A 57,671-nucleotide genomic window follows, 5' to 3' on the forward strand; every position below is an offset into this window, starting at 1 on the left:
AATACTGCTTCCGGTTTAATCATCGTTTTGACCTCAAGAGCATGTTGGTTGAATTGGGGCATGCAGTCGTGGCAAGCCCTCCGATGCCATATCGGTTCTTGAAGCTGGCTGAGGGTCATGGGTAATCAGGTAACAGAAAGCACTCTTAGTATTAGACAAAACCAAAAGTTATTTTTATATAACGTGTTATTAAAGTATAGATACTGTATTGTAAATAAATGCATGGCTGTACTTGATGGTACAGCCTTAAACATTTCAATAAAAATCTATTAGTCATTATTGATATTCATAAGCTCCATTAGCCGTATTAATTGTCAACGACATTATTTTAGGAAGTGTGCCATATATAGTTTTTTGGTCGAATTTAATTAAACAAAAAAGAATAAAATCATTTCCTGAAGCAGTCTGAACCCTTGGGTTATAAAGAGATGATATCTTACTAGATAGATCATTGGCGTATGGTAGACATTGTTTCATTTGTTTACTTTTTCGTTCCTCCAAGATTTTTTCGGTTTTCGCTACCTGCCTCAAGCGAGCTTCCTCTTCATACTTCTTTTTTGTCATACAAGAAATGTCAGCAGTACATAACTTATCAGATTGTTTCTTTTTCCACTTTACATAATTTTGTTCCAAGCTAGTCCTCATGATATATTCACTTTCATAAGATCTCGTATAATCATGCCAGTAGATGGGGGCTTTGGGGTCATAAAGCAAATAGGCCTTTGCGCCACCAGAAAGGTTTGCTGAACACATTTTTATATCTTCTAATGTATCAATCATCTTATAATTTGTCTTATTAGATGTCATTCGCGAGCTATATCTATCAAATAATCTATTAAAACATGGATTATCGTTAACATCTGGCATGCCAGTTTGTGTTTGGGGTGGTATAGTACAACCAGAAACAAGCAGTGTTGCACCTATAAAAAAGATTCTCATAACGTACTCTTCTTTTAAAGAACTATCAATATAACAGCTATCCCTATTAGGTCGTTCGCTACCTATTTCTTGTCAAAAAAGATTCCTCAAGCCACTCTACTGGGTACATATAAACAAAGTCTCCATATATTTTCCGCGCCCTTTCAAACTCGATAGGGCATGATTTATAATGAGAAACTCCACTGCGCTTAGCTGTTGACAACACTAACAGATCATTTAATTCAATATTGTTGTTTTTACAAAAGCACCAAGTGGATTGATATTCAACACCACTATCAACATCAATATGATGTCCATTATTTATTCTCGAAAAACCCATCTCGCACCCCTCACAACAAAGTAAAAAACTTAATGACTAAACAGCTGATTCTAATAATGCCACACCTTCCTAATCCAGGGCAAAAGCGTGAGTTTTCTTGAGCAGAAACGTATAATTCTTTGTTTATAAATCGAGCATAATTGTATCCGCTAGATATTACTAAACGATGATAATTGCTCAATATTCAATCTCATCAAGCAACAAACACTGAACAGAAAATCTTATTTGACTAAAAAATATATACTAATGCGGACACCTTGCTTCCTAGTCATGGGTAATCAGGTAGAAAATGCCGCCGATAATGGCGGCATTTGGCCGTCTTTCCTCGATCAGTGGATGAACCCGAGTGCCCGGAGCTGCTGGAGAGCCTCATCCTGCGCACCGTTCGAGTAATCAAGCTCCTGAGTAATGCGAGCAAGCCGGTCAACCAATCTTTTACCGTTATCGTCAAGGCTAGCAGACACATCTAGCAGTGATACTGCGTAGCCTGTGTTGCAAGCAGATGCCAGCGCGGCTGCCAGCACCCCGCTGGATTTGGTCTGCGGATGTTCTTATATAATTGCCAAAATTTCGTTCATAACTTTCATCTTTAATTCATCTTACTCAGGTAACCTTGGAAAGATTCACATTCAGCGTATTCCGCATGTACGACCCTGGGCGCGGCAAGGCAAGGCAAGGCAAGGAAACAGGCCGAGTCTTGCCGGATTTCCTATTGCACTCATGCTAGTAAAGCTATACCGGCGTCAAACCGTTAGATCTGCCCCAATGAGCTCCAGGTTTGCGACTCATTCGAGTTATTCTGTCCGGCTTGTTGTAGCTCTGCTACGCATTGGGATAGCTACCGCACCCGACTGACTGCACTGTCAGTGGGCTCAGTATTGCCGTGGTCATTTGGGCGCCTTTTCATGATTTTTTCAAAATTACCATGGTGTTACCACCATGAATGTGAGCCATATCACGACTAAAGCTAATATTGTCAATGAGTCGATTCTGCTGCTTGCCATGGATCGTGCTGGCTGATAATCACCATCAAGGGCACTGAGGGGTTGATATGGCTAATCTGCCGTTGAGCATTCAACGGCAATAAGAAAATCAGAGTCTCCCCAGTTCGCGTTTTACAGCCTCTAGGTCCTAATTCGCCTGCCGAGTTGTGATGGTGATCGGTAATCTAATCCGGTGTAATTGCTGTTGTGGTTAGGTACTGGTTAAGTGAGTCAATCTCCTCCTAATCACCCTCAAACCCTTGCCATGACTGCGTTTGATGTAATGGTGGTTAAGCGGTTAGGTGAAGTTGCTATAAAGTGCTGTGCGTGCTGGAGGGGCCCTTATCAAGGCTTACTCAGTGACTTTATATATAAATCACTTAATCAATTAACCAAAACCCACTGTAGGCCAGTAATGGCGCGGATTTGAGGCTGGTTAAGCAAGCGACATTGCACTTAACCCGTACTTAACCACTTAATCACCTGCCCAACAGACAGGCAAAAAAAGCCCCGCCTTATCGGCAGGGCTTTAGAATCACGCCTTGTCGGCTTTGCTCTTCTCTTTGGGGCTATCGACTGGAAGCTGGTACTCAGTCCGATTAGAACGCTCCCTACGGCTCTGGATCTTGCCCTCGCTCGCGAGCAGCCTGAGCGCCTTACCCCAGTTGCTCGCCATGCTCAGCTTCTCTCCATGGCGGGCACAAAGCTCGCTTGCAGTGAACCACTCAGTTGAGGGCAGCGGGCACGATAAGTGGCGATGGTAAATAACCTCATAGTACGCCCCCTTATCGGTGTGGGCATCGTTTACAGAGGCGGCCAGTGCAGCAGTCGCATCATCCAGAAACCACGTCGAACCAGACTCATAATGGGCCATAACTTCCAGCCAGAACTGGCGCAGTTGCTCAGGATCATCCAAGGATAGTCGGCCTGCATTCCAGCTCCAGCCTAGGATCGCATTCAGGCGATCAACATCAGCCGCAGCGGCTAGCTCGATAACCGCAAATCGAGCGTTACCTGTCGTGTCTCTGAGAAAATCCGAGCCGTTAACCGTGGCGATAAATGCGGTCTGGCGCTTTTTAGTGGTCATGCTACGGGCATAGGGCAGGCGGAAACAGTCACTCTCCCTTGTCAGAAAAGCTTTGAGCGAGCCAGCCTCATGCTTCGTCGTACTTTCCAACTCAGCCAGTTCCACAATCCACGCTGACACAGCGCGACGAACATCATCAGGTCTGTCTGGATTGATGGAGCAATCCAGGGTTGAACCTGGCACCACGGCAGCCAGACGGCTAATCCATGCGGATTTACGGAGGGACTGCCCGCCCGCCAGCACCGGCACCAGTTTTGAATGCCAGCGTGGGTGATACAGCGCAGCAACACACCCAACCAGCCATGCATGCAACACGGCACCAGCATAGGCGGGATTAGCGGTATTGAGGGTAGCAATCACCGAATCGATGCGCGGTTTCCCATCCCACGGTGCCCCACGTTCGAGCCACTGACGCACAGGGTGATAACTGTGGCGCTCACAAATTGCGATCAGGTGCTCCTCAATCACGGCATCCGGCACACCTGCCAGCTGGCAGGCATCAACCAGCGCAGATCGCTGGCCCGCCTCAGAGCCCCCCAGGCGCTCACCATCAGCACCCGCCAGTTCCGGCTCACCCGTCATCAGGTTGTAGCGCGGCAACCATGCCTGAAATCGAATGAGGGCGCACAGATTTGCACTGGTTTTGATAGGGCGGCCAGTAGGACCCATGTCCGGCAGAGTCAGCAGTTCACCCTGCATCACCGACCTGACAGCTTGTTGAACCTGTTGTGTGGCAATGCCGTCGTTCTGACCATCATTTGACGGAATATCATGCCCCGCTGTAGTATTTTCATTATTATTCATTTTTATAGTCCTCGGCTTTATCGCCTGATTGTTGTTATATAGAAGCCCTTGTCATTTTCTACTTTTTAATTTCGTGAGCAGCAAACATATTAACCACACACTCAATTAAATCTAGCGGTTTTTATGAATGGTATTGTGCAACCAATAATGGCGGTATTAGCCCGTCTGTCCTCGATCAGCAAATGAGCCCGAGCGCCCGCAGGCGTTGGAGCGCCTGATCCTGTGCGTCGTTCGAATAATCGGGTTCCTGAGTGATCCGAGCAAGACGCGCAACCAGCCGCATGCTATTTTCATCAAGCCTCGCAGACACATCGAGCAATGACACTGCGTAGTGAGTGTTACATGCCGATGCCAACGCAGCAGCCAGCACCCTGCTAGATCCGGTGCGCGGGTGCTCTACAATGAGAGCCAAAATTTCGTTCAGAATTTTCATCTATTTTCTCTATTTCCTCTATTTAGTTAAAAAATATTGTGCCTTTTCGGTTGTCATAAATTCTGCTGGTTAGATATTGGTTGTTATCTAAACGCCCTCGATTGATCAGCATCAAGCGATGTCATGACTGCGTTTTGTGTAAAAATAAATAATCATCTTAACAGTTTTTATAAATGGCATTGCGCAATAAATATGGATGCCCCGTCACCAATATATGTATCAAGGTTGTTCCTCCTTCGTCAGACTCCACCTGGACACATATATCAGGTTCCTAAGTCATTCCACATTTCCCGCTCCATGCCATCCATAAAAAGGGATTCTCCACCCCACTGCGTTCGCAAGCTCACTACGGGGGTTACGGGTTCGCTACTCTCACCACATCCCCATACTTACGCACTTTTGTGCGCGTAAGTATGGTTAAAGAAGCCCGTACTTACGTAGTCTCACGCCTCGCACTTACGTGTGTGGCGGTCGGACTTACTTACTATATTTTTATTGTCACCCCCTTCTAATTTTAATCTCGATATACTAATGAATTAATTCATAACCCGACCTACTTGAATTAAGATAAATCATTTTCACTGGATTCATTTTTTCGTCTGAATATCACTGCTGCCATCCCTCGGTTCCGCACTGAGGTATTATTGACCTGATTTATTACTGGAGACTCAGGCTTGATATAATGTGTATTATCCGCTGATAGCTGACTGTGAGTCATACGAATTCCGCTTAAATCGGCATCAGCAGGGCAGCTAGGCAGTCGCCCACCTCTAGCCAATTTCCTATTGCCATAACGGTCAACAGAGCCAGTGGCCTGATGGCCCATCAAATATGCAATACGTTGGCGGTCCATTCCGGAACCTTTGAGCTCAGAGCCGAGCTGGTGACGCCAGCTATAAAATGTGGGTAGAGCCCTACGCCTAGGCCATAGTTTTTTACCAGCAGCCCGCAGCCTGTCCTGCATCACACCAATGTCTACTCGTTGCGCCTGCATGACACAATATCTGAGCAGGCCAGAATCGATGCCATCCAACAGTAAAGTGCGGTCTGCCCCCCGTTGTCCGCTATGGCTTTTTTTAGCGCCCGTCACAATAAGCCGATTTCCATCCACTCTCAGACCTGAAAGCTCTGCGGGTCTAATACCTGCATTTTTAAAAATGAGGATGGCAGAAACCATACTAATGTCACCACGCTGGTTAAAATATGATTTCAGAGCATCCTCATCTGCCTGATTGATCGCCCTCGCGCGGGGCTGTCTGGATTTTTTTGATAAATTACTACCATGTGCAGTCACAGGGTTTTTCGCCCTCCGAATACGCTCGGCAGCATCAACATAGCCCAGCATATTCTGGTGATATGCCAGAGCACATCGCAGTCTCCGCCAATACCCTGGTCGGTAATCTGGTGCACAGGCTAGCAATTCATTAGAAATGTTTTTTGCCGTGAGTGGTATCGCCCTATTTTCAAGGCGTTGGTAAAAAAATTCAGCCAGCTTCGTATACTCAAACTCAGTCTTTTTGGTAGTCATATATCTCCTAGGGCTCTTTTCGGCCCCTATTTAAAATCTATTATCTTAACGCAACAGTTATGAGCGCCAGCCATATAGGATAACACCTCACGTAACGTTTATCGTAAAATGATAGTGAACGGTATCACTACAATAATTGAATTATTGCATACAGTATTATATCGTGGATTTGTTGTTAGTTAAATAAAACCACTTGACCTATAAGAATATATTGTTTTTGTCTACTCCCCATCGCTGGCTCAATTTATGTATAGCTGCCATCCGCCTATCATCCATATGTAATGTAGATGAGCTATTAACGGAAATATCGTGTATTCTCGAATCACTATCGTCTATAGACGCAGTGTCTGAACCATAACACTGATGAGACTCGTCGGATTTAGCTATCGTAGCTGGTTCCAGTTTCGTAAAACCATTAAAACAGCGGTCCAGCACAGTATCCTCAACGGCATCATAATCAGGTGCATCCTCTACAATCCATTTCCCGTAGTGCCTATATATCATGGCGGTACTGGTTAGCCCCATTTTACGGGCAATCCGCTCTACAGAGACGCCCGCAGTGAGCATCTGACTCGCATAGGTGTGGCGGAATTGGCTAGGCCCTCGATAGCGTACAGCTACTCGTTCACAATAGGGCCTAAAAAATGCCTCCCGAAAATCGTCAACAGAGACATAGGGCCGATCTTCTTCCTGCGAATACGCCAATAAGGTTCTATACATCTGTAAAGATTTTTTATTGTCCGCTTGTAATACAGTAATTAACTGAGGTTGTCTTTGATGGGCATACTCAACCAGTGTTTTGGCTGCGCTCAGAGTCCAGCCACACAGTTCAATGACCCGTTTTGACTCCCTGGTTTTTGGGATTTTAAATTCCTTATCCACCAGCGCTAAATCGATAAACAGCTGCTGCTTATTCAGATCAATTGACTCGACAGTAAGAGCCATGAGTTCGCTAATTCGCAGCCCAGTACCGATTCCCAGGGTGATTAATGCCACCTCAATCGGGTAATGCTCCTCGCAACTCCTCAGAGCCTGGATCTCATGCTGTAAAAATGGATCGGGATCGTTGGAAGATGTTTTACACGTTTTTATATTTTGTATCGGACTCATGGCAATCAGCCTATCGTCCACAGCCCGAGTGAATATCTGCCGCAAGATTGAGAGATAGTGATTTACAGTTTTGTTACTATATTCCTGATGCAACCTAGCCAAAAAGAGGCCCATGTCGGTTGCGGTCACATCAGAGATAATCTGCCTACCAATCCATTTATTCAGCTGTTCAGATTTGCGACGAAAAGCCTTAAATGTAGCTGGCGCATATGCCGGCTTCATAATAAGAACATTATTTTTTAGTGCCACTTCAATCGTCATTGCCATCCTGTTTTTTCTATACGCCATTAACTCCATCCTCATGTCATTTGCAGTGAGACTAACCGCATCAAAACGACATGTCAACATGCAAAATCACATTTTTTCAGGCTTGTCAATATCCATTTTTACTAATATTTCAGTGGAATTTAAGACGGGTTATTAGATATTCCTAATGTGCGTCATTCATCACCAGAAAAAACAATATAAATAGTCCAGATGAAATTATTTATATTATTTAATAATCTTATTCTGGACGGTGAGGGAGAACAAATTTAAGCGCATCAGAAAAATCTAATTGTTCTACTACAGCCTGCAAACGCTGCACTGTGGATTTTTTTCCATAATGGCGATAGGTAAAACCAATTTTGCTATGCCCTGCCAGGTCTGCCACCGCATGTTCGGGTGTATCACGCTGTTGCAGCTCATCAATAACGGTGTGACGGAACCCATAGGCGGTAGGTCGTTGCCCCGCCACAAATCCCAGTTTCCCCAGGTAGCGGGAGAAGCGGCACTCGAAATTTTTGGTCCATTCGCCAAACTCCCCTGTAGCCGTACAACTGAATAGCTGCACATGGCCCTGCCTACGTCGTAATTCGACATAATGCAGGAATCCCAGCGCAATCAACCTGCTATGGATGGGTACGAGTCGCCTGCTGTTGCCGTTTTTGATCGACTGCGCCTCTCCCTCGTCGGTAATGTTGAGGCAAGCGATATTGTCCTGGGTCATCACATCACTGACACGTAGCTGACAGATCTCCGCAGGCCGTGCGCCAGTGTGTAGTAGTACCAGGGGTATCCAATAGTCATCGACGTTGCTGTAAGCGTGCTGGGTGAAGTTTACCGAGCTGAACAATGCCCTGAGCTGGGTGGGCTCCCAGCGCTGTCGTGGGGTAGGCTGCGCACATTTTATTTTGACCTGATCAAATGGATTTTTGGCCGTATATTCCATCTGCACAGCAAAATTCAGCATCTGGGTACAGGCCGCCTTGTATTCACGCACAGTCTTCAGTCCCTTACTGGTCGCCAGCTCCTGAACAAACTGATCTACATGCCTGAATTTCAAAGCCTGTACGAAGAAGCCACCACCCACAGCGTTGATAAGTGCTGTTGTACGAGTCTGGAGCTGCTGGAGCGAACGTGATGAGATTTTTTCATTCGATTTGCGCTCCAGAAACTCAGCCTGCAACTGGCCCATTGCCTTGGGCACTGTAACCGGATCAAGGTGCTGCATCGGCTCAAGAGACGGCTGTAACTGCGATGCCCTCATTGGAGAGTCGCAGCAGGATGCTGCTGACACGTCATCGGGCTGACTATAAGGAAGTGGGGACGACTGAATAAGCCCGTTAGCAGAGGAAAGCAGTTGTTGGCGTAAGCGAGCCAGATCCGGCGCGATAAGGTCTCGAAAACGGGTCGTCGGCTGATGGCTGTCAGTCCTCAAGAGAGCGGGTAATCTGCCCATCATTATCTTGATGCCATGTGCTGCAACCAGATTGCGTAGCGTGGCTTCACTGCGATCCTTGGTGAGCAGGGAGACTCGGATCTCTAGGGGGCAGCCTAACAGGCGGAGGGATTGGGGAAACGGAATGCGGGTGTAGTAGTTTCCGTTTCGGTTTTTCAGCAGGTAGCTCGGCATGATCGTGACACCTCATAGTGACACTGGCCTTTTCGCTCCTCCAGAAACGAAAAAACCCCATGAAATTCATGGGGTTGATTCACACTCAATTTGGCGGTGAGGGAGGGATTCGAACCCTCGATACGTTGCCGTATACACACTTTCCAGGCGTGCTCCTTCAGCCACTCGGACACCTCACCAAATTTTTACTTCTTGAAGTGGCTTTCGGAGCACGCTGCGCGTGCATCTTGCCGACTTCGTCGGTGAGCAGCCTCTCGGTCACCTCACCAAATTTTGGTCTGTTGTTTAATGTGCTCAGCCAGCACCTCGTTCGTTGCGCCGTTGCGCTGGAACGGGGCGTAATGTACGGGATACGACGGCATGCGGTCAATGCAATTTTTCACTTTTTGCGTTCGTTTGCTCATTATCCGAACCAAGTGACTAAAAACATGCCGTTTCGTATCCCTTTCAATCAATTTCCAGCCGCTTCGTGCAAATGCTCGCCTTTGAGTGCCTCTTCCAGCGAGCCGTAGAATTCCAGCTGACCGGGCACCGGACGCACCTTGGCGCGCGCCAGGGTCTTGAGCGGCTGGAACTGCAGCTCGGCCACCCGCAACTGCACCCCTGCCTTGGCCATCTGCTTTTCAAACTGCAGGAAGGCGGAGAGGCCACCTGCGTCCAGAATGGAGACCGCCTCCATCTGCAGCACCAGCAGCTTGTGTCCCTTGACCTGGGCCACCAGCTCGCCGAACACCCGCTCGGCGGCTGCGAAGAACAGCGGGCCGTTGACCTTGTAGAGCAGCGCCTGCTCAGGCACTTCCTGGGCGTAGCGTTTGTGATCCGCCAGATTGTGCAGCTTGGTCATCTTGGCAATCTCGCGCATAAAGAGCAGGGAGGCGAGGATCACCCCGAAAGTGATGGCGATGACCATGTCGAAGATCACGGTCAGCGACAGGCAGACCAGCAGCACCAGCACGTCGGATCTGGGGGCGCGGCGAATGAGCTCCACCACCTTGTGTGCCTCGCTCATGTTCCAGGCGACGATGAGCAGCAGGGCCGCCATGGCCGAGAGCGGCAGCCAGGAGAGCCAGGGCGCCAGCACCAGGATGGCCGCCAACACCACCAGTGCATGCACGATGCCGGAGATAGGAGAGGTTGCCCCGGCCCGCACGTTGGCGGCGGAACGGGCAATGGCAGCGGTGGCGGTGATGCCGCCAAAGAAGGGGGCGACTATGTTGCCAAGCCCCTGCCCCACCAGCTCGGCGTTGGAGCTGTGCTTGCGACCTGTCATGCCGTCCAGCACCACGGCGCAGAGCAGGGATTCGATGGCCCCCAGCATCGCCATGGAGAAAGCCGCGGGCAGCAGGCGCTCGATGGCGGCCAGGTTCCACTCCACCGGCGAACCATCCGGCCCCGGCAGGGCCCAGGGCATCACCAAGGTCGGCGCGATGGGCGGGATCCCCATGCCCTGGCTGCCGTCGGCCAGGGTATAGCTGAACTTGCTGCCGATGGTGGCGACGTCCACCCCGAACTGATGCAGGCCAAAGCCAAGGCCCACCCCTACCAGCACGGCGGGCAGGTGACCTGGCACCGGCAGACGCAGGCGCGGCCAGAGCAGCAGCACCGCCAGGGTCGCAACCCCCACCAGCGTATCCCCCCACTGCCAGCTGGGCAGGGCATGGGCCAGCGCCTCGACTTTGCCAATATAGGTTTCCGGCATCTCGGGCACCTGCAGGCCGAAGAAGTCTTTGATCTGCAAGGTGGCGATCACGATGGCGATACCACCGGTAAAGCCCAGGGTCACCGAAGGCGGAATGTACTCGATGAGGCGCCCGAGCCGGGCCACCCCCATGGCCACCAGGAAGAAGCCCGAGATCAGGGTCGCCATCAACAGGCCACCCACGCCGAACTGCTGGGCCACCGGATAGAGGATCACCACGAAGGCGGCGGTCGGTCCCGAGATGGAGAAGCGGGAGCCACCGGTCACGGCGATGACGATACCGGCGATGATGGCGGTATAGAGACCGTGCTGGGGCGGCACACCACTGGCAATGGCCAGCGCCATGGCCAGCGGAATGGCGATGATGCCGACCGTGATGCCGGCGATCAGGTCGCGGCCGAAGCGGGGAACGCTGTAGGGTTCGTCAATACAGGATTGGCGTAAAGCAATGGCCAGCTTCACGCTTTGCAAAGGTGCTTGGTTGTGCATGTATTCGTAATACCAGAAGAGGGAGATAAAGGCCGGATTGAACCGGCGCCCGATCATCATCAAGGGCCGGCAGAGCTGTCGACACGGCGATGGTATCCTGACCAACCATACCCCAGCCGATGAAATATTTCGATGGGCGGGATCAATGAATGGCCGTTACCACGCAATATTGCCGGTGATAGTCAGCATATCGACCACTTTTCTCACCATTACGCAGCACACTCACTTCGCCTGCTAACCAATTTCCCCCTTCCTTATCCTGGTCGCGCGCCCTCCCCCTCTTTATATCTGCCCGTCGGATACGGTGCCGGCGCTCGCCCCTCCCTCATCCTGTCCCGGCAACCAATGCATTTCGTCTACCTCCCTCCTTACTCGGCTGCTTCCCCCTCGGCGAGCCTGCGAGACTCTCTCCAAACTGCTGATTGTGCTGAAAATAGTCCGCAGCGACCAAGTTTTGGGCAAACGGTCCGAAATCCCCTTTTTGCAGCGGATCGCGGGTTGACACCCGGCGGACGGGCCATTAATATCCGCACCGTCTCGACGAGACAGGCAATTCCTCCTTAGTTCAGTCGGTAGAACGGCGGACTGTTAATCCGTATGTCACTGGTTCAAGTCCAGTAGGAGGAGCCAATTCCCTCGTAGTTCAGTCGGTAGAACGGCGGACTGTTAATCCGTATGTCACAGGTTCAAGTCCTGTCGAGGGAGCCACATTCGAAAGCCCAGCCTTATGGCTGGGCTTTTTCGTATCCAACGTTCGAAGCTGCCATACAGGCTACCGTGGCTTGTACTTTCACCGAACGGCCTCAGCCCGGGGGTCGGCATCCTCTCCTTACGTGCCCTTTCACGCCCCCCCCTTGCTTTTTTGCTTGCCTCTGCCGGATATTCGTTATCACAATTACCGCCCCTGTACACACCGTCAAAAGGACCCCTTGGCATGTCTGAGGATGCGATGCAAAAAGAAGCAGTGCCTGCTCAAGCCACCAAGCAGCCAAAAGATCCCGTCCGGCGTCTTACGCTGCAATTGGTCATGCTTGCCTTGATCGTCTTGGTCTATGTGCTGTTTGCTCAACGCCTGACCCCGATGAGCAGCCAGGGTACGGTACAGGCCTTTTTGATCCGCCTGGCCCCCGAGGTGGCCGGACGGGTGACTGCGGTGGAAGTCAGTGACAATCAGCAGGTTTCCGCCGGCATGCCTCTGTTTCAAATCAACCAGGAGCCCTATCTGATTGCCGTCACCCAAGCTGAAGCCCATGTGGCAGCTGTCGGGCAATCGATCGGGGCTGACACTGCCGCGGTGCAAACCGCCCAGGCCAAGGTGGTACAGGCCAAATCGGCCAAGGATAACGCTGCCGACAATGCCGCCAGGGTGGTCGAGCTGGCCAAACGAGGGGTCATGTCGATCGCGCAGCGGGATCAGGCGACGGCAACCTTGCAGCAAGCCATAGCCTCCCTGGCGGCTGCACAGGCAGAGTTGCGCCGTGCAGAACAGAGCCTCGGGCCCGCCGGCAATGAAAATCCCAAGCTGAAAGAAGCGATGGCCGCCCTGGCCAAAGCCAGACTCGATCTCATTCGCACCACGGTCAAAGCGCCCAACAAGGGGGCCATTACCAACATACAGCTGGCGCCAGGCCAGTATGCAGCCGTGGGAAGTCCGGCAATGACCTTCATCGATACCTCGGCGGTCTGGATCAGCTGTATGCTGCCCGAGAACTCGTTGGAGTACCTGCGACCGGGCATCAAGGCCGAAGTGGTCTTCGATGTGCTCCCCGGCCGCGTCTTCAAAGCTCACCTCGATACCCTGGGGTGGGGCAGTGCTGGCAATACCACCACAGACCAGACCACCGGCCTGCTCACGGCACCACAAAACAGCCCCAGTGCGCGCCAGTTTCCAGTGAGCCTGGTACTGGATGAGGCACTCCCCCGCGGGTTGCGCTATGGCTCCCAGGCCACCGTCATTTTCTATCCCAACAAGGTGGGCATAATGGATACGATTGCCGCCGGCTGGATCCGTGTTGTCAGCCTGCTGACCTATATTGCCTGATGATGAACAAAGCGTGGTGGCAATGCAGCCTGCGTCTTGGCGTCATTCCCATGGCGGCACTGGCGGTTACCCTGGCCACGGGTCAGGCCTTGCCCTTTCTGATCCCCATGTTCATCGTCATCATGCTGATGCTGAGTCCGACGCGCCTTCCGCTGATGATGGTAGTGAGAATGCTGGCACTGATCGTCGGTTGTACCGCGCTCATCTGTTTTCTTGCACATGTGGTCGGCACCAATCCCGTCGCTTTCTGGCTCGCCATGGCTGCGGTTGTGGTTCTGGCCTTTGCCCGCCTTGGCAAGAACCCTGACGATCTGCCCGGATTGCTGGTGCTGATCGTGTCGTCGATGACGATGGTGCTGGTACAAAGCCAGCCATCGCTGGTCCTGGCACTCCCCGTGTTGATGGGAAAAGCCTTTCTGATCGCCTATTTATGGTGTCTGCTGGCCTTTGCCATCTGGCCCCGGTCTTCGCCTCCGCTAACGCCTTTGACCGCCATGCGCGGTGATGAAAGGGTGATGCTGATCCTGGGAAAGAGCGCCGCTCTGTTGCTGGCCATCGGTATCGCCATCTGGCTGCAAGACAGCAGTGCCATCTTGATTGGGGCCACGATTGCCAACCTGCTGCGCGCCAGCGACCCCCATCTGACACGAATGAACAGCAAACCACTGCTGCAGGCCAACTTGCTGGCGGCGGCCTTGGCCACCCCGGTGATCCTGCTGGCCTATATCAGTCAGTCTCCCCTGATCCTGTCACTGCTGGCGCTCGCCGGCAGCATCTGGCTGGCGGGACGATTGGCGGCAGCCTGGCCCAAAGTGGTGGTGCAAACCGCAATGACGGTTTACATCACTTTGCTGGGAACCGCCTTGCCCCAGTATCAGCAAGGGCTGCACCTGGTATGGGATCGACTCGCGACGTTGTTGCTGGTCGTCCTCTATTGCACCCTGGTTGTGCATCTATTGACCACATCAACCGATAAGTCATGTCCTGCTTGAGCGACATCATCTTGTCCAGACCGTTTATTGTCAGAAGGTAGAGACATGCTTTGCCCTTTGCGACCCCCACTCGATTCAGGAGTTTCTATGCGCCGTTTCAACTTAATGCTCAATGGCAGCCGGTTGATGATGTTTCCCTTCTATGTCTGCATCCTTGTCTGTGTCGCCCTCTTGATGGTGAAGTTCGCCATGCAGCTCTATGAGCTGTGTCGCGATATCATCGACATCCCCTATCTGGATCTCATCACAGGGGTGCTGACCCTGGTGGACTTCGTGCTGGTGGCCCAGATGCTGATCCTGGTGGCCATCTGCGGCTACGTGCAGTTCATCAAGACCCCGGAGCAGCGGGCAGCCCTTGGCGACAACTGGCTCAGCAAGATCAACTTTGCCTCCCTCAAACTCATCGTCATCAACTCCCTGGTCACCATCGCCGGGATCGAGGTGCTCAAGGCCTTCCTGACCGACGGTACCGGCAACGAGATTGAGATGAAGTGGTCGGTCATCGTCTTCCTCGCCTTCTCCACCGCAGCGCTCATCTACGCGGTCACCGAGCGGCTGGCGGACCACAAGTAGCGCCGGTTTTCATTCAGCCTTTATTCATCAAGAGCCGAATTGATAACTCTTTTCATTACCTTTACTGCATTGTAAACTTGCTCCCCCGGGCTGAACTGCCCGGGCGTTGGAGCACCTATGACAAGCCTTTCCCTCTCACCACGACACTGCTGGCAGTGGCTGGCCTATCACCATCAGGCCGCCGAGGGCTCCCTCTATCTGATGTTCTTCTCCGGCCTGCTGCTGTGGGAACCGCTGACCCCGCTCTGGTCGCTGGCACGCTGGAATCTGTTCCTGCACGTCGCCCTCTCGCTCACCCTGTTCCCCCTGCTGTTCGGCGCGTTCTGGCTCTCCCATCGCAGCCTGCTGCGCAAAAGCCGCAAGCCATTCTTGCGCACCACGGGCCGCATCATCGAAGCCTTGCTGCTGGTCTGTCTGGCCAGCGGACTGCTGCTGGTATTGCACGGCACCCCGGGCGATAGCCTCGGCAACCTTGCCAGCTGGGCCCACTGGCTGAGCGCCCTCGCGTTGACCCCCCTGGTGCTGCGCCACGCCTGGCGCTGGACCATCTTGAAATGGCGCACCTGACCTTATGTTGAAGTTGTTGTTATCCCTGATGTTGGCCACCCTGCTGCTGGGGACCGCCTCGGCCCAGGAGATGGGCGCCGCCATGATTGCCTATGACGAGGGGAACGCCCCGCGCCTCGTCACCGCCAACCAGAGCGCAGGCTCGGTCACCCTGCTTGAGCGCGACAGCGGCAAGCGACTCAAAGAGGCACAACTGGGGGGCGATCTGCGCCAGCTGGCCCGCACCGACGATGGCACCCTGCTGGTCACCGATTACAGTGGCGATCGGTTGCTGCTGCTGGATGATGATCTCGACCTGGACAAGGCGATCCCCACCGGCCATCGTCCCTACGGGGTCATCTTCGACTCCAAACGGCAGTGGTTCTGGGTCACGCTGTTCGAAGCAGGCCGCCTGCAGGCCTATGACACCACGGGCAAGCTGCAGCTGGATGCAGAAACCGCCGAGACACCCCGCGGGCTGGCCCTGACCGACGACGATCGCCTGCTGCTCACCCACGCCATGACCGGCCAGCTCGCCATCTATGATCTCGCCAAGCTTGAGAAGGGCGCCAAAGGCGCTACCCTGCCCAAGCCCAAGCTCATCACCCTGGCCGAGACCCACAGCGACACCCCAAGCGACTCGCAGGGCTTGCCGCGCCTGCTGGACGGCATCACCCTCTCCCCCGATGGCAGCGAAGCCTGGCTGCCCCACGTGCTGTGGAGTTTCGACCACCCCTTCCAGTTTCAGAGCACCGTCTTCCCGGCGGTCTCCATCATCGATCTGGATGAAGAGAAAGAGCGGGTCGATGAAAGAAAGCAGCTCTTCTTGCAGATCAACCTGCCCAGCGTCGGCAACCGCAGCCAGATCGTCTCCAACCCGTTCGCGGCGCGCTTCGCCGCCGATGGCAAGCGGGTCTACCTGACCCTGGCGGGTTCGGAGGACCTGCTGGTGTTCGACCTGTCGCGCAGCGGCAAGCAGAACAGCAACCGCCACAGACGCAAGAAGTTTCAGGGCGGCGCCAAGGCGACCCAGCTCCTTCGCCACCTGCCGGGCCAGAATCCGCGGGACTTGTTTGTAGACGGCAACCACATCCTGATACACAACGTCATGGGGCAGGATCTCACCCGCCTCAACACCGGCGGCAGCGGCCCCTTCGCCCGGGTCACAGTGGATGTCCCCCACTTCGCCAAGCTGGTCGAGACGGATCCGCGCCCCGAAGCGCTTCAGCGCGGCGAGCGGTTGTTCAATCTGGGCAACACCGCCGCCAACAGCCGCTTCCCCATGGCGGGGGACAACTGGATGAGCTGCAACTCCTGCCATCTGGACGGGTTCAACTTCACCAACCGCTATCTGATGGCGGCCCACCGCCAGCAGAGCGGCGACAATGCCATCAACGGCCACGCCAACCTCGTCAACATGGTGGCGGGTGACTTTATTGGCGAATACCTGCGCATGACCCAGCAGACCCAGGGCGGCATGGGCCATGACACCCGCGATGGCGCCGAAGCGGTCGACCCCGCGAGGCCTCAGCCCGAGGTGAAGGCGATGATGGAGGATCTGCACGCCTTCGTCACCGCCGATGGCAACCTCCCCTATCTTGCCAACTGGCTCAGGCTCGATGCCCCGCGCACGGATCCCGCCAAGGCGCCGACCACCCATCCCAGGGAGTGGCTCAACTCCGCCTCCTGCCAGAACTGCCACCAACAGGCGTTCCAGGACTGGAGCGAGAGCAACCACCGACTGATGGGCAACTCCCACCCCTACTACAAGGTGGTGCAGGCGTTGGCCCGCGAAACCGAGGGCGAAGCCTTCGGTCAGTGGTGCCAGGGCTGCCACATGCCCCAGCAGGTACTGAACGGCCAGCAGGATCTGCCCAAGGGCTCCCACATGTTCGAGCAAGGCGGCGCCTCGCTCATTGCCGCCCACCAGAAAGGCGAACCCGTGGTGGAGGAAGGGACTGGCTGCGTGCTCTGCCATCGCATCACCAAAGTGGAAGATGCCGGCGGCAACAGCGCCTTTACCGTGAATTTGAAAGACCGCGAGAGCTATGTGTTCGAGGATGCCGCCGGTGGCAGCCTCAAGCACTGGCTGGCGGAACGGCAGATCAACGCCCGCCCCGCCATGCACAAGGCCTCCTACCAGAAGGATTTCTACCGCGACGCGGCCCTGTGCAAGTCCTGCCACAACGAGTTTGCTCCCGGTACCGGCGCCAACATCGTCAACACCTGGGACGAGTGGGAGAAATCCAGCTTCGCCAAGGCGGAGGATCCCGCCAAGCGGCGCACCTGCATCGACTGTCACATGAACCCAACACCGGGCAACGGCGGCGCGCCGGTGGCCGGCCAGTCCACCGAAAACGGCACAGTGAAAGCGCGGCTCTATCGCCACAACTTTACCGGCGCCCAGCACCAGCTGGTGGGGCTGCGCAATCCCGCGCTCGAGCAGGAGAGCCTGGCGCTCTTGCGCTCAAGCGCCACCCTCTCTGCCCGCATTGAAAACCAGAGCGGCCAGCCCGCGCTGGTGGTGCGGGTCGCCAATACCGGCGCCGGCCACGCCCTGCCCACCGGGGTCGCCGATTTCCGTGAACTCTGGCTGGAGCTGACCGTCACCGACGCCAGCGGCAAGCTAGTGCTTGCCAGCGGCCAGCCGGTGGATGGCGCCGTCCCTGAAGATGCGCGACTGTTCAGAAAAGTGTTCGGCGACGCCGAGGGCAAGCCGGTGGGGCTCAAGTTCTGGCGCTACGCCAAGCTCCTTGAAGATACCCGCATTCCGGCCGATGGCTGGCGCGATGAAGCCTGGCCGCTGCCGGCGGATGCCCAGGGGCCCTTCAAGGCCGATATCAAACTCAATTTCCGCACCTACCCCAAGTGGGTCAATGATGCGGTGCGCGCCGCCGAGCCGAGCTTGCCGGAGCCACCCATAGTGCTACTCAATCGGCTGCAACTCACCCTGCAGCCTCTCCCCGTCACGCCCGCTACGGAGCCTCACACCTGATGTTTGCAAGTTTTCTCATTACCCTGCGCGAGGGGCTGGAAGCCTTCCTGCTGGTTGGCATCTGCCTCTCCTACCTCGCCAAGCTGGGAGCGAGCCGCTACAACAAGTTCGTCTATCTGGGGGTGGGGCTCGGCCTGCTTGCCTCTCTCGTGGTCGCCTTCCTGTTCCAGGTGGTGGTGAGCCAGTTCGAGAGCGAGCGCTACAACCATTTGCTGATGGCGGGGATCCTGATTTTCGCCACCCTGGTGCTCACCTACATGGCGGTCTGGATGCAGAAGCAGGCCAAATCCCAGGTGGGGGCCATGACGGCGCGCATCGATGCCGCCATCGACGGCGGCAACCTGTTCGGTCTGGTGCTGCTCGCCTTCCTGGCGGTGATGCGTGAGGGCTTTGAAACCGTGCTCTTCTTCTCGGCCTTGGTTTACTCCGGGCAAGGGGTGGATCTGCACGAGGGGCTGATGGGGGCGCTGGGCGGCCTGCTGCTGTCGGTGGTGCTGGTGTGGGGGCTGCTGCGCTCCACCCGCAAGGTGGCGCTGGCCCCCTTCTTCCGCTGGACCGGCCTGCTCATCATCATCATCGCCGCCGGCCTGCTGTCGTCCGCCGTCAACATGCTGCAGGCAGCCGGGCTCATCACCTTCTGGACCGAGCCTGTCTTCAACATCAGTCACATTCTCGACGATCAGGGGGTATTTGGTACCTTCCTGCGCGCCCTGTTTGGCTACAATGCCTCACCAGCCGGCCTGCAGTTGCTGACCTGGGCCAGCTACCTGGTGATCTTCGTCACCGTCTGGCATCGCAACTATCGTCCCCAGCGCTGATCGCCCAGCGCGGCGCGGCAGCGGATGACAAGGCGGCTCAGCGGGGCCGCCTTTTCAACGTCTTCTCTTTTGGTCAGCTTTTCGGATAACAGAGTCATGAGCGACAACAACACACAACACATAGCGGTACTGGGCGCCGGCCCGGCCGGTCTGATGGCCGCCTGGCGCCTGCGCCAGGCCGGTTTTGCGGTCACCCTGTTCGAGCAGGAGAGCGTGGTGGGCGGCATGTGCGCCACCCAGACCTTCAAGGGGCGCGACGGTGAATACCGCTTCGACTACGGCGGCCACCGCTTCATCACCAAGAACCCCGAACTGCTCGCCTTTATCGACGAGCTGATGGGCGACGATCTGCTCCACGCCGAGCGCAAGAGCGTGATCCGCTTCGGCGGGCGCACCTATGACTACCCCTTGAACCTGCCCAACCTGCTCAAGACGGCGCCGCTGTCCCTGATGGCCGGGGCGGTGAAGGATCTGCTGCTGTTGCCCTTTGCCAGGAAGCCCACCGATTTTGCCAAGGCGAGCTTTGCCGAGTGGATCCAGAGCCACTTCGGTCGCACCCTCTACCGCCAGTTCTTCGAGGGCTACACCGGCAAACTGTGGGGCATCAACCCGGATAAGCTCTCCGCCGACTGGGCTGGCCAGCGCATCAGCCTGATCGATCTCAAAGACGTGGCGCGCCGCCTGCTGCCAAGACGCAACGGCAGCATCTCGGTGCGCACCTATGCCCGCAAGTACCGCTACCCCAAATACGGCTTCGGCCAGATCTTCACCACCCTGGGGGAGCGGCTGATTGCCGAAGGGGTTGAGCTGAAAACCGGCGCCACCATCACCCGCCTTGAGCAGGCTGATGGCCGCATTGAACGGGTTTATTGGTCACAAGATAACGTGGAGCAGAGCGCACGCTTTGATCAGGTGATCTCCACCCTGCCGCTGCCGCTCACCTGCCAACATCTGGGCTTGCCGTGCGATCTCCAATACCGGTCGCTGCGCTTCGTCAATATGCCGCTCAAACAGGAGAACCTGTCGGACAACACCTGGCAGTACCTCTCCGACCCCCATATCCTGGCCACCCGCTTGCAGGAGCCGCGCCGCCGCAGCCCCTTCATGGCACCCCAGGGCCAGACCTCGGTGATGCTGGAGATCCCCTGCAACCCGGGAGATGCCACCTGGCAGGCGCCGCTCTCTGATCTGCGCGGTCGGGTTACCGATGATCTGGCGAGCCTCGGCGTCGATATCGCCAAGCTTGGCGATGAGACCTTCGAGGCGCGCAGCGAGTACGCCTATCCGCTGATGGACCTCGGTTATCAGGCCCGCCGCAACGAGGCCATCAAGGCGCTGATGCCCATCACCAACCTCATCATGACCGGCCGTCAGGGGACATTCCGCTACATCTTCACCGACACCGCCATGGAGATGGGGATGATGGCCGCCGACATGGTGATCGACGGAGTGGACAGACGCCACGCCATCTTCAATCATCGCAACGAAAACACCGTGATCGAGACCCAGAGCGTGGCCTGATGGCCCCTGAATGTGGTAATCGACGGGGTGGACAGACGCCACGCCATCTTCAACCATCGCAACGAAAATACCGTGATTGAGACCCAGAGCGTGGCCTGATGGCCGCGCCATAAACAAACAAGGAGAAGAGGATGACCATCCGCCCGGGTTTACTTGCCCTCACCCTGCTGCTGGCCCTGAGCGGGCAGGCGCAGGCTTACTCCTACGCCGCTGCCGGCAAGGAGCCGCTGATCGATGCTCGCGAGGCGCTGCTGGGCGCCGCCACTGACGGCAAGGATGCCAGCGCCACCTTGAGCGAGATTGCCGAGGAGCTGACCTATCTGGAGGAGCACCACAAGGTCGAGCTGCAAGCGCCGCTCGCGGCCGCCATCAAGGCCAAAGACGCCGCGGCTACCGCGGCCCTGCTCAACCGGGCCTACAAGGCGGAGATCGAGCGCCGCCTCGAGGGGGCCAGCCAGAACCTTGGCGACTACCAGACCGCCAAGGTGCTGGTGGTCAAGAGCAAGCGCTTCCTCGATTTGATCCTCCCCTCCCTGAGTGAAGGGGATCGCAAGGCCGCCGAGCAGGCGCTGGCCAAGGTGCTGGATGCCATCGGCAACCCTGGGGTGTTCGGGGTGGGCGCCAAGCCCGCCGATTCAGCCGCCTTTAGCGATGCCGAAAAAGCGCTGATGGCCGTGCTGGCACCGCTCTGATGGCAATCTGCCAATCATTGCGCCATCTCGCTGTGACAAACGGTGAGTTTCGCTGCGCGCTATCCACCCTACGCACTTTGATGACCTCTCATTGATGACGACGGCCCCCCTCATCCCCGACCCTTCTCCCACAAGGGGAGAAGGGGGGCGTCACCACAGCCGATTACGCTTCGCCAATCGACCCTACTTGCTGATCCTTCTACAACTGGTCTGGCTTGGCTGGCTGCTGGCCTTCCCGGTGGCCCTCGATTCCGACGATGCCCTCAACTTTGCCCACGGGGTGGTGCGTTTCAGCGTGCTGGAGTTCTCCCCCCACTTTCCGGGTTACCCCGCCTTTATCTGGCTGGCGAGGCTGATCAATCTGCTGGTGGACGACCCCGCCCGCGCGGTGCAGTGGGCAAGCCTGTTGGGGAGCAGTTTGCTGGCGCCGCTCGCCGCCTCGCTGGCGGTCAGATTGTGGCAACGGCCCAGCCTGCTGGCGCCGGTCTGGCTGCTGGTGCTGGCCCTGCCGCTCACCCCGACCCTGGCTCTCTCCGGCCTCTCGGACGGGCCTGCACTCGCCGCCTGGCTCGGGTCTCTCCTGGCCTTGCAACAGCGCAAAATCGCGCTGGCGGGTCTGCTGCTGGGTCTGATGCTGGCGCTGCGCCCCTCCTACTTCGTGCTGGCCCTGCTGCCCCTTTGGCTGGGGATGGCACAAAAAGGCCAGCGGCTTAACTTTCTGCTCCCCATCACGCTGGTGGGGCTAGCCTGCCTGCTCTTCGTCTGGCAGGCCGATGGCTGGGCCTATTTTGCCGAGGGGCGGCGCTTTACCGACGGTCACTTTACCCTGTGGGGCAACACGGCGGCGGCCCACGGCGATCGGCTGCTAAGCTGGGCGAATACCTTCAACGAACAGCTCACCCCTCTTTGGCCTTTGGCTGGCGGGGGACTGCTGGCGCAGCCGCTGTGGCAACGATGCAAGGGCCACGCTGCCGCCCTCTCCCCGACCTGGTCCCTCTACTGGCTTGCCCTGCTGCTCTGGACCCTGTTTGGTCAGAACCCGGACAATCCCCGCCATCTGGCCCCCATCACCCTGCTCGGCCTGGTGCTGCTGGCAGGCTGGTTGCCGCGCCGGGGCGAGCTGGCGGCCATGCTGGGGGCCCTCGTGCTGCTGCTCTGCACCCTCACCCCGCCGGCGGCACCAGCCATGACCCGGGCTGCCAGACTGGCCGAGCAGGCGTGCCCCGCGCTGGTGACCCAGTGGGGTGTGCGGCTGCTGCGCGAGACCACGGCCCTGCCCGTCACCGACGGCTGGTATCAGGGGGATGCTCGCCTCGCATTGGTGCAAGGGGCCTGCCGGCTCAGCCGACGTCCCCTCGGCCCGGAGGATCTGCCCGCAGGTAGCCGGCGAGTCTGGTTTGCCCCCCGCTTTCACGCCGAGCCCGGCCTCTGGCTCGGCATACAGGATCACCCCCGTCACCAAAACTGGTAGACTGGATGTTTGTCACTCCCTGACTTCGCACTCATCAAGACTGGATAGCCTATGCCCCACGCCCCCCTCTCCCCCCGTTTCCTGTTCATCCTGCTCGGCGCCCTGGCAGGCCTCACGCCGCTCGCGGTCGACATGTACCTGCCCGCCATTCCGGCCATTGCCCGGGATCTGGCCACCAGCATCGACGGCGCCCAGCTCACCATCAGCGCCTTCCTCGGCGGCTTTGCCATCGGCCAGCTGTTCTATGGCCCGCTCGCCGACAGCTATGGCCGCAAGCCGGTGATCCTGGCGGGGCTGGTGATGTTTGCCATCGCCTCGGTGGGCTGCGCCATGGCGGACTCCCTGCCGGAGCTCCTGGCCTACCGGATGTTGCAGGCAGCCGGCGGGGCGGCCGGCTCTGTGGTGGTCAATGCGCTGCTGCGCGACCTGTTCGAGAAGGAGGCCTTCTCCCGCGCCATGTCCTTCGTGATCCTGGTGATGACACTCGCCCCACTGGTGGCGCCCGTGGTGGGCGGCTACATCAGTGCCCACAGCGACTGGCGAGTGATCTTCTGGCTGCTGATGGGGATCAGCCTGCTCATCTGCCTGGTGATGCAGTGGAAAATTCAGGAGACCCTCAAACCCGAGCACAAGCAGCCCCTCAACCTCGGCCAGGTGCTGCGCAACTACTGGGGCGTGCTCTCCCATCGTGGCGCCATGGGTTACGTGCTGTGCGGCGCCCTGTCGAGCTCGGGCATGTTCGCCTTTATCAGCGCCTCCCCCTATGTCTACATCGAGTACTTCAAGGTGCCGACCGAGCACTATGGCTGGCTGTTCGGCCTCAACATCCTGCTGATGATGGTGGTCACCTTCGTCAACAGCCGGCTGGTGAAGGGGGTGGGCGCCGAGCGCATGCTGCAATACGGCCTGCTGGTGCTGCCGCTGGCCGGCGGCCTGCTCATCTACAACGCCTGGAGCCAGACCGGCGGCCTGTGGGGCATCGTCATTCCGGTGGTGCTGTTTGTCGGCCACATCAGCCTGGTGGGGGCCAACGCCATGACCGGCCTGATGGGCCACTTCCCGCAGTCCGCAGGCACCGCCTCGGCGCTGGCGGGCACCTTGCGCTTTGGCATCGGCGCCTTGGTGGGGGTGCTGGTCAACCTCAATCCCCCCGAATCACCGCTGCCCATGGCCATCGCCATCGCCGGCTGCGGATTCGGCTCGGCGCTCTGCTACTGGCTGCTGACCGGCAAGCGCGCCTGAGGACCCCAAGAATGACCAAGCCCTGTCCATGGACAGGGCTTTTTTGTGTTCGCTTGCGTGTGCGTGGCGGCCCTCAAGGGTCCGGCGAGAGTCCGCTTCGCACCAGGATCTCGCTCTCCAGTCCATCCAGGCTCAGCTGATTCTTCTTGCGCCAGTAGGCTTCAATCCCCTCCCGGCCCTGGCGCTCAGACCAGTTGGCGAGATCTTCCCTGTCCCCCTGGTACTCATACAGCGGCACCGACATGCCGCAGGAGGCCTGGACGCGCGCTATGTCCAGCAGGAAGATCTGGCGGGCCGCGACGCTTTGGGGGAAGCGTGCCAGGAACGACGACCACTCAGGATCACTTCGGTGCAGCACCCTTGCCCGGCCATAGGCCCGCAGGATCAACGGCGCCCCCTCGAAGGCGCAGAACATCACCGTCATGCGCGGGTGTTGCAGCACATGGGCCGCCGACTCGTTGCCGCTGCCGGTCAGGTTGAGCCAGGCCAGGGTGTGGGGGTCAATGACCCTCAGCGAGTCCCCGCCCTTGGGGGAGAGATTGACCGTCCCCTCTGCGGCCGCCGTGCCGACGAAGAAGATCTTCTGTGCCTCGATGAAGGCCACATGGCGCGGCGAGAGCGCCTCGAACAGTTGTCCCATCTTGTCTGTCTCTCCATGATCACGCTCAGAACAGGGCGCTGTTGAGCCACAGGTGCGCCCCTATGCCGACCATATAGCCAAGCAGAATGGCGGGCAACCACTTGAGGTGGCCAACGAAGGTATACATGCCCCTCGCCTGCCCCATCAGGGCCACCCCGGCCGCCGAGCCGATGGAGAGCAAACTGCCCCCCACGCCAGTGGTCAGGGTCACCAGCAGCCACTGCCCCGCGCTCATCTGCGGCTCCATGGAGAGGACCCCATACATCACGGGAATGTTGTCGATAAGGGCGGAGAGCAGGCCGATGGCCACGTTGGCCAGGGTCGGATCCCCCTGGTAGAGCAGCTGGGAGGCGAGCGCCAGATAGCCCATGAAGCCAAGCCCGCCGACGCACATCACCACCCCGTAGAAGAAGAGCAGGGTGTCCCACTCCGCCTTGGCTATCTTGTTGAACACATCGAACGGCACCATGGAGCCCAAGCGCAGCAGCCGGGCCTCGTCGCCGGTGCGCGCGTACAGCGCCCGCTCGCGGGCCAGGGTGATGGGCTGCGTCTTGCGCAGGTAGAAGCCGAAGAACTGCAAATAGCCGAGCCCCATCATCATGCCAAGCACGGGGGGCAGCGCCAGGAAGTGATGGCAGGCGACCGCGGTCACTATGGTGAGCAGGAAGAGCAGCACTATGGTGAAGGCCCCGCGCCTGATCACCACCCGCTCGTGGCTCATGGTGGGGGCATGACGAGGCACCATCAGGCTCATCAGGGTGGCCGGCACCAGGAAGTTGAGCAGGGCCGGCACGAACAGCAGCAGAAACTGCTCGAAGGGTACCTGACCCGCCTGCCACACCATCAGGGTGGTGATGTCGCCAAAGGGGCTGAAGGCGCCGCCGGCATTGGCCGCCACCACGATATTGATGCAGGCCAGGTTGATGAAGCGGCGCTCCCCGTTGGCCACATGGAGCACGACGGTGCACATCAAGAGCGCCGTGGTGAGGTTGTCCACCACCGGGGAGATGAAAAAGGCGAGGATCCCCGTCAGCCAGAACAGGGATCGCAGGCTGAGCCTGGTACGAACAAGTCGGGCGCGCAGAGCGTCGAACAGCAGCCGATCCTCCATGGCGTTGACATAGGTCATGGCCACCAGCAGGAAGAGCATCAGCTCGGCGTACGCCAGCAGCGTCTGGCGAAATCCCGCCACCGCCAGCGGGCTCTGCCCCTGTCCGGCATAGACGATACCGATGACGATCCAGATGATGCCGGCCGCCACCAGCACGGGCTTGGACTTGCGCAGTTTCAGGTACTCTTCCGCCATCACCAGGGCATAGGCCAGGGCGAAGATGGCCAGAGCAAAAAGGCCGGCGCCGGTGTGCGTCATGGGCAGAGGGCCGCCGTCGGCGAGCGCGGGGGCGCAGAAGAGGCCGAGGATGGCCGAAGAAAACAGACGTGCAGATCCAGACATGGGGCCCCTCTCTTGGAAACCGTCTGGTTTTGAGGCTGGCAGTGGACAGGGAGGTCACCCCCTGCCCTCTCCCTGCTCGCGCCAGGCCCGGCTGGGCGAACGCTTGGATCAGGGGCGCAAGATCAGGCGGCGCTCCTTGCCCCTGCCATCAGAGTTATTTCTTGCCAAACCCCGAGCGTTTGAGGGTGTAACCAGCGCTGTTTTGCCAGGCGTCCAGTCCGCTGCGGTTGTTGCCCGCCACCAGGCTGGCGGCCAGGCTCGGGCTGTTGAACAGCTGATCGGCAGTAAAGACGAAGCCCCCTTCGCTGCGCGGGGCCAGGATCCCCTTGCCCAGCAGCTCCTGGCGCAGTTCGATCACCGCCTCGCGCAGGGAAGCCGCATCCTCGCCGTTGGCGGTGGAGCCCGCCAGCACCATGAAGCCGGGGTTCTGCCGCTTACCCACCGGATAACCGTGCGCCTCGGCCCCCTTGCCGTTGAAGTGGTAGAGCTCGCGCTCGCCCGGCTTGTTGTCGGAGAGCGCCTTTTGCAGGGTCATCAGCTCGTTGTAAATCTCGATGGGGACCACGGCAGCCTGCTTGGCGCCCTTGCTGTCGACGATAAAACTGACTTGCTTGTGTAACATCCTTGCGCATCCTGTGACCCATGGAGGCCCCTATTCTAACCACCACAGGCGAGCGGGATCCAGCCAGGATCCTCACCTCTTTTGCAGCCTTGATCACTAACTGGCATAGTGGCACTCACCCTGAGGCGAGCCGAGGGCACGTAATGAAAGCCATTGGCCATCAACCGGTTATCCCATGCTGAATCTGCGCAATCTCGGCAAGAGCTTCGATAACGGCAGCGAACGGCTGCCGCTGTTTCACCACCTTGATCTGACCCTGGCGGCCGGCGAGATCACCCTGCTGCTGGGGCAGAGCGGCTGCGGCAAGTCGACCCTGCTGAACCTCATCGCCGGCCTCCTCCCCCCGGATGAGGGGGAGATCTGGCTGGGGGAGACCCGCCTCGACAACCAGTCGGCGGACGAGCGGGCCCGCCTGCGCGGCCGCCACTTCGGCATCGTCTATCAGGACTTCAACCTGCTGCCGACCCTGACCGTGGCCGAGAACCTCGCCCTGCCCCTTGCCATCAACCAGCTTGCTCGCGATGAGACACGCATTGACGGCCTGCTGGAACGCCTCGATCTGGCCCACAAGCGCCACGCCTGGCCGGAGCAGCTCTCCGGCGGCCAGCGCCAGCGGGTGGCGCTGGCCCGCGCCCTCATTCACCAGCCCCAGTGGCTGCTCGCCGACGAGCCCACCGGCAGCCTCGATGAACACAACGCCGAGCAGGTGATGGCGCTGATGATGGCGGCGGTGCGGGGCACCGGCGCCGGCCTCTTGCTGGTGAGCCACAACCCAGCCTACAGCGCCCTGGCAGATCGGGTGCTGCGCCTCGAAGGGGGCCAGCTGGTCGAGCTCAAGGGGCGCCGCCATGACTGACGCCCGCCACGGAGGGCTGTGATGTTGCCGCTGCCGCTCAAGGCGCTGCTGCGCCTCTATCGCGATCACCCCTGGCTGCTGTTGATGAGCCTGGTCGGGCTCACCCTGGGAGTCTCTTTGGTGGTGGCCATCGAGCTCTTGAACCACAGCGCCCGCACCAACTTCGTCGCCGCCCGCAGCCAGCTGGCGGGGGAAGCGAACTACCGGCTGGCGCCGGACGGCGGGCTGGACGAGCAGCTCTATGTGACGCTGGTGCGCAGCCAGCCGAACCTCGACGCCATGCCCCAGTTGCACGGCTGGCTGCAAGATGAGCAGGGGCGCAGTTTTCAGCTGCTGGGGATGGATCTGTTCAACCCCGGCCCCTTGCGCCGGCTGTTTGGCGCCGCGCCGGACAATAAGCCCACCTTCTCCCTCACCCGCGCCGACAGCATCTGGCTGGCCGCCCCCGAGGCCAAGCGCCTTGGCTGGCAAACAGGCCAGAGCCGGCGCTTCGTGCTGGGTGGCGGTGAAGGGGCGCAACCCCGCCCACTGGCCCTCACCCTGGCCGGCACCTTCGAGCCTGGCGCCGTGCCCATGGAGCGGCTGCTGGTGACGGACATCGGTCTCGCCCAGCCCCTGCTTGGCAAGGAAGGGCGGCTCGATCGCATCGTCTTCAAGCTCAGCGAGCAAGAGGCCACAGCCTTGCAGGCGGCCCTGCAATCCAATGCCCCTCATCAACCCCTCTGGCTTGAGCCCATCAGCCCGGCGCTCGATGCCAGTCAGCTCGGCGATGCGCTGGCCCTCAACCTCACGGCCCTCTCCCTGCTCGCCATGGCGGTGGGATTGTTTTTGGTGTTCAACGCCCAGCGCTTCGTGCAGAGCGTGCGCCGCCCCCAACTGGCCCAGCTCATTATCCTCGGCATGCCACCGCGCCGGCTGCTGCGCTGGCTGACCCTGGAGATCCTGATCCTCGCCAGCATCGGCACCCTGCTCGGGCTGCTGCTGGGGAGCCTGTTGGCCCTTGCCCTGATGGGGCAGCTCACCCAGGCGCTGGCCGATCTCTATGGCCCCAACCCCATCGATCTGCTGCGCCTCTCCCCCGCCAGCCTTGGCAAGGCGCTGGTGATTGGTCTTCTGGGGACGCTCGCCGCCAACCTGCCCGGCTGGTGGCAACTGCTGCGCCAATCCCCCCTAGAGCTGCGTGAAGGCAACAGCCGCCCGCCGGCTCACCCCTGGCAACGTCGGGGGCTCGCCATCGCCATCCTGCTGCTCTGCGCCCTGTGTCTATGGCGGCCAGAAACCGGGCTGGGCGGCGCCCTCTTCGTGGCCGGAGGCTGGCTGCTGGCCATGGCGCTCGCCCTGCCCGATGCCCTGCGTGGGGTGCTGGGGTGGCTGAGATCCCGCCCCGGCGGCCCCCTTACCGCCCGGCTCGGGGTGGCCGAAACCCTCTATCACCTGGATCGCACCGCCATCGCGGTGATGGCGCTGCAACTGGCCATCGCCGCGGCCATCGGCATCGGGGTCATGGTGTCGAGCTTTCGCTCGAGCGTGGAGATCTGGCTCGGCCAGCGCCTGGCCGCCGATCTCTACGTCACCGCCCCCAAGGGGGTGGCCGGCAGCAAGGGCGCCCTGAGCGAGCAGACCCTCAACACCATCCTGGCCGCGCCGGATGTGCGCGCCTCCTCCCGCCGCTCGGTGCACCCGGCCCGCTGGCAGGGGCAGCCCATCGAGTGGGCGCAGATGGACTTTATCCCCGAGCTCAAAGCCGCCTATCCGCTACTGACCGGGCACTGGCCCGCCGCCCCCGACGAGGTGCTGGCGAGCGAACCGCTGACAGTGCGCCTCGGGGTCAAGGTGGGCCAGCGCCTCGAGGTAAACGGCGAGCAGGGGCCACGCACGTTCACCGTCACCGGCGTCTATCAGGATTACGGCAGCGACAAGGGACAGATACTGCACGCCTTCGAAGGGGGCAAGGTGCAATCCCTGGCCCTCTTCAGCCAGCACGTTGATCGCCTCGCCGATCGCCTGCGGGCCCAGTTTGGCGAGCGGGTGAACCTGTTGCCCGCCCCCGCCATCCACGCCGCCGCCCTCAGGGTGTTCGACCAGACCTTCGTGGTGACCGAGCTATTGAAGTTGCTCATTCTGGGGATCGCCTTCGTCGGCATCGGCTCGGCCTTTATGGTGCTGGGGCTGGCTCGGCGCGGCGAGTTGCAGACCCTGCAGAGTCTTGGCCTGAGCCCCCGCCACTGCCGCCGGCTGCTGGTGTGGCAGGGGGCGGGATTGGGGCTGCTCACCGCGCTGTTGGCCCTGCCGGTGGGCTATGGCCTTGCCTGGGTGCTGATCGAGGTGGTCAACCCCCGCGCCTTCGGCTGGCGGCTGGCCTTCGAGGCCGCCCCCCTGCACGCCGTCACGGCGCTCCTGCTCGCCCCCGTCTGTGGCGCGCTTGCCTCCTGGTACGCCGCAAGGAGAGTGGTATGACATATCGGTTTGCGCACTGGCTCAGCCATGACTTGACGTTCCCATTGAGCACATACCTGTCACCGCCCTTGATTCAGCGCAGAGAAGCGCACAGAGCTGCCGCGAACCATCCCCTCTCCCTTCGGGAGAGGGCCAGGGTGAGGGGAATATTGTCCTCTTTACGGACCCTGTGGCTCGCAGCCCTCTTGATCCCGCTTGTTGCCATAAGCGGCCACGCGCAGGCCAACGATCTGGGGAGCATCCTTGGTGGCGGTAGCGATCACTTCAAAAAGGCCCTGCCGGGTCACTCCATCCGCCTGCCCGCGGATCACGGTGCCCACCCCAACTACCGCTCCGAGTGGTGGTATCTCACCGGCAACCTGAAAGACGAACAGGGGCGCGGCTACGGCATGCAGTGGACCCTGTTTCGCCAGGGTATCGAGCAAGCAATTAAGTCGGACAACCCCTGGCTCACTCCCCAGCTCTGGCTGGCCCAATTCGCCATCACGGATGTGAGCAAAAGCAGCCACCAGCAGGACGAGCGCACCAGCCGCCAGGGGCCGGGGCTCGCCGGTGCCAGCGGCGGTCAGTATTGGCTGAAAGACTGGGTGCTGGCCTCTCAAGGGGAAGCGCTCTTTCCCGCCACCCTCAAGGTGCAAAGCAAGGCGGGGGATCTTGATTTGCAGGTGAGTGCTGCCAAGCCGGCGGTGCTGCAGGGCAAACAGGGCTACAGCGAGAAGAGCCCGGGCAACGCCTCCTTCTACTACTCCTACCCACGCCTGACCATCAGCGGCACCTTGACCCTGGATGGCGAGACCCGCAACGTCGGCGGTGAGGGCTGGTTTGATCATGAGTGGAGCAGCTCGGTATTGGCCGAGTGGCAATCGGGCTGGGACTGGTTTTCGCTGCAATTTGAAGATGGCCGCGAGCTGATGCTGTTTCGCCTGCGCACCAAGGCAGGACGCTCTGAACCGGAGAACCGCTACGGCATCCTGATTGAACGGGACGGCAGCAGCCGGGTGCTGGATCCTGAGCAGATCCGCCTCACCCCCGGCAAAACCTGGCGCGGCCCCAAGGGGCAACCCTACCCCATCGAGTGGCAGCTGGCAGCCGCCGATATGAGGCTCACCATCCAGGCGCGCCAGCCCAATCAGGCCATGACGGGGCGCTTTGACTACTGGGAGGGGGCGGTGTCCGTCTCGGGAGACGCCAAGGGTGTCGGTTATCTGGAGATGACGGGGTATTGATCACCCAACCTCATACAGAAACGCATAAATCTGACCGCCGTCAAAAAAAAAAATTATTTCCACACATTAGAGTGTTTTTCACTCAACAGATAAACCTATTCTTGGTATCGTCCTCAAGTGGTCCCTTTCACAATATAGGTGTGCTCTTGAATGATTCAAATCCGCAACTATTGAATGTTAAATGTAAGGGGCAAGTACCCTGTACAGCGGCACTCTTACTTACCAATCCAGTCAAATTTAATACATTATCTATGTCGTAAACACGGAACTCTTACATGCCTGAGAATATTACTTTTAGGACACAGTTGATTGGTGGCGTAACTGAGTTCTGCCAAGAAAGTCAATTGCACTTCCTAAACAACGCTCTTCATTTGGTTGAATTGATAGTAATGCTGGCCCATTATAGAGAAGAAGGTGTAAGCTTATTTCCAAAGGTATATCTGACCAATAGCAAGCATCTTTTAACAGCTATGTTACCCGAAGGTGAAATTCTTAAAATAGGTACATCTAGACTGGATGCAACAGGTATAAATAGCGCGGTTAAAAAATGTGCTCCTTTGGCCACCAATGGCTGGCTTATATATATTGAGGCTTCCGAGCATTCTTTAGAATATGGAGTTTTCAAGGGTTCAGGAAATCCCATCTCCGTATTGGTTGATGATGTACTGATGACAGAAAGTGAGGGATTTATTGTCGTTAAGGCATCACAAGTCGCTGGTGATTGCGTTGAAATTCGCTCAAATCGTGGAGGTCTACACTTTATATTTCTAAATCATAGAAAAGAAAATAGCCCTCCACCACTTCAATATCTCGGCCAATTAATACGCGCCATTACTGAAAAAACACCTGAAGAGTACAAAGAACCAACAGTTAGTTTTCTAAATCGCCTATTTTTAAATGCACTAAGAGAATCACATGGTTGTATTATTGCCGTCACTAACATGTCCAAACCTCCAAGGTTCTTATCTGATGATGGTGTCATACTTGATACTCCAATAGATTTCACAAATCTTGTTTTTCGCTTAAAAAAAGGAATGATTCAAGCAAGCGACTTAGAAAGTAAAGGGCATTTACTTAAAGGTATGTTGAATTCAGATGGAATAATACTTTTTGATAATCGAGGTAGATTGCTCGGGTACAATTGTTTTGTAAAGGTCAATAATAAAGATAGTATAATAGGTGGTGCCAGAAAACGTGCTTTCGCAAGTTTGAAAGGGAAATTAGGGCGGGGCCTATCAGCAACATTTATACAGTCGCAAGATGGCTGGACTGATTTTGAGGGTACAAACAATGAATAATATCGTACTTTGGCAGCCTGATAGTGGCGAATTAATACCTGCATCAGCAAAAACACCATCAGATATTTCAAATTATGCAGCACAACTCAGCATAAGAGATAAAAGACAGATAATATCCGCATTCGAAGCTGGTCATTTCGAAATGGGAATAAACTATCTTTGGGGGAAAACTACTACTGCATTAAAAAAAGAACTATCCGCTGTTGGTATTGGGCTACTTGGAGAGATGCTAGGAAAAGCAGATGTCGATGAAGATGACGACATTGAAGATATAATAACAACGAAAGAATCTATCACCCTAGCGGAAGAGCTAGGGATAGTATCATCCACAGATGCTATGAGGCTCAAGCATACTCATGAGTTAATAACTCATTTCTCTCGCCTTGAAATTGAAGAAAGTAATTTCGAAGAGATTGATGAGTCTGAGGCAATTGCTTCACTTAAAGCATGCATAAAGGCAGTATTAGGTAGGCCTAAAGTAGAAGTTTCCAAAAAATTCGTTGAATTCAGAGAGGCATTAGAAGGTGAATCGTTAGTTGAAAGTGACCCTCGCGTAGATATGCTAAGAAGCTCTCCTTACTTTTTCAACAAATTAACCGTCAGCGTATTAATGAACGCAGCAAAAAAGAATACTGGAGCTAATCTAGAGCATGCTCTTGCAAATATTAACGTTCTAATTCCTGCTATATGGACAAAGCTACGAGAGTCCGAAAAATGGCAAGTTGGTCATGCGTATGCTGAAGCATTTTCGGATGGAAAAACAACTTCCGTTGGTGGTCTAAAAAGTGCTTTATTGAAGGTGAAAGGGTTTGACTATGTCCCGGAAAATCTGAGAAGCGATACGTTTATAAAAGCAGCAGAGGCAATTTTCAAAGCTCATGACGGTTTGAATAATTTTTATAATGAACCTGCTACTGTGAAAAATTTAGCAAAACTTGGTAGCACTATACCTACGCCTGCGCTGCCAACCTGTTTTAGTGCACTCTTGTGTGTGATTCTTGGCAATAGCTATGGCGTCTCATGGGCCGCAGCGTCGGAAGCTAATTCAATTTTGAAAAACTTATCCACTGACCGATGGGCCTATTATATAAATAATGTTCTTCCTAGCGACATAAGGATCCTGGGTAAATTAAGAGTAACTAAACCGTTGAATCAGTGGATGCGCATTGTTGATGAATACAAACTAGATTCATTAGAAATTAAGAATGTAACCGTGTCCCATTTATTGAAATCGTCTGCAGAAAAAAAAGAATCAAAGATTAACTCCGCTATAGGGAAGTTATTCGAAGAATATTACGGAAAAAACAAATGACATACTACTCTTGCTTATTTCAGAGTCCTGCACTCAGTTTTTTAAGCTGAATATTGTTAATTGTACCGACCTAGTAATCACCTAACACCGGCCTTAAGCCGGTGTTTTGTTAAAAACATTTAGCTTACTTCTATTTACAGTGCAAAACAGAAGAGCAGGAGCGATTAGATCTACTACAAAAACTTCAATATTCTGCCCTGCTCCATCAAATGGATGGAGTTTTGACCTCTGCCTAGATAAAAAATGCCAACAACTGCCGATTAAAGTGATCCGTCTACTCCACATTGCAGACATGGCTGCAGTTTTTTATGATCTCGAGCTAGCTGTAAGAATCGCAGGCCACCTGCTCGCGCATCAGGACAATAAAGATAGAGACGAAACTCTTGGGCCCCCTCCTTCTTGAGCCACCGCACCCTAATCTCCCTGCTGGCGCCATAAATTGAAGGGCAAGGTAAATGCACCGGCATAACGCTTACTACTCCCTTTCGCTCTCTGCCTTGATGGCGCCCAGTATCCGGCGCCGGATCAGGCCACTGACGGGGCGGATCAGATACCAGTAAGGTGCAAACTTGAGACGGCAGGCCAGATCCGGGCAGAACACCCTTGTCTGGGTGGTCAACCGGGTGGTGCCGTTTGGCTGGCTGCGGGCCGAAAACCCCAGGGCCAGCTTGGCGACGCCTGGCGCCGCAAAATCCAGATAAGTCTGGCTGTCCGTCATGGTCACCAAACCAAAGTCCGGCCGCCAGAACCGGCCGCAAGGCCGTAGAGCAGCGTGTTGTCGTCCTCACTGTCGAGCTGCACGAATCTGTGCAGGCCAAAGGGAGGCGGGCTGGCACACTGTTGGCGGCCGAGAAGATGTCCAAGGCGCATCGGCACTTCCCGCAGGCCGATCCGGTAGCGAAAGGCCGGATCCGCTTCCGGTCGATAATTGGCCGTCGCCTGGATGACGGTGTGCGGGTCGGCGGCAATGTCGCGAGCGTGCTCTTCACGGAAGTGATAGGCAGGCAGATAGTGGTTCAGCGGCGTCATCCATTCTTCCTTGCCATCATTCGTATCAGCATCGGCCCCTTTCATAGCTCGTAGCACCAGACAAGTCCCGTTTTTAAGCCACCTTGTTCACCCCATTGAAAACGGCAGGATAGTTATCCTGCCGTTTTTATTTTCCTATCTCGCCGCCTGATCCACCAGATAGAGGATGCTGTGATAGGGAATGCCAGCGTGCTGGCTCAGCCCCATTTCGCAGGTGCGGCTGTTGCTGAATCCCTGACGGCAATCGCTGGGCACCTGGGCGGGCAGGCTGGCGAGCGCGGCGGCATTGAGCTCCGGGGTCATCAGCCCCTTGTCGCCGGCAAAGCCGCAGCACTGGATATGCTCAGGGATTATCACCTCGCGGGCACAGGCGCGGGCCACCGCCAGCATGGTCTCCCCCAGTCCCATGCGCCGGCTGCTGCAGGTGATATGGAGCATGACGGTCTCATCGATGGGGGTCAGCTCAAGGTGGGGCAGCAGGTGTTCCAGCACAAAGGTAGCGGGCTCAAACACCCGAAGGCCCTTGCCGAGCGCCCCCGAGAGCAGCCGCTGCACGCAGGGGCTGGTGTCGAGCAGCACGGGCCAGCGCCCCTGCTGGCTTGCCTGCCACAGGGCCTCGGCCAGCTCACTGCGCTTGGCTTCCGCCACCTCGCTCATCCCCTTGCTGTCATAGGGCATGCCGCAGCAGAGCCCCTCAACTCTCGCCGGCACTATGACCCGGCAGCCCGCCTTCTTGAGGAGGGATAACACCACCTCCGGCAGTGACGGAGCTTCCTCCTGCTGGCCAAATACCCGGCTGGCGCACGACGGCAGATAGACCACGGCGCGATCCCCTCTAATGTCCTCGCCTGATCCGCCATGGCTCCCCTCCCCTGGCGGCCACTGGTAGCGGCTCGGCCCCGGCAGGGTCGGCAACCAGGCGGGTGTGCGCTGGCCGCTGATGTTGCGTGCCCCGTTCACCAGCCTTGCCAGCGCTTTTTCTCCCAACAGCTTGCCAGCAATGGCTTTGAGGCCGAGGGCCCCACGGGCCGTACGGGTAACGCCAGCGAAGTGATCGGCGCTCCAGCGGGCGATGGGCACGAAGCGCTGGTACTTGTCAGTGCGCAGCTTCTTGATGAGCGCTCCGGTGTTGATGCCGACCGGGCAGCGATCGGCGCACAGCCCGGTGGCGGCACAGGTTTCAATGCCCTGATAGTCAAACAGCCGGGCCAGCTGGTTGGAGGGCTCATCGGCACGATTGCGGCGGGCCAGTTCGCGGTAAAGCACGATGCGCTGGCGCGGCGACAGTGACAAGGTGCGCGAGGGGCAGACCGCCTCGCAAAAGCCGCATTCGATGCACGGATCGACGATGGCATCGCTCGCCGGCATGGGCTTGAGGTGGGCCAGGTGGGCCTTGGGGTCGTCGTTGATGATGACGCCGGGATTGAGCAGGTTATCGGGATCGATCAGCGCCTTGATGCGCCGCATCAGCGCCATCCCCTCCGGCCCCCATTCCAGCTCCACATAGGGGGCCATGTTGCGGCCGGTGCCGTGCTCGGCCTTGAGGGACCCGCCAAAACGCACGGCGACCAGCTCGGCCACCGCATCCATAAAGGCGCCGTAGCGGGCCACCTGGGCCGGATCGTCGAACCCCTGGGTAAAGACGAAGTGCAGGTTTCCCTCCAGCGCGTGGCCGAAGATGATGGCTTCACCGTATTCGAAGCGATCGAACAGTTGCTGCAACCCCGCCACCCCCTCTGCCAGACGTTCGATGGGAAAGGCGACATCCTCGATGATGACGGTGGTGCCTGTGGTGCGCACCGCCCCCACCGCTGGGAATAGCCCCTTGCGAATGGCCCACAGGCCGGCACTATCGGTGGTAAAGGGTACAGAGGCGACCTGAGCGAACTCGGCCGCCATGGCCGTCACCTGCTCGCAGCGATCCACCAGCTCCTCTTTCGATTCCCCATGCACCTCGACAAGCAGGGCGCAGGCAGCCAGATCCAGCGTCTTGATAAAGTCCGGCAGGCCGGGCTTGCCAGCCACCGAGCGCAGGGATCGCCCATCCATCAGCTCCACCGCCGCCACCGGCGCACTTTTCAGGCGCGAGGTGGCCAGACACGCCTGCTCGGCGTCCCGAAACACCAGCAGGGCCGAGGCCTTGTGGGAGTATTCCGGCACGGTATCGAGCACCACCTCGGCGATAAAGCCGAGGGTCCCCTCGGAGCCGATCATCAGGTGGGTGAGGATATCGACGGGGTCATCATGGTCGAGCAGGGCATTGATGGCGTAGCCGGTGGTGTTCTTGAGCCGGTACTTGTGGCGAATTTTGGCGGCAAGCTCGGTATTGGCCAGCACTTCGGCGCGCAGGGCGGCGAGCCCCGTGAGCAGCTCCGGGCGCCTGGCCGCAAAGGCGGCACGGCTGTGGGGATCACCGCTCTCCAGCACGGTGCCATCGGCCAGCAGCAGGGTCATGGCGTGCAAGGTGTGGTAGCTGTTGTGGGCGGTGCCGCAACACATGCCGCTCGCGTTGTTGGCGGCGATGCCGCCGAGCTTGCAGGCATTGATGGAGGCCGGATCCGGCCCAATCTTGCGCCCCAGAGGCGCCAGATAGCGGTTGGCATCGGCGCCGATCACCCCGGGTTGCAGGGCGATGCGGGCGCCCTCGTCCAGAATGCGGTGGCCACGCCAGCTGTCGGTCAGGGTGATGAGCACCGAATCGCTCAGGGCCTGGCCCGAGAGGCTGGTGCCGGCGGCGCGAAAGGTGCACGGCAGGCCCAATTCGCGGCACACCCCGAGCACGAAGCGCACTTCATCAAGGGAGTCGAGGCGCACGATGCGCTCTGGCACCAGCCGGTAGAAGCTGGCGTCCGTGCCGTGGGCGAGGCGCAAATCCGGGTCGCTCACCAGCCGCGCCGGCGGGATACGCGAGAGCACGGAGGCGTCAAATTCATTCCAGCGCATCAGCAATCCTCCACCAGCACCACCAAGAGGCGACTCGGGCCGTGGGCGCCGTAGGCCAGGGTCTGCTGGATGTCGGCGGTCTTGGAGGGGCCGGAGACCAGCAACAGATTGGTGGGCATGGCCTGCTGCCAGCGCCCGGCCGCCACCAGCCCCGCCAGGTTGTCGGCGATGGTGGAGGCCGCCAGCAGGGCGATATGGCAGGGGGGCACCAGAGAGAGGGTACGCGGCTCGCCGCCATCGGGCAGCAACACCAGCGTCCCGGTATCGGCGATGGCCCCCGCGCAGTGGGTGATGCCCGCCTGACAAACGTCGAACAGCTCGTCTTTCCAGCTCGCGAACTCGCCAGAGGGGGTCAGCACAGAGCGCCCGGCGCAGGCGGCCGCGACCGCCGCCTGCCAGCGGCCGCCCTGGCCACAGGCCAGATGCGTCACGCCTTCCCCATCCAGCCAAGTGGCCAGATCCCGGGCAAGATTTGCCTCCTTGACGGTGAGGATCTCGGCGTGGCTGGCGCTGATCCCGGCAACAAAACGCTCGCGCCGCGCGCCGTCATCAGCCCCGCGCCAAGGCTGCCAGCCATGGGGGGCGTGGGCAATGGGGGTGGCGGCGCCGCGCAGGCGGTTCAAGATAGCCTCTTTGCTCGACATCTCAGGACTCCTTCTTCTTCTGGCGCAGCAGGGCGTGCAGACTCTGGGGGGCGGGTTTGGGGGCCTCGCGGCACTGGGTCCAGGGGCCCAGATGTTTAGGCATCAAGCCCCGCAGGCGACCGGCCACCCCGGTCGCGGCGTGATAGAGGCGCGGGTGGGTGGCGGCAAAGGCAAAGCCCTGCATGGCAAGGGTCTCGAGCCGGCTCCTGGCCGCCCCCTGCCCCGCCAGCGGTTCGTGGCCGGGCTGTGCGTCGTGCTTGGCCTCCCGGCGCAAGCGCTGCAACAGGTCGGGAATGGGGATGCGCACCGGGCACACTTCGCCGCAGGCGCCGCACAGGCTCGAGGCGGTCACCAGATCGCTCGTGCTTTCCAGCCCCAGCAGATGGGGGGAGACTATCTTGCCGATGGGGCCCGGGTAGATGGTGCCGTAGGCGTGGCCGCCGATGCGGGTGTAGACCGGGCAGTGGTTCATGCAGGCGCCGCAGCGGATGCACTGCAGGGTCTTGCGCAGCTCTTCGTCCCGGTAAGCCTGGCTGCGACCGTTGTCGAGCAGTACCAGGTGAACCTCATCCGGGCCGTCCAGCTCCCCTGTCCGGCTCGGGCCGCTGATGACGTTGAAATAGGTGGTGATGGCCTGGCCGGTGGCCGAGCGGGTCAGGGCACTGTAGAGGGGCGGCACGTCGCTGAAATATTCCACCACCTTCTCAATGCCGGTGATGGCCACGTGGACCTTGGGCACAGTGGTGCACATGCGCCCGTTGCCCTCGTTTTCCACCAGACAGAGGCTGCCGGTCTCGGCCACCGCGAAGTTGACGCCGGAGAGCCCCATGCCGGCGCGGCGAAACTCTTCGCGCAGGGCCCGCCGCCCGGTCTGGATCAGGGCGTCCACATCGGTGGTGGGGGTGAAACCTTCCAGGTTGCTTGCGAAGGTGTCGCTCACCTCCTGCTTGTTCTTGTGGATGGCGGGCATGATGATGTGAGACGGGGTGTCGCCGTCGAGCTGGACGATAAACTCCCCCATGTCGCTCTCAAGACAGCGGATGCCGTGGCGCGCCATCTCGTGGTTGAAGCCCACCTCCTCGCTCACCATGGACTTGCCCTTGACGATGCTACTCACCCCGTGCTTTTGGGCGATGCCGAGAATGATGGCGTTGGCCTCGGCCGGCGTCTGGGCCCAGTGCACCCGGATGCCGTTGCGCTCGCAGTTGGTTTCGAGCTGCTCCAGCAGTTCCGGCAGGCGCGAGAGGCAGCGCTGGCGGATCTGCTCCGCCGCATCACGCACCGCCGCTTCTTCCTGCGGGTCGGCGAAGGCATCGCGACGCTTGCCGCGCAGGTAATCCATGGCGCCGCGAAAATTCTGGCGCAACACGGGGTCGGCCAGGGCCGCCTCGGCCTGGGGGTGGAAGCGGCGCGGCGAATACTTGGCGTGATCACTCATGATGGGCCTCCTGATTCTGCAGGGCATGAGCCCCTTGCTTGTCTGATACCGGCTCGCTATGGGCGAGCAGGAAGCTCGCCAGATGGGTGGCGGGGAGCGTCTTGCCCTGATACGCCAGGGATCCCTTGATGTTCAAGAGGCACCCCCAGTCCGCGCTCACCAGGGTGTCGGCGCCGGTGGCAAGCAGGTGGCGGGTCTTGTCCTCCACCATGGCCTGGCTGATGTGGGGGTGGCGCACCGAGAAGGTGCCGCCAAAGCCGCAGCACTCGCTCTCGTAAGCCTGTTCGTTCAGGGTGACGCCATCGAGCTGCCCCAGCAGGCTGCGGGCCGTGGTGTGCACCTGCATCTCGCGCCGGGCCGAGCAGGAGGTGTGCATGACGATGCTCGCCCTCCCCACCCCGTGCCAGCGCACCCGGCAGACCCGGGCCAGAAACTCGGTGAGCTCGAACACCAGATCGCAAAAATCGGCCACCTCGGGGCTCTCGGGGAAGAGGCGGCGGTAGTGGTGGTGCATCATGCCCCCGCAGGAGCCCGACAGCACCACCACCGGCCAGGGCTCGGGGAAGAGCGCCATCTGGCTTTGCGCCACCTTGCGCGCCTCCTCCTCATGACCCGAGGTGTAGGCCGGCTGCCCGCAGCAGGTCTGTTTCTCGACAAAGTGCACCCTTATCCCTTCCCGCTCGATCAGGGCGATGGCATCGAGCCCCGCCACCGGGTCGAACAGGTCCACCAGACAGGTGGCGTAGAGATAGACATCGGCCGGCTTGGCCGGGTAGACCCGCATTACCTTCATCACTTGCTCTCCTTTACTTCAACTGCAGCAGGACGTCCGAGATGTGGAAGCTGTACATGAGCGCCAGCCCGATAAGGCCGGTGGCCAGCAGGTAGTAGAGGGTCGGCAGCGCGGTCTTGCGCAGCGTCGCCCCCTCACGGCCGAGCAGCCCCACGGTGGCCGACGCCGCCACCACGTTGTGAATGGCAATCATGTTGCCGGCCGCTGCCCCCACGGCCTGCAGCGCCAGCATGGCGGCGGTGGAGACCCCCAGGGTCTGCGCCACTTCAAACTGGAACTGGCTGAACATCATGTTCGACACCGTGTTGGAGCCGGCGATAAAGGCCCCCAGCGCGCCGATGGTGGCGCTGAGCGCCGGGAAGAACTCCCCCACCAGCCCGGCGGCAAAGTTCGCCGTGGTTACCGGCATGCTGGCGAGATCCGCCCCGTTGACGCCGGAGTTGATGAAGATGCGCACCATGGGCACGGTGAAGATGAGCACGAAGCCGGCGCCGATCAGGGTGCGGCTCGACTCGCCCACGGCGCGGCCAAGGGGGGCCAGGGCGCGGGCCTGAATGAGGGTGGCGAGCAGGGCGCAGAGCACCAGCAGGCCCCCCGGCAGGTAGAGCGGCTCAATGGAGGCGCTGACCCCCTTCTCCCCCAGGAGATCGGTGAAGGCGAGGCTCACCGACAGGAGGCTAGCCTTGAATTCCGGGCTCACCCGGCTCGCCACCAGCAGGAGCGCCAGCGCCACATAGGGGAGCCAGGCCAGCAGCAGGGACATGGGGCGGCCGGCGGCCTCTTTGAGATCGAGCTTGAGGGATCCCAGCCACTCGGCAGGCCACTCATGCTCGGGGGCGAAATCCCAGGAGTTCTTGGGCACCAGAAAACCATGGCGCGCCGCCGTCACCACCAGGGCCAGCCCCACCAGGCCGCCGATAAGGGACGGGAACTCGGGGCCGAGCAGCATGCCGGTCAGGGCATAGGGCACGGTGAAGGCGAGCCCCGCGAAAATCGCGAAGGGCAGGATGGAGAGCCCCTCGGTCCAGCTTCGGTTGCGGCCGAAGAAGCGGGTCAGCATCATCACCATCAGCACCGGCATCAGGGTGCCGACGGTGGCGTGGATGAGGGCCACGTTGGTGGTCACCTGTTGCAGATAGATGTCCCAGCTGCTGCCGCCGGCGCTCAGGGTCTGGCCGATGGCCTGGTTATCCAGCCCCTTGTTGATCCCCACCAGGATGGGGGTGCCCACCGCGCCGAACGACACCGGAGTGGACTGGATCATCATGCCGAGCAACACGGCGGCGAGCGCCGGGAAGCCGATGGCCACCAGCAGGGGGGCGGCGATGGCGGCCGGGGTGCCAAAGCCCGAGGCTCCCTCGATAAAGGCACCGAAGCACCAGGCGATGATGATGGCCTGGATGCGCCGGTCCGGCGAGATGTTGGTGAAACCGCCGCGGATCGCCGTGATGGCACCTGTGTGTTTCAGGGTGTTGAGCATCAGGATGGCGCCGAACACGATCCAGAGCACGGTCACCGTGATGATGAGCCCCTGCAGGCTGGAGGCGAGCACCCGGGTCGGGCTCATCTGCCAGCCCCACAGGGCAATGAATACGGTCAGGAAAAAGGCGATGGGCATGGCGCGCTTGGCGGGCCAGTTGAGGCCGACCAGCAGCACGGCGGCCACCAGGATCGGCGAGAAGGCCACCAGGGCCAACAGGGTGTCTGTCATCATTGCGTCCTTGTCCGAGCGGTGCAGAGGCGCACCTTGTTGTTGTTTTGTTAAGCGGACGTGACCTTACCCTGTTCTTTTTTCGCGATATATGGAAATAATGAACAACATTCGTTCCAAAAATCGATAAATATGGCCAGTACCGACGACCTCATTCTCTTCGCCCAGGTGGTGGAGGCCGGCTCCTTCAGCAAGGTGGCCGAACAAAATTCCCTGACAAATTCAGTGGTTAGCAAACGGATCGGGCGTCTGGAAGAGGAGCTCGGGGTGCAGCTGCTCTACCGCACCACCCGCCGGCTCACCTTGAGCGAGGCGGGCAAGGAGCTCTATCAGGGTGCCAAAAATGTGAAGGCCGCCGCACTGGATGCCTTCGATGCTGTGGCGGGGTTTGGTGAAAAGGTGAGCGGTCATGTGCGGATGTCGGTGCCCACCATCTCCGGCGAGCTGCTGCTGGCCGACGCGGTGGCCGATTTTTGCCAGCAGCACCCGGGGCTCACGGTGGAGATGTCGCTGGAGAATCGCTTCGTCAACCTGGTGGAAGAGGGGTTCGACCTGGTCATTCGCACCGGCTATCTGGATGATTCGAGCCTGATTGCCCGCCACATCCTCGACTCCCAGTGGGTGATCTGCGCCGCGCCCGCCTACGTGCGCCGCTTCGGGACGCCGCGCGAGCCGTCGGATTTGCTCACCCACAACTGCCTGCGCTACGCCTACCAGAGTACGGGGGCCTCGGAGTGGGCCTTCAAGGGGGAACAGGGGGACTATCTGCTGTCGGTGTCGGGCAGCTTTTGCACCGACAACGCGGGGGCCCTGCGCAAGGCGGCGCTGGGGGGACGCGGCATCGTCTATGTGCCGCGCTGTCTGGTCTATCACGACCTGATGAACGGGGATCTGGTGGACTTGTTTCCGGACCGGGTGGGCAAGAAGCTCGGGATCTACGCCGTCTACCCCTTCACCCGCCAGCCGCCGCGCAAGATCAGGCTGCTGATCGAGCATATCCGCCAGCGCTACCTCGATATCGCTCACTACTTCGGCTGACGGGGGATGGCGCTCATCCCGGGCCCAAACGGGGGGCTTTTGTACCCGGGCGGCCGTGTTGCCTACCATAGCCTCCACTTCAGCGTGCTGGCTCAAGCCACCAGGGCCGCCTCAAGTCGGCGGTTGGCGCCGGCTCAGCCGGGTTGGGCGGTGAGAAAGGCCAGGGACTGGCGGTTGAAATGCTCGGGCCGCTCCACGTTGCAGACGTGGCCGCAGCCGTCGATGATCTCGAGCCGGCTGTAGGGGTCGCGCGCCACCTGCTCGCGCACCGGCGCCAGGAACATGTGATCCTCCTCCCCCATCACATAGAGGGTGGGAATGGGCAGAGCACGTTCCTTGAAATAACGCATAAGAGGGTTCACCTCGGTGGCGAGGCGAAACCAGCGCTTGAACTCTTTTTGGCACAATTTGCGCGCCTCGCGCACGAACAGGTTGCGCGACTCCTGATGGTGCTGGCGCGGCATGATGATGAAGGCAAACAGCCGGTAGAGCCACATGTAGGGCAGGATGTGCTGGCCAAGGCGGCCGAGCTGCACCAACACCCGCGAGCGGATGTCGAGGCGCAAAATGGCGCCGCCCAGCACCATGCTCTTGACCCGCTCGGGGCAAAGCTCCGCCAGATGGCGAATGAGGATGGTGCCAAGGGAGATGCCGACGAAGTGGGCGCGGCGAATGTTGAGGTGATCGAGCAGTTGCAGGATATCCTCGGTCACCGCCCGGAAGCTGTAGTGACCCTTGATCACCTGCTGCAGCTTGTGGGACTGGCCGTGGCCGCGCAAGTCCAGCAGCAGCACGTTGAAGTGTTCGCGATAGGCGCGCAGCTGCTTGAACCAGATGGAGGAGCTGCCGCCCGCCCCGTGTACGAATACTACCCAATCCCGCTCGGGACCCAGCTCGAAGGTCTTGTGATACAGCATCTTGCGACTCCCTCATCGACGGCATTGGGGTATAGTAGGCGCGCATCTTAGCAGATTTTTTCACCCGACTAATACGTTTGCACCGCAAGCAGCCAGGAGCATGACCATGGAGTTGACCCGTTTGAGATCCTTTCTGCTGACCCTGCCGGGCGCTCAGGAGGATACCCCCTTCGGCCCTGAGATCCTGGTCTATCGCATCGCCGGCAAGATGTTTGCCCTGCTGGACTGGCAGGCCGAGCCGCTGCGGCTGAACCTCAAGTGCGAACCCGAGCTGGCCCTGCTGCTGCGCGAACTCCACCCCGAGGTCAAACCGGGCTGGCATATGAACAAGCAACACTGGAACACGGTCACCTTCAGCGATGACCTGGCCGACGATCTCTGGCAGGGCTGGGTGCATCACTCCTACGAGCGGGTGGTGGCCGGTTTGCCCAAGGCCAAGCGCCCGCAGGCACCCCAGCGATGAGCCCCACCATGGCGGCAGAGCCCAGGCTCGTCCGGCTGAACGAGCAGCACATCCCCGCCCTTTGCACCCTGTTCGAGCAGTCGGTGCGAAGGATAGGCCCGCAGCACTACAGCCCGGAGCAGGTGGAGCAGTGGGCCCTCGGCGCCCATCATCCCGGCTTTGTCGGCCAGTTGCGTGAGCACCACGGCTGGGTGCTGGAGCAAAGCGGCGAGCCGCTCGGTTTCGTCACCCTCAGCCAGGATGGTCACCTCAGCCTGCTCTATGTGAGCGCCGATCACCCGCGCCTTGGCTATGGCGGCCTGCTGCTGGCCGCGGCCCTCGCCGAGGCGCAACGACTCGGACTCAAACAGCTGACGACGGAGGCCAGCGCCTTCAGCTATGGGCTATTTTTACGGTATGGCTTTGAGCTGACCGGATTGGAGAGCGTGGAGCGCGGCGGCGTCGGTTTTATCCGTTATCGCCTGCACTGTCGCTTGCCAAGCTAGGTCCAGCCACTAAAATACGCACAGTTTTTCCGTATTGTTGAGGATTGAGGCCGCCATGGTTGTAGAAAGCGAAGGCTATATCGCCCTGATTGAGTATCTGGTGGAGAGTCTGGGACTGTTTGAAACCCAGCAACAGAGCAGTGGTGAACAGACCATCGAAGATCTGGTGAGCAGCCGGGTGGCCGGCAACCTGATGGCCATCTGCGAGCAGAATCCGCAGCTCGATCCCAAGTTGCGCTTCGTGATCATGCAGGAAGCCGATGCGGTGGTGGCCGATCTGGAAGAGGTGCTCTCCGCCGTCTGGCTGCGCGCCCCGACCCCGGAGCAGAAAGCCTTCCTCGAAGAGTTCATCGATCTCATCAAGAACCTGTTTGACGGCGCCATCAGCTGAGCGCCGTGGCGAACGCCAGCGTCGCCACTCCCCCACCATTTTTCGCACCGCAGATAATGAAAAGGGCCGCCTTCATTGGCAGCCCTGCTTGCTAGCATTTCAACTCATCAAGTTTTTCAATGACTTTTATGAATTTCGAGGCAAGAAATGTGTCTGGTCTTGGCCGCCGTCCATGGTGGCTACCAAGTTGGGCAAGCCTGGTTCAAATAAGTTCCTCTCCATGACGCATTTTTTTTATGATTTTTTTCACTCTCCTGACACAGCCCGATAAAAAGGCCGCAAAGGCGGCCTTTTTCTTTTCACCATCAATGACGAGTCACAGATACCCGTCATCTTGCCCTAGCGGTTGAGGCTCGGTGGCAGGCAGACGCCGATGCCGCCCAGGCCGCAATACCCGTCCGGATTCTTCTCCAGATATTGCTGATGGTAATCCTCGGCGTAATAGAAGGGGGCCAGCGGCAGAATGCGGGTGGTGATGGCGCGGCTGTCGCCGCTGGCCAGCATCGCCTGCTGATAGGCGGCCAGACTCTGCTGGGCAATCGCCTCCTGGGTGTCGTCCCCGAAGAAGATGACGGAGCGGTACTGGGTGCCTATGTCGCCGCCCTGGCGCATCCCCTGGGCCGGATCGTGCTGCTCCCAGAACAGCTTGAGCAGATCGCCGTAGCCGATCACCTTGGGATCGAACACTACCTGCACCGTCTCGGCATGGCCACTCAATCCGCTGCACACCTCCTTGTAGGTGGGATTCTGGGTCACCCCACCCTGATAGCCGGCGGCGGTGGAGTAGACCCCTGGCTGCTGCCAGAACAGGCGCTCCACACCCCAGAAGCAGCCCATGCCAAACCAGGCCACCGCCATCCCTTCAGGCCAGGGGCCCTGAGTCGGGTGACCATTGACCGCATGCTGCTGGCCAATCACCATCGCCTCGCGGCGTCCCGGCAGCGCGTCTGCCGGCGAAATAATCTGTTCCATGCACCCTGTCCTTGTATAAAAACCTGTGCAACCGCACAGCTGACGAAAAGGAATATCGAAGATAACAGTTTATGGGCCGGGATCAACCTGGGGCGCACCGCCACACCGCTGACGCCCCTGCCCCGCCTGGTATCGCCACCGTTCGACCTGCCTGACCACCGCGATGACAAAATCGCTCAAAATCAATATTTAATCTTGATTTGTGCATTTATTTTCATATATTGAGCCCATTGTTGTTTTTTTATGGAAGAAGCCTCAAGTGCGTGAACGCGAACCCAGCCTGGTCTATGCCTTTCGGCAGTCAACCCCCTACGTCAATGTGCACAGAGGTGCCACCTTCGTGCTGATGATGGGGGGGGAAGCCCTCTGCCACCCCAATTTCGCCAACATCGTCAGCGACATCGCCCTGCTGCAGACCTTGGGCATTCGCCTGGTACTGGTTTTCGGCTCCCGCCCGCAAAACGACGAGGCGCTGGCCCGCGCCGGCATCGAGGCCCAATACCACAAGCGCATCCGGGTCACCGATGACGCGAGCTTCGCCATCATCAAGCAGGTGTGCGGCGGCTTGCAGTACGACATCACGGCCCAGCTCTCCATGGGGCTCGCCAACACACCGATGCAGGGTGCCCGCATCAGCGTGGTGAGCGGCAACTTCGTCACCGCCCAGCCGCTCGGGGTGGATGACGGCATCGATTTTTGCCACAGCGGCCGGGTACGCCGCATCGACGTGGAGGGGATCACCCGCCAGCTCGATCAGAAGAGCCTGGTGCTCATCTCCCCCATCGGCTGCTCGGTCACCGGCGAGAGCTTCAACCTGAGCTCGGAAGAGGTGGCCCGCCGGGTGGCGGTGGATTTGAAAGCAGACAAACTCATCTGTTTCAGCAGCACCCAGGGGGTGATGGACCGCCACGGCGAGGCCATCTCCGAGCTCTTCCCCGAGCAGGCCGAGGAGCTGCTGGTGGAGCTGGAGCAGGCGGGGGAAGAGATGTCCGGCACTGCCCGCTACCTGCGCGCGGCCATCGCCTCCTGCCGCGGCGGCGTGCCTCGCTCCCATCTGGTGAGCTATCAGGATGACGGCGCCATGCTGCAGGAGCTGTTCAGCCGTGACGGCCTTGGCACCCAGATCGTGCGGGAAAGCGCCGAGCAGGCGCGCGCCGCCACCATAGAGGACATCGGTGGCATCCTGGATCTCATCCGCCCGCTGGAGGAAGAAGGGATCCTGGTGCGCCGCTCCCGCGAGCAGCTGGAGATGGAAATAGACAAGTTCACCATCATAGAGCGCGACGGCCTCATCATCGGCTGCGCGGCGCTCTACTGTTTCATGGAAGAGGCGATGGCGGAGATGGCCTGCGTCGCCATCCACCCCGACTACCGCAACTCAAACCGGGGGGATCAGCTGGTGGCCAAGGTGGCCGAGCGGGCCAAGCGGCTCGGCATCCGCCGCCTGTTCGTGCTCACCACCCGCTCCATCCACTGGTTCCGGGAACGGGGCTTCGATCCGCTGGAGGTGGAAGATCTGCCGGTGGCGCGCCAACGCCTCTACAACTGGCAGCGTCGCTCCAAGGTTTTGTCAAAGACAATCGTATAACCCATTGATTTTGCGTTGGCTTGGCTGACTTTTTGAACTTTTTCACAAACTCGATTGACAGTGCAATCCAACGCAAGGTATTTCTAAATGCACTCCACCGCCCTGGTGGAGCCAGAAGAGGAGCGCTGCCCAGGCAGCCCGAGGGAGGACACCAGTGTCCGGTGAGCTTGGGTCAGGGGGAGCAGCGCCGAGACATCTGAGGCAACTGGATACCTCAGTGTCGGCTGCGGGGGCTGAATCCCCCGGGTTGTCATCGGTAGTGGTCATCCCCCACCGCGCCCCGTCAGGGGCGGGTACGGGATGGGCTCTGCGGGTGGAGTGCTTCTGGCCGGGATAGCTTCGATCATTCCTGCCATTTTCAGCCTCCTCCTCTCTTTTTGCCCGATGGAACCGGATTTTCATATTAAGACAGGAGTAAGCAATGAGCCCGATCAATGTCGCCAAGTTTGGCGGAACCAGCGTCGCCAACGCGGCAGCCATGAACAACTGTGCCGATGTGGTGCTGGCCAACCCGGCCACCCGGGTGGTGGTGCTGAGCGCCAGCGCCGGCGTCACCAACCTGCTGGTGGCACTGGCCCAAGGCGATCTGGACGAGGCGGGCCAGGAGGCGCAACTGACCAGACTGAGCGAGATCCAGCAGGCCATTCTGGCCGACCTTGGCCACCCGGGCGACGTGAGTGCCCAGATCCACGACCAGCTCGACGAGATCCGCACCATGGCGCGTCAGGCCCATCTGCGTACCGATGCCGAGCTGGCTGACAGGCTCATCGCCTGCGGCGAGCTGATGTCTACCCGCCTCTTTACCGAGCTGCTGCGCCAGCGCGGCGTCAAAGCCCGCTGGCAGGATGTGCGCCAGCTGCTGCGCACCGACAGCCGCTTTGGCAAGGCCAGCGTGGATCTGGCCGCCACCCGTGACCTCTGCCAGCAGACGCTGGGCCCCCTGCTTGGCGACAGCCTCATCATCACCCAGGGCTTCATCGGTGCCGACGGCGATGGCCGCACCACCACCCTGGGCCGCGGCGGCTCCGACTACAGCGCGGCCCTCCTGGCCGAGGCGCTCGACGCCGGCAGCATCGAGATCTGGACCGACGTGCCCGGCATCTACACCACGGATCCGCGCCTGGTTACCCGCGCCCGCCCCATCCCCGAAATCAGCTTCGTGGAGGCGGCCGAGATGGCCACCTTCGGCGCCAAGGTGTTGCACCCGGCCACCTTGCAGCCGGCGGTGCGCCGCGACATCCCGGTGTTTGTCGGCTCTGCCAAGGATCCGGCCGCCGGCGGCACCTGGATCCGCGCCAGCACCCGCACCAATCCGCTGTTTCGCGCCGTGGCCTTGCGCCGCAACCAGGTGCTGGTGACCCTGCACAGCCTCAACATGTTCCACGCCTACGGTTTCCTGGCCGAGGTGTTCGGCATCCTGGCCCGCCACCGCATCTCGGTGGATCTCATCACCACCTCCGAGGTGAGCGTGTCGCTGACCCTGGATCACACCGGCAGCCAGAGCAACGGCGAACCCATCCTCAATGACAAGGTACTGGCGGAGCTCGGCCAGCTGTGCAAGGTGCAGGTGGAGACAGGGCTGGCGCTGGTGGCGCTTATCGGCAACCGGATGAGTGAGGCGGTCGGGGTGGGCAGTCAGGTCTTTGACGCCATTCGCGAGCACAACATTCGCATGATCTGTTACGGCGCCAGCGCCCACAACCTCTGCTTTTTGGTCAAGGAAGACGAGGCGGGCCACATCGTCAACCGCCTCCATCAGGAGCTGCTCGACTAAGGGGCAGACAGCTCGCCAGGATCAACAGAGGGGCCGCCGGGCCCCTCTTTCTATATAGGGTGATTTCTGGATAAGAGTTGAGCGGCCCTAACCCGCCGTAGTCAGCGCCGGCAGCAGGTTGGCCCGGATCTCCTCGCGCAGCCCTTCCAGTCTGTGCAGCAGCGCCCCCTGATCCAGCCCCGCCTCGTTGGGGCCCAGGTTGTCCGCCAGTTCGGCGTAGTGTTCGGTCACAGCCTGCTCCAGCCAGTCGAGCCGGCGCAGGGTGAGCGGGCCACAGCTCTTGCCGCTGAGATCGTCGGCAATGTCGAGCCGGTGGCTGCGATACATGTCGCGCCACCAGTTGGCGGCGAGCGCCTCTTCGCTGGCGAGCGCCGATCGCCACTCGCCCAGCAGCCCCTGCAAGCGGGCCAGCACCGGCGCACTCGCCCCCTCCCGAGTCAGGTGCTGCAGCTCCCGCTGCGCCCAATTGACGCACAGGCCGCGCCAGTAGCGAAACTGCGGCAGCGGATCCGGCTCGTCGAGCCAGAGACCCGAGAGGGTGCGGGTCTCCAACCGTTCAGGGACATGAAAACCGGGATCGGTGAGGCCGTTGGAGTTGAATTCATGGCGAGGATCGAAGGGCCACATGTAGCCAAAGTCGAACACGCTGATCTGCTGGCCGTCGTCCAGCAGGTTGCCGGGGCTCGGATCCCAGTCGAACCAGCCCCAGTGGGCCAGCTCCGCCTGCACCGCCAGCATCTGCGCCAGGTTGCGCTCGTTGAGCTCATGCACCGGCACGCCTCGCAGCCAGGGGGAGACCAGCACCCCGGCCCGGGCCGAGCCAAAGCTGGTGCAGACCACGTTGGCCAGGATGGTGGGGTGCAACTCCCGCAGGGCCTCTATCTCCCGGCGGCGCTCCAGCTCGGTCAGGAAGGCGGTTCTGCCGTCCACGTTGGCCACCAGGGAGTCGTGCCGGCGCCGCTTCAGGCACCAGTGATGTCCCTCCACCTTGAGGTGGAACACCTCGGCGGTGAGGCCGTGACGATAGACCTTGAGCACGGCCGGATGATCCTCCTTGAGACGCACCAGCTGGGCCACCGAGAGGGGACAGTCCTGCTCGCGCCCGATCCGGATCTCCTCCTTGCTCTCCAGCATGCGGAGCAACCTTGCCTGACGTGCCGCTACTTTGGGATTCATACATGTACCTCCATCCATATTGAGAGACTAAGCAGCAAGGCTGGAGCAGACCAGCGGCAAAGCGTCATGATGACGCTTTCATCACAGAATGAGTGTGCCCCCCGGATCGGGATCACAGTTTGCATGGCTCCACTGTCACGCAACCTTCATTGTTTGGTCATTAAATTGACAACAAGGAACAAGCCCATCACCATCGGGTCAAATTAAATGCAGCAGCCATGCATCACCGTCACTCGCTCAAAGGATGAGCCCATATGAAAGCCCCCACTTCAGCGCGCTTGCCAGCCAGGGTCTCCGGTCTCCCCGCCCTGCTGCTGGGCATGCTGGCCGCGCTGCTGTTGCTGACCCTGTTGCTGCCGCAGATCAATCCCGCCAGCTGGCTCGGCCGGGCCCAGCCGCTGGTGCTGGGGCCGGCGGACAATCCCATCGCCACCCTCACCCGCCATGCCCTGCTCTACAAGAGCGACAGCCGCGGTCTCTATCTGGTGGTACGCAGCCAGTGGCAGCTGCGGGGGCCGCTGCAGGAGGGGGACAAGGTCAGGGTGGAGCTGCTCAACGACAGGGGCGAGCGCATCGATCAGCTGAGCCAGCCGGTGGACAAGCGCCAACAGTGCCGCAAGGGGCGCTGCACCCTGGATCTCAACAGCACCCTGCGTGCCCCCGACGACGCCCTGGCCAGCCGCTATCAGCTGCGGATCGGCCTGCTGCTCAAGGAGAGGCCCGAGAGCGGCGAGTTCAGCCAGATCCTGCAGACCCTGCCGGAGCGGGGTTTCAACCTCACCTATCTCTGCACCAGCCTGCTGCTGGTGCTGGCCCTGAGCGCCGCCGTGCTGAAGGTGGTGCTGCCCACCCTCAGGCGCAATCTGCGCTGGCGCATCGCCGGCAGCCTGCTGCTCGGCAACCTCACCTTCGTGCTGCTGCACGGCTTCGTGGTGTTCAAGCTGGGGGAATTTCTGCTCTGGTCAGGCTTTCGTCCCGAGCACTACTACCTCGCCTGGGGCAGCATGGTGCTGGGCTGGAGCCTCTGTGCGCTGGCGGGTTTCAACCTCTATATGGGGCTGGTGTTTACCGCCCTCTCCGGCATCGGCCTCTTGGCGAATTTCATGAAGATCGCCATCTACGGGGTACCGCTCGGGGGGGACGATCTCGGCAACCTGGTGGCGCTGCTGCGCATCCTGCTGGAGCAGCACCCTGTGCTGCCGCTGCTGGGCGGTGCACTCGCCCTCTTCTTGTGCTGGCGCTTCGCCCTGTCGCGCTGGGTGCTGCGTACCGCCGCCGCCACCGCCGCCTTCTTTGCGCTGTGCGTGTTTGCCACCCAGACCGGCAACAAGCTGCTGGGGCCCAACATTCGCTACGTGGACAGGGCGGTCAACTACCACAGGGACATCATCCGCTCGGGGCCCGGCCTCTATCTGTTCAACCTGGTGGACGAGATGCTGCAAAGCGGCAGCGTGTTTCGTTATCCCTTGCAGATCAACGAGTTCACCCCCCAGCTCAGCCATGTCAGCCTGAACCAGACGCCCCGCTTCGATCTGGTGATCGTGCTGCAATATGAATCCCTCTGGCTCGGCTGGCAGGGCAAGATCTGCGCGCCCCCGCCCACCCTGAGCCTGCCGGCCAGCGTGCAGCAGTGGCACAAGACCATCCACTCCCCCACCACCGGCGGCATGACGGTGCTTGCGGAGTTCGAGATGAACACCGGCCTGCCAGTGGGGCTGCTCAAGCAGGGGGTGGTGCCCTACTACTACCTCTCGGAGCAGGTGCCGGGTCTGGCGCAGAGTGCCAAACAAAGTGGCTACCGGACCCTGTTTGCCCACCCCTATGTGGAAAAGTTCTGGGGCCGCGCCAAGGCGATCCCGGCCCTTGGCTATGAGGAGCGCTGGTTCGACAACCGTTTCACCACGCTCGAACATAAGGGGCTCTATATCTCGGATGATGCCCTCATCGACCACCTGCTCAAGCGCAGCGAGCAGGATGAGCAGCCGCTGTTTGCCTACGCGGTCACCATGCAAGGACACGGCCCCTTCGACGGGGATCGCTACCAGGCCCAGCAGCTCGACAAGGCCTGCCCGGATCAGAGCGAGGCCGACCGCCAGCTGCTCAACACCTACTACACCGGCGTGGTGGATGCCATGGCATCGCTGGAGCACCTGCTGACCAGCCTGGATCGCTCAGGCAAACGCTACCTGGTGGTGGCTTTTGGCGATCACCAACCATTCCTGATGTCGGCCGGCAAGGGCATCCACGGTGACAAGCCACCCCGCGATGCCAGCTACCAGATCCCCATGATGGCCTTTGCCCGCGCCGATGACGCCCTCAATCTGGCGACCCAGTTCGACCCAGTGCGCCAGCTCTATCAGATGGGCCAGGCCACCCGTCAGCTGCTGGCGGGTGACATGACCCCTCTCCCGGATCAGGCCCTGCTTCATCCCGTGCTGGGAGAGGAGAAGGGATTCGACGTCTCACCCCTGGTGCCGCAGATCCGCGCCAGCTTCCGGCCCGACGCCCTGCCTTGAGCCCCGTAGCAATGGGATAGATGACAAAGAGGTCGCCCAGGCGACCTCTTTGTCTATGTGCCGATGCGACTATGGCAGCCGGTGCGAACTCACTCGCCGAGCCAGGACTCGCACAGGGTGAGACTCTGGGCATCGAGATCCAGTTCGGCCTCGATGCCAAGGGGCAGGGTCAGCATGGGGTGGGTGTGGGCGCAGTCATACTCCGCCAGAATGGGGAAGGTCGGCTCCCCCACCACCTCCAGCAGGATGTCGAGCGGCCTCCGGCCGCTGCCCTGACTGTCGAACAGCTCGTGTTTGCCGAGCACCAGGGCGCCGATGCGATCAAACACCCCGCACAGCTTGAGGTGGGCAAACGAGCGCTCCACCGTCTCTGCCAGATGAAGACTGTCTTCCAGCAGCAGAATGTCACCTCGCTCGATGGCCGGCATATAGGGGGAGCCCCAGATCCCCGCCAGGGTGTTGAGGTTGCCGCCAATGAGCCGGCCCCGCACCCGACCTGTGCCCACCGAGATCAGCCGGTTTGGCCGGCACTGCTTGGCCCGGCTCTGCTGCTCCCAGTCAAGCCGCTCCTCGGTCCATTGCGCCGGGGTCGGCACTGTGTGAGGCACGGCGGCGCCACTGGCCTGGCAGATCTGGCGAAAACCCGCCAGGGTCTCGTCCACCAGCGGCGAGAGCTCGCCAAAAGAGGCCACCAGCGCCGGTCCGTAGAAGGTGACCAGGCCGGTGCGGGCATGAATGCCGAGCAGCAGGGCCGTCACATCGGAGTAGCCAATGATGATTTTGGGGTCGCGCATGAGCGCATCAAAATCGAGATAGGGCAGCAGGGAGTTGGAGTTGCTGCCGCCAATCACCGACATGATGCAGCGCACCTCTGGATCGCGAATGAGGGCATTGAGCTCGGCAGCCCGGGCGGCGATGGAGCCGGAGCGCCAGTGATCGCGCTGGCCGGTGAGGCTGCCCGCCTTGAGTCTGAAGCCCTGCCCTTCCAGAAACGCCCCGGCACGGGCAAAGCGGTTTGGCGCCCAGGCGGTGGCCGCACTGGAGGGGGAGAAAAAGCCGATGGTATCGCCAGGCTTGAGCCCCGGCGGCTTGAGTATCGTCATCGCAAACGGTCCTGTTCCAGATCTGGCCATCCAGGGCATGGCAGCCACAAGAAAGGACTCATAATAGCCATTAGATGGCCATCAAGGCACCAAGAGAAGATGGCAGATCAGGTAATAACCGACGCCACCCGGCTGGTGATCACGAAGTCGAGACCCGCATGGGAGATAGCGCGGCTCACTTGCCCGCCGGCTGAACCCAGAAGCGACGCCCCCATGCCTGGCTTATCTCGTCAAAGGAGCCATCGCGGTGCATCTGCTCCAGCGCCGCCCGCAGGCCTTCGATAATGACGGCATCCGTGTTGCGGCTGAAGGCAAAATAGAACGACTTGGTCTCCTGAAACTCAAACATGGGGACAAACTCCGAGTAGTGATGGCCCAAGGTCTCTATGTGGTAGGCGGCCCCCATCTGCATGGCTGGCGCGACGTCGGCCCTGCCGCGCAGCAGCATGCGAAACTTGTCGTCTTCGTCGTGCACCAGCACCAGATTGAGCCCTTTCTCCGCCAGCTCGATGGCCAGCGCCGAGTCGCGTACCACCGCGATCCGCCAGGGGGCCAGGTCAGCCAGCTGATGGCCCACCACATCGTCGCGTTTTGCCAGGCGATACACCCAGGTGACGCGAGGCCCGATAGGGCCAACCCAATGAAAGAGCGCCTCGCGCTCGGGCAGCCTTATCATGCTGAAGATGACGGTATTGGGGTCATACTGCGCCATCTGATAGGCCCGCGCCCAGGGCAGGAGCTGGATGCCCTTGCGGTCGAGCCCGATGCCGCTGACCTCCAGCATTCGCTTGAGCAGATCCACCGACAGCCCCGTCACCTGGCCGTCCTTGTCCCGATAGTTGTATGGGGGGAGCTCCTCCGTCACCGCCTGAATGGTGGCCCCCATGGCGCTCCCCAGCCAGCACCACAGCAATATCCAGCGCAGAATATGGAACATGATTGCATCCTCAACCCAATCCCTCTTGTCATGAGTATTGCGGATGCGAACCACACAATACAGGCTGGCGGACAGGTGCATGTCAGGGCGCTGGCATCCCCCATCCGCTGGGAAGAGCGCAATAAAAAACCGGCAGCAGGTTGCCGGTTTTTTCATGGCATCAAGGCGTCAGACCAACACGGCGGTCCCGCTGATGCTGACCATCAGCATGCTGCCGCTTTGCCCCACCACCTCGTAGTCGATGTCGATGCCGACCACCGCATTGGCACCCAGCGCCGCGGCGCGCTCCCTGAGCTCGTCGAAGGCGATTTCCCGGGCCCGGGCCAGCTCTTTCTCATAGGCGCCGGCGCGGCCGCCGATGATGTCGCGGATCCCGGCAAACAGATCCTTGAACACGTTGGCGCCAAGAATGGCTTCACCCACCACGATGCCGCGGTACTCGCGAATGGTCTTGCCTTCCAGGGTGGGGGTAGTTGAGAGGATCATCTGGGTTTCCTTGTGGATTGAACTGGGGGACAGCCTAAAGCAGCGAAGGGGGCGCAGGCAAGCAGGGAGACCCGGTTCGCCCCTGGCGGAGCATGGCGGCGCGGGCCTGCCAGCACGGATCCCGTGCGCGTCGACGACGTGGCACCTGTCCATATTCAACGACGAAAGGCGACATCGAGCCGTCGCATGGCCTGCTCCGACAGCCCCTTTCATTAGCCGATCCGGCTCAAACATCAAGTGATAAAAGTGTCAGTTGTGGCCCATTTTGCCTTTCCCTAGGGTGAGTCTGTCCCGGCCATGGACCGGAGACAGACCCATTTCTCACGAGGAGAGCAGCATGATGCAGCAGGATACCCGACTACCTCCCCCCACCCTCGCACCGGGGGTATGTTCCCCCGCCAGCCAGCTCGCCGACACCGCTATGGAGACCAAGTCATGACCACGATCGCCACCCTGGATCTGGGGGATCAGGGTCTGCTGGCAGCCTACCTGTCAGCGACCTCGCCCGCCCTGCTCAACCAGACCTATGCGAACTTGTTGTTGATGCAGCAGTCATTGGCCAACAGCGAGATCGACTCCACCCTCGCGGTCAAAATCGAGGCCTACCAGGCCCAGATGATGAGTCAGGCACGCTACTACCAGCAGACCAACCTGTCCGGCCTCATCCACCTGCTGAGCAACGGCTCCAACTTCTACGCCCTGGTCGCCGCGTTCAATCGCCTGCTTGGCCAGGAAGAAGACGCCGCCGTGCTCGCGGGGCGCGCCCGGCTGGCCGAGCAGCTGACGTCTCTCGCCGATCAGGCCCTGAGCTACCGGCTCAATGCCCAAGCGCTCAATACCCGCGTGCAGGTGGCCTGGGGATCCCTGCGCCCCCTGATGGAGCAGTTCAATGGCGTCATCACCCAGCTCGAGCAGGACCTGATGGCCGATGCTAAGCGCCAGACCGAGATCATTGATGCCCTCAACCAGGCGATTGCCGCCAATATCCAGGCCATCGTCGATGAGGGTGGCAAGGCCGGTGAAGGGGTCAACCAGCTGGGGCGGGCCATCGTCACCTCGCTGACGCTGGAACAAAAACCGGCCGACAAGGGGGACAAACCCGCCACTTCGCAGGAGATAGCCAAACAGACAGACCAGCAGACCCAGTACATGGTCTCCGGTCTCAAGGCGATCTCATCGGGCATTGCCGGCTCCAGCCTAGCGGCCCGCGAGCTCAAGACCAACACC

46 protein-coding genes, 3 tRNA genes, 1 pseudogene and 1 riboswitch (1 of these 51 running past the window's edge) are annotated in these 57,671 nt (G+C 59.8%); of the genes and pseudogenes, 26 read left to right on the top strand and 24 right to left on the bottom strand.

The annotated features are described in order from the left end of the window. Positions 1 to 125 (top strand): annotated as a pseudogene (locus AB5Y81_RS13400) (IS1595 family transposase); the annotation flags it as partial. A gap of 151 nt (positions 126 to 276) precedes the next feature. Here the strand turns inward: AB5Y81_RS13400 and AB5Y81_RS13405 are convergent. The 8 genes from AB5Y81_RS13405 to dauA all read right to left on the bottom strand — a co-directional run bounded on the left by AB5Y81_RS13405 (position 277) and on the right by dauA (position 11,345). Beyond that, positions 277 to 939: a hypothetical protein gene (locus tag AB5Y81_RS13405; protein ID WP_368146690.1), complete on the bottom strand. Its 663-nt coding sequence runs from the start codon at positions 937 to 939 to the stop codon at positions 277 to 279. A gap of 1,837 nt (positions 940 to 2,776) precedes the next feature. Next, positions 2,777 to 4,132, bottom strand: coding sequence for a virulence-associated E family protein (locus AB5Y81_RS13410; RefSeq protein ID WP_252657012.1), 1,356 nt, complete (start codon positions 4,130 to 4,132; stop codon positions 2,777 to 2,779). A 175-nt stretch (positions 4,133 to 4,307) separates the two neighbouring features. Continuing rightward, entirely contained in the window at positions 4,308 to 4,565 is a 258-nt protein-coding gene (locus AB5Y81_RS13415; protein WP_017783779.1) for a hypothetical protein, read from the bottom strand. Positions 4,566 to 5,127: 562 nt separating this feature from the next. Further along, on the bottom strand, positions 5,128 to 6,093 hold the full coding sequence (locus AB5Y81_RS13420; protein WP_274450019.1) for a site-specific integrase: 966 nt from the start codon (positions 6,091 to 6,093) through the stop codon (positions 5,128 to 5,130). Positions 6,094 to 6,291: 198 nt separating this feature from the next. Beyond that, on the bottom strand, positions 6,292 to 7,464 hold the full coding sequence (locus AB5Y81_RS13425) for a tyrosine-type recombinase/integrase (protein ID WP_199763661.1): 1,173 nt from the start codon (positions 7,462 to 7,464) through the stop codon (positions 6,292 to 6,294). Positions 7,465 to 7,708: 244 nt separating this feature from the next. Beyond that, positions 7,709 to 9,097 (bottom strand): site-specific integrase, encoded by a 1,389-nt coding sequence (locus AB5Y81_RS13430; RefSeq protein ID WP_102948322.1) that lies wholly within the window; start codon positions 9,095 to 9,097, stop codon positions 7,709 to 7,711. Between the two features lie 91 nt (positions 9,098 to 9,188). After that, positions 9,189 to 9,276 (bottom strand) — tRNA-Ser (locus tag AB5Y81_RS13435). 272 nt (positions 9,277 to 9,548) lie between these two features. After that, on the bottom strand, positions 9,549 to 11,345 hold the full coding sequence (gene dauA / locus AB5Y81_RS13440) for a C4-dicarboxylic acid transporter DauA (protein WP_193556027.1): 1,797 nt from the start codon (positions 11,343 to 11,345) through the stop codon (positions 9,549 to 9,551). A gap of 494 nt (positions 11,346 to 11,839) precedes the next feature. Between dauA and AB5Y81_RS13445 the strand changes: the two genes are divergently transcribed. The 12 genes from AB5Y81_RS13445 (at position 11,840) to AB5Y81_RS13500 (ending at position 24,176) form a co-directional block, all read left to right on the top strand. Next, a tRNA-Asn gene (locus AB5Y81_RS13445) sits at positions 11,840 to 11,915 on the top strand. Between the two features lie 2 nt (positions 11,916 to 11,917). Then, a tRNA-Asn gene (locus AB5Y81_RS13450) sits at positions 11,918 to 11,993 on the top strand. A gap of 226 nt (positions 11,994 to 12,219) precedes the next feature. After that, the gene (locus AB5Y81_RS13455; RefSeq protein WP_025201552.1) at positions 12,220 to 13,326 is read left to right on the top strand and encodes an HlyD family secretion protein; all 1,107 of its coding nucleotides are present in this window, start codon (positions 12,220 to 12,222) and stop codon (positions 13,324 to 13,326) included. 2 nt (positions 13,327 to 13,328) lie between these two features. Next, the gene (locus AB5Y81_RS13460; protein WP_236672701.1) at positions 13,329 to 14,318 is read left to right on the top strand and encodes a DUF2955 domain-containing protein; all 990 of its coding nucleotides are present in this window, start codon (positions 13,329 to 13,331) and stop codon (positions 14,316 to 14,318) included. A gap of 87 nt (positions 14,319 to 14,405) precedes the next feature. After that, positions 14,406 to 14,891 carry a YqhA family protein gene (locus AB5Y81_RS13465; RefSeq protein ID WP_005301997.1) on the top strand — a complete coding sequence of 162 codons (486 nt, stop codon included), beginning with the start codon at positions 14,406 to 14,408 and terminating at the stop codon, positions 14,889 to 14,891. A 117-nt stretch (positions 14,892 to 15,008) separates the two neighbouring features. Further along, a complete protein-coding gene (locus tag AB5Y81_RS13470; RefSeq protein ID WP_005302000.1) occupies positions 15,009 to 15,458 on the top strand; it encodes a hypothetical protein in 450 nt (149 codons plus the stop codon). A 4-nt stretch (positions 15,459 to 15,462) separates the two neighbouring features. Next, a complete protein-coding gene (locus AB5Y81_RS13475; protein ID WP_279484215.1) occupies positions 15,463 to 18,432 on the top strand; it encodes a hypothetical protein in 2,970 nt (989 codons plus the stop codon). Continuing rightward, entirely contained in the window at positions 18,432 to 19,250 is an 819-nt protein-coding gene (locus AB5Y81_RS13480; RefSeq protein ID WP_005302005.1) for an FTR1 family protein, read from the top strand. The genes AB5Y81_RS13475 and AB5Y81_RS13480 overlap by 1 nt, the downstream gene beginning before the upstream one ends. Before the next feature lie 96 nt (positions 19,251 to 19,346). Next, positions 19,347 to 20,771, top strand: coding sequence for an FAD-dependent oxidoreductase (locus AB5Y81_RS13485; protein WP_026141257.1), 1,425 nt, complete (start codon positions 19,347 to 19,349; stop codon positions 20,769 to 20,771). 131 nt (positions 20,772 to 20,902) lie between these two features. Further along, positions 20,903 to 21,463, top strand: a complete 561-nt coding sequence (locus tag AB5Y81_RS13490) for a hypothetical protein (protein WP_017778874.1) — start codon at positions 20,903 to 20,905, stop codon at positions 21,461 to 21,463. Between the two features lie 187 nt (positions 21,464 to 21,650). Continuing rightward, a complete protein-coding gene (locus AB5Y81_RS13495; RefSeq protein ID WP_017778873.1) occupies positions 21,651 to 22,934 on the top strand; it encodes a hypothetical protein in 1,284 nt (427 codons plus the stop codon). 51 nt (positions 22,935 to 22,985) lie between these two features. Beyond that, positions 22,986 to 24,176, top strand: a complete 1,191-nt coding sequence (locus AB5Y81_RS13500) for a Bcr/CflA family multidrug efflux MFS transporter (RefSeq protein ID WP_226013909.1) — start codon at positions 22,986 to 22,988, stop codon at positions 24,174 to 24,176. Positions 24,177 to 24,249: 73 nt separating this feature from the next. Here AB5Y81_RS13500 and AB5Y81_RS13505 read toward each other — a convergent pair whose 3' ends face one another. The 3 genes from AB5Y81_RS13505 to AB5Y81_RS13515 form a co-directional block, all read right to left on the bottom strand. Further along, complete coding sequence (locus tag AB5Y81_RS13505; protein ID WP_226013910.1) at positions 24,250 to 24,816, bottom strand: pyridoxamine 5'-phosphate oxidase family protein; 567 nt, start codon at positions 24,814 to 24,816, stop codon at positions 24,250 to 24,252. Positions 24,817 to 24,841: 25 nt separating this feature from the next. Next, a complete protein-coding gene (nhaD, locus tag AB5Y81_RS13510; RefSeq protein WP_279484214.1) occupies positions 24,842 to 26,269 on the bottom strand; it encodes a sodium:proton antiporter NhaD in 1,428 nt (475 codons plus the stop codon). Positions 26,270 to 26,423: 154 nt separating this feature from the next. Then, entirely contained in the window at positions 26,424 to 26,891 is a 468-nt protein-coding gene (locus AB5Y81_RS13515) for a DUF4357 domain-containing protein (RefSeq protein ID WP_005302024.1), read from the bottom strand. 175 nt (positions 26,892 to 27,066) lie between these two features. Between AB5Y81_RS13515 and AB5Y81_RS13520 the strand changes: the two genes are divergently transcribed. The 5 genes from AB5Y81_RS13520 to AB5Y81_RS13540 all read left to right on the top strand — a co-directional run bounded on the left by AB5Y81_RS13520 (position 27,067) and on the right by AB5Y81_RS13540 (position 34,040). Next, positions 27,067 to 27,747: an ABC transporter ATP-binding protein gene (locus AB5Y81_RS13520; RefSeq protein ID WP_017784087.1), complete on the top strand. Its 681-nt coding sequence runs from the start codon at positions 27,067 to 27,069 to the stop codon at positions 27,745 to 27,747. 21 nt (positions 27,748 to 27,768) lie between these two features. Continuing rightward, on the top strand, positions 27,769 to 30,204 hold the full coding sequence (locus AB5Y81_RS13525) for an ABC transporter permease (protein ID WP_368146693.1): 2,436 nt from the start codon (positions 27,769 to 27,771) through the stop codon (positions 30,202 to 30,204). A gap of 185 nt (positions 30,205 to 30,389) precedes the next feature. After that, complete coding sequence (locus tag AB5Y81_RS13530; protein ID WP_368146696.1) at positions 30,390 to 31,430, top strand: lipocalin-like domain-containing protein; 1,041 nt, start codon at positions 30,390 to 30,392, stop codon at positions 31,428 to 31,430. Between the two features lie 275 nt (positions 31,431 to 31,705). Then, positions 31,706 to 32,728: a hypothetical protein gene (locus AB5Y81_RS13535; protein ID WP_368146698.1), complete on the top strand. Its 1,023-nt coding sequence runs from the start codon at positions 31,706 to 31,708 to the stop codon at positions 32,726 to 32,728. Then, positions 32,721 to 34,040: a hypothetical protein gene (locus AB5Y81_RS13540; RefSeq protein WP_323966926.1), complete on the top strand. Its 1,320-nt coding sequence runs from the start codon at positions 32,721 to 32,723 to the stop codon at positions 34,038 to 34,040. The genes AB5Y81_RS13535 and AB5Y81_RS13540 overlap by 8 nt, the downstream gene beginning before the upstream one ends. Positions 34,041 to 34,515: 475 nt before the next feature. Here AB5Y81_RS13540 and AB5Y81_RS13545 read toward each other — a convergent pair whose 3' ends face one another. The 7 genes from AB5Y81_RS13545 to AB5Y81_RS13575 all read right to left on the bottom strand — a co-directional run bounded on the left by AB5Y81_RS13545 (position 34,516) and on the right by AB5Y81_RS13575 (position 42,598). Beyond that, positions 34,516 to 34,758: a hypothetical protein gene (locus tag AB5Y81_RS13545; protein ID WP_279484210.1), complete on the bottom strand. Its 243-nt coding sequence runs from the start codon at positions 34,756 to 34,758 to the stop codon at positions 34,516 to 34,518. Between the two features lie 2 nt (positions 34,759 to 34,760). Next, positions 34,761 to 35,114 carry a hypothetical protein gene (locus AB5Y81_RS13550; RefSeq protein ID WP_279484209.1) on the bottom strand — a complete coding sequence of 118 codons (354 nt, stop codon included), beginning with the start codon at positions 35,112 to 35,114 and terminating at the stop codon, positions 34,761 to 34,763. Positions 35,115 to 35,204: 90 nt separating this feature from the next. After that, on the bottom strand, positions 35,205 to 38,012 hold the full coding sequence (locus AB5Y81_RS13555) for an FAD-binding and (Fe-S)-binding domain-containing protein (RefSeq protein WP_368146700.1): 2,808 nt from the start codon (positions 38,010 to 38,012) through the stop codon (positions 35,205 to 35,207). Then, positions 38,012 to 38,656 (bottom strand): LUD domain-containing protein, encoded by a 645-nt coding sequence (locus AB5Y81_RS13560; protein WP_279484207.1) that lies wholly within the window; start codon positions 38,654 to 38,656, stop codon positions 38,012 to 38,014. The genes AB5Y81_RS13555 and AB5Y81_RS13560 overlap by 1 nt, the downstream gene beginning before the upstream one ends. A 1-nt stretch (position 38,657) precedes the next feature. Then, entirely contained in the window at positions 38,658 to 40,094 is a 1,437-nt protein-coding gene (locus AB5Y81_RS13565) for a LutB/LldF family L-lactate oxidation iron-sulfur protein (protein WP_279484206.1), read from the bottom strand. After that, positions 40,087 to 40,887: a (Fe-S)-binding protein gene (locus tag AB5Y81_RS13570; RefSeq protein ID WP_279485535.1), complete on the bottom strand. Its 801-nt coding sequence runs from the start codon at positions 40,885 to 40,887 to the stop codon at positions 40,087 to 40,089. Before AB5Y81_RS13570 ends, AB5Y81_RS13565 begins: the two co-directional genes overlap by 8 nt. 13 nt (positions 40,888 to 40,900) lie before the next feature. Continuing rightward, positions 40,901 to 42,598, bottom strand: coding sequence for an L-lactate permease (locus AB5Y81_RS13575; protein WP_279484205.1), 1,698 nt, complete (start codon positions 42,596 to 42,598; stop codon positions 40,901 to 40,903). Positions 42,599 to 42,658: 60 nt separating this feature from the next. Here AB5Y81_RS13575 and AB5Y81_RS13580 point away from each other — a divergent pair, with 60 nt between their 5' ends. After that, complete coding sequence (locus tag AB5Y81_RS13580; protein ID WP_279484204.1) at positions 42,659 to 43,636, top strand: LysR family transcriptional regulator; 978 nt, start codon at positions 42,659 to 42,661, stop codon at positions 43,634 to 43,636. 134 nt (positions 43,637 to 43,770) lie between these two features. Here the strand turns inward: AB5Y81_RS13580 and AB5Y81_RS13585 are convergent, their stop codons facing one another. Next, positions 43,771 to 44,553, bottom strand: a complete 783-nt coding sequence (locus AB5Y81_RS13585; RefSeq protein ID WP_005302068.1) for an alpha/beta fold hydrolase — start codon at positions 44,551 to 44,553, stop codon at positions 43,771 to 43,773. A gap of 106 nt (positions 44,554 to 44,659) precedes the next feature. On the opposite strand from AB5Y81_RS13585, the gene AB5Y81_RS13590 reads away from it, so the two are divergent. From AB5Y81_RS13590 to AB5Y81_RS13600, 3 genes are read left to right on the top strand one after another with little or no spacing between them, the layout of a single operon-like run. Beyond that, complete coding sequence (locus tag AB5Y81_RS13590) at positions 44,660 to 45,016, top strand: MmcQ/YjbR family DNA-binding protein (protein WP_005302071.1); 357 nt, start codon at positions 44,660 to 44,662, stop codon at positions 45,014 to 45,016. Then, complete coding sequence (locus AB5Y81_RS13595) at positions 45,013 to 45,501, top strand: GNAT family N-acetyltransferase (RefSeq protein WP_279484203.1); 489 nt, start codon at positions 45,013 to 45,015, stop codon at positions 45,499 to 45,501. The genes AB5Y81_RS13590 and AB5Y81_RS13595 overlap by 4 nt, the downstream gene beginning before the upstream one ends. A gap of 55 nt (positions 45,502 to 45,556) precedes the next feature. Continuing rightward, positions 45,557 to 45,892 carry a DUF3802 family protein gene (locus tag AB5Y81_RS13600; protein ID WP_005302076.1) on the top strand — a complete coding sequence of 112 codons (336 nt, stop codon included), beginning with the start codon at positions 45,557 to 45,559 and terminating at the stop codon, positions 45,890 to 45,892. Between the two features lie 339 nt (positions 45,893 to 46,231). Here the strand turns inward: AB5Y81_RS13600 and msrA are convergent, their stop codons facing one another. Continuing rightward, positions 46,232 to 46,864, bottom strand: a complete 633-nt coding sequence (gene msrA, locus AB5Y81_RS13605; RefSeq protein ID WP_279484202.1) for a peptide-methionine (S)-S-oxide reductase MsrA — start codon at positions 46,862 to 46,864, stop codon at positions 46,232 to 46,234. Between the two features lie 259 nt (positions 46,865 to 47,123). Between msrA and argA the strand changes: the two genes are divergently transcribed. Together argA and lysC are read left to right on the top strand one after the other, a co-directional pair. Further along, positions 47,124 to 48,452 carry an amino-acid N-acetyltransferase gene (gene argA / locus AB5Y81_RS13610; protein WP_005302082.1) on the top strand — a complete coding sequence of 443 codons (1,329 nt, stop codon included), beginning with the start codon at positions 47,124 to 47,126 and terminating at the stop codon, positions 48,450 to 48,452. Between the two features lie 107 nt (positions 48,453 to 48,559). Then, a riboswitch (Lysine riboswitch) is annotated at positions 48,560 to 48,784 on the top strand. 89 nt (positions 48,785 to 48,873) lie between these two features. Continuing rightward, positions 48,874 to 50,226 (top strand): lysine-sensitive aspartokinase 3, encoded by a 1,353-nt coding sequence (gene lysC, locus AB5Y81_RS13615; protein ID WP_017786787.1) that lies wholly within the window; start codon positions 48,874 to 48,876, stop codon positions 50,224 to 50,226. An 87-nt stretch (positions 50,227 to 50,313) separates the two neighbouring features. On the opposite strand, the gene AB5Y81_RS13620 is transcribed toward lysC, so the two are convergent. Then, the gene (locus AB5Y81_RS13620) at positions 50,314 to 51,402 is read right to left on the bottom strand and encodes a hypothetical protein (protein ID WP_279484201.1); all 1,089 of its coding nucleotides are present in this window, start codon (positions 51,400 to 51,402) and stop codon (positions 50,314 to 50,316) included. 254 nt (positions 51,403 to 51,656) lie between these two features. Between AB5Y81_RS13620 and AB5Y81_RS13625 the strand changes: the two genes are divergently transcribed. Next, on the top strand, positions 51,657 to 53,918 hold the full coding sequence (locus AB5Y81_RS13625) for an LTA synthase family protein (RefSeq protein WP_279484200.1): 2,262 nt from the start codon (positions 51,657 to 51,659) through the stop codon (positions 53,916 to 53,918). Between the two features lie 89 nt (positions 53,919 to 54,007). Here the strand turns inward: AB5Y81_RS13625 and AB5Y81_RS13630 are convergent, their stop codons facing one another. From AB5Y81_RS13630 to AB5Y81_RS13640, 3 genes are all read right to left on the bottom strand, one after another. Beyond that, positions 54,008 to 55,021: an LD-carboxypeptidase gene (locus AB5Y81_RS13630; RefSeq protein ID WP_279484199.1), complete on the bottom strand. Its 1,014-nt coding sequence runs from the start codon at positions 55,019 to 55,021 to the stop codon at positions 54,008 to 54,010. A 175-nt stretch (positions 55,022 to 55,196) separates the two neighbouring features. After that, complete coding sequence (locus tag AB5Y81_RS13635) at positions 55,197 to 55,958, bottom strand: ABC transporter substrate-binding protein (RefSeq protein ID WP_213343582.1); 762 nt, start codon at positions 55,956 to 55,958, stop codon at positions 55,197 to 55,199. Positions 55,959 to 56,126: 168 nt separating this feature from the next. Further along, positions 56,127 to 56,444 carry a heavy metal-binding domain-containing protein gene (locus AB5Y81_RS13640; RefSeq protein ID WP_005302101.1) on the bottom strand — a complete coding sequence of 106 codons (318 nt, stop codon included), beginning with the start codon at positions 56,442 to 56,444 and terminating at the stop codon, positions 56,127 to 56,129. A 435-nt stretch (positions 56,445 to 56,879) separates the two neighbouring features. Between AB5Y81_RS13640 and AB5Y81_RS13645 the strand changes: the two genes are divergently transcribed. Next, positions 56,880 to 57,671, top strand: the 5' portion of a protein-coding gene (locus AB5Y81_RS13645; RefSeq protein WP_095592553.1) for an HBL/NHE enterotoxin family protein. Its footprint extends 327 nt past the window's final position; 792 of the gene's 1,119 nt are visible here — the first part of the coding sequence; the start codon lies at positions 56,880 to 56,882; the stop codon falls past the right edge of the window.

Origin of the sequence: Aeromonas sp. s2 (assembly GCF_040907935.1) — a bacterium.
In the GTDB taxonomy this organism is placed as follows: domain Bacteria; phylum Pseudomonadota; class Gammaproteobacteria; order Enterobacterales; family Aeromonadaceae; genus Aeromonas; species Aeromonas dhakensis.

Coding starts and splice junctions, on each gene's coding strand:
- AB5Y81_RS13595 (WP_279484203.1), top strand. CDS start 45,013: ATGAGCCCCACCATGGCGGCAGAGCCCAGGCTCGTCCGGCTGAACGAG.
- AB5Y81_RS13535 (WP_368146698.1), top strand. CDS start 31,706: ATGCCTGAGAATATTACTTTTAGGACACAGTTGATTGGTGGCGTAACT.
- AB5Y81_RS13490 (WP_017778874.1), top strand. CDS start 20,903: ATGACCATCCGCCCGGGTTTACTTGCCCTCACCCTGCTGCTGGCCCTG.
- nhaD (WP_279484214.1), bottom strand. CDS start 26,269: ATGTCTGGATCTGCACGTCTGTTTTCTTCGGCCATCCTCGGCCTCTTC.
- AB5Y81_RS13420 (WP_274450019.1), bottom strand. CDS start 6,093: ATGACTACCAAAAAGACTGAGTTTGAGTATACGAAGCTGGCTGAATTT.
- AB5Y81_RS13405 (WP_368146690.1), bottom strand. CDS start 939: ATGAGAATCTTTTTTATAGGTGCAACACTGCTTGTTTCTGGTTGTACT.
- AB5Y81_RS13455 (WP_025201552.1), top strand. CDS start 12,220: ATGTCTGAGGATGCGATGCAAAAAGAAGCAGTGCCTGCTCAAGCCACC.
- AB5Y81_RS13410 (WP_252657012.1), bottom strand. CDS start 4,132: ATGAATAATAATGAAAATACTACAGCGGGGCATGATATTCCGTCAAAT.
- lysC (WP_017786787.1), top strand. CDS start 48,874: ATGAGCCCGATCAATGTCGCCAAGTTTGGCGGAACCAGCGTCGCCAAC.
- AB5Y81_RS13430 (WP_102948322.1), bottom strand. CDS start 9,097: ATGCCGAGCTACCTGCTGAAAAACCGAAACGGAAACTACTACACCCGC.
- AB5Y81_RS13600 (WP_005302076.1), top strand. CDS start 45,557: ATGGTTGTAGAAAGCGAAGGCTATATCGCCCTGATTGAGTATCTGGTG.
- AB5Y81_RS13620 (WP_279484201.1), bottom strand. CDS start 51,402: ATGAATCCCAAAGTAGCGGCACGTCAGGCAAGGTTGCTCCGCATGCTG.
- AB5Y81_RS13545 (WP_279484210.1), bottom strand. CDS start 34,758: ATGACGGACAGCCAGACTTATCTGGATTTTGCGGCGCCAGGCGTCGCC.
- AB5Y81_RS13425 (WP_199763661.1), bottom strand. CDS start 7,464: ATGACGATTGAAGTGGCACTAAAAAATAATGTTCTTATTATGAAGCCG.
- AB5Y81_RS13565 (WP_279484206.1), bottom strand. CDS start 40,094: ATGAGTGATCACGCCAAGTATTCGCCGCGCCGCTTCCACCCCCAGGCC.
- AB5Y81_RS13570 (WP_279485535.1), bottom strand. CDS start 40,887: ATGAAGGTAATGCGGGTCTACCCGGCCAAGCCGGCCGATGTCTATCTC.
- AB5Y81_RS13560 (WP_279484207.1), bottom strand. CDS start 38,656: ATGTCGAGCAAAGAGGCTATCTTGAACCGCCTGCGCGGCGCCGCCACC.
- AB5Y81_RS13625 (WP_279484200.1), top strand. CDS start 51,657: ATGAAAGCCCCCACTTCAGCGCGCTTGCCAGCCAGGGTCTCCGGTCTC.
- AB5Y81_RS13505 (WP_226013910.1), bottom strand. CDS start 24,816: ATGGGACAACTGTTCGAGGCGCTCTCGCCGCGCCATGTGGCCTTCATC.
- AB5Y81_RS13515 (WP_005302024.1), bottom strand. CDS start 26,891: ATGTTACACAAGCAAGTCAGTTTTATCGTCGACAGCAAGGGCGCCAAG.
- AB5Y81_RS13465 (WP_005301997.1), top strand. CDS start 14,406: ATGCGCCGTTTCAACTTAATGCTCAATGGCAGCCGGTTGATGATGTTT.
- AB5Y81_RS13575 (WP_279484205.1), bottom strand. CDS start 42,598: ATGACAGACACCCTGTTGGCCCTGGTGGCCTTCTCGCCGATCCTGGTG.
- AB5Y81_RS13485 (WP_026141257.1), top strand. CDS start 19,347: ATGAGCGACAACAACACACAACACATAGCGGTACTGGGCGCCGGCCCG.
- AB5Y81_RS13550 (WP_279484209.1), bottom strand. CDS start 35,114: ATGAAAGGGGCCGATGCTGATACGAATGATGGCAAGGAAGAATGGATG.
- AB5Y81_RS13630 (WP_279484199.1), bottom strand. CDS start 55,021: ATGACGATACTCAAGCCGCCGGGGCTCAAGCCTGGCGATACCATCGGC.
- AB5Y81_RS13470 (WP_005302000.1), top strand. CDS start 15,009: ATGACAAGCCTTTCCCTCTCACCACGACACTGCTGGCAGTGGCTGGCC.
- AB5Y81_RS13520 (WP_017784087.1), top strand. CDS start 27,067: ATGCTGAATCTGCGCAATCTCGGCAAGAGCTTCGATAACGGCAGCGAA.
- AB5Y81_RS13585 (WP_005302068.1), bottom strand. CDS start 44,553: ATGCTGTATCACAAGACCTTCGAGCTGGGTCCCGAGCGGGATTGGGTA.
- AB5Y81_RS13415 (WP_017783779.1), bottom strand. CDS start 4,565: ATGAAAATTCTGAACGAAATTTTGGCTCTCATTGTAGAGCACCCGCGC.
- AB5Y81_RS13475 (WP_279484215.1), top strand. CDS start 15,463: ATGTTGAAGTTGTTGTTATCCCTGATGTTGGCCACCCTGCTGCTGGGG.
- AB5Y81_RS13480 (WP_005302005.1), top strand. CDS start 18,432: ATGTTTGCAAGTTTTCTCATTACCCTGCGCGAGGGGCTGGAAGCCTTC.
- msrA (WP_279484202.1), bottom strand. CDS start 46,864: ATGGAACAGATTATTTCGCCGGCAGACGCGCTGCCGGGACGCCGCGAG.
- AB5Y81_RS13525 (WP_368146693.1), top strand. CDS start 27,769: ATGTTGCCGCTGCCGCTCAAGGCGCTGCTGCGCCTCTATCGCGATCAC.
- AB5Y81_RS13635 (WP_213343582.1), bottom strand. CDS start 55,958: ATGTTCCATATTCTGCGCTGGATATTGCTGTGGTGCTGGCTGGGGAGC.
- AB5Y81_RS13500 (WP_226013909.1), top strand. CDS start 22,986: ATGCCCCACGCCCCCCTCTCCCCCCGTTTCCTGTTCATCCTGCTCGGC.
- AB5Y81_RS13555 (WP_368146700.1), bottom strand. CDS start 38,012: ATGCGCTGGAATGAATTTGACGCCTCCGTGCTCTCGCGTATCCCGCCG.
- AB5Y81_RS13540 (WP_323966926.1), top strand. CDS start 32,721: ATGAATAATATCGTACTTTGGCAGCCTGATAGTGGCGAATTAATACCT.
- AB5Y81_RS13460 (WP_236672701.1), top strand. CDS start 13,329: ATGAACAAAGCGTGGTGGCAATGCAGCCTGCGTCTTGGCGTCATTCCC.
- AB5Y81_RS13640 (WP_005302101.1), bottom strand. CDS start 56,444: ATGATCCTCTCAACTACCCCCACCCTGGAAGGCAAGACCATTCGCGAG.
- AB5Y81_RS13590 (WP_005302071.1), top strand. CDS start 44,660: ATGGAGTTGACCCGTTTGAGATCCTTTCTGCTGACCCTGCCGGGCGCT.
- dauA (WP_193556027.1), bottom strand. CDS start 11,345: ATGATGATCGGGCGCCGGTTCAATCCGGCCTTTATCTCCCTCTTCTGG.